This is a genomic window from Pigmentiphaga soli, assembly GCF_039541095.1.
Lineage (GTDB): Bacteria > Pseudomonadota > Gammaproteobacteria > Burkholderiales > Burkholderiaceae_B > Pigmentiphaga > Pigmentiphaga soli.
In genome coordinates this window covers 1-55,356 of sequence record NZ_BAABFO010000017.1, presented here as the reverse complement: position 1 = coordinate 55,356, position 55,356 = coordinate 1, and the positions used below count along the sequence as shown (strand labels likewise).

The 55,356-nt window shown below is 71.4% G+C and carries 55 protein-coding genes (1 of these 55 only partly in view); 37 read left to right on the top strand and 18 right to left on the bottom strand.

Annotation, left to right across the window (positions count from 1 at the left end; translation table 11 throughout):
- The 3 genes in view from ABD927_RS16845 to ABD927_RS16835 are tightly spaced (at most 5 nt apart) and all read left to right on the top strand, a layout consistent with a single transcriptional unit that may run on beyond the window.
- Positions 1-538 carry the 3' portion of an alpha/beta fold hydrolase gene (locus tag ABD927_RS16845; protein WP_345251001.1) on the top strand. It extends 377 nt beyond the left edge of the window, so 538 of the gene's 915 nt are visible here — the last part of the coding sequence; the start codon falls outside the window, past its left edge; the stop codon is at positions 536-538.
- On the top strand, positions 535-1,596 hold the full coding sequence (locus ABD927_RS16840) for a tartrate dehydrogenase (protein ID WP_345251000.1): 1,062 nt from the start codon (positions 535-537) through the stop codon (positions 1,594-1,596). Before ABD927_RS16845 ends, ABD927_RS16840 begins: the two co-directional genes overlap by 4 nt.
- A gap of 5 nt (positions 1,597-1,601) precedes the next feature.
- The gene (locus tag ABD927_RS16835; protein ID WP_345250999.1) at positions 1,602-2,873 is read left to right on the top strand and encodes a glycerate kinase type-2 family protein; all 1,272 of its coding nucleotides are present in this window, start codon (positions 1,602-1,604) and stop codon (positions 2,871-2,873) included.
- Between the two features lie 97 nt (positions 2,874-2,970).
- On the opposite strand, the gene ABD927_RS16830 is transcribed toward ABD927_RS16835, so the two are convergent.
- From ABD927_RS16830 to ABD927_RS16820, 3 genes are all read right to left on the bottom strand, one after another.
- Entirely contained in the window at positions 2,971-3,780 is an 810-nt protein-coding gene (locus ABD927_RS16830; RefSeq protein ID WP_345250998.1) for an alpha/beta fold hydrolase, read from the bottom strand.
- Between the two features lie 75 nt (positions 3,781-3,855).
- Entirely contained in the window at positions 3,856-4,872 is a 1,017-nt protein-coding gene (locus ABD927_RS16825; protein WP_345250997.1) for a Bug family tripartite tricarboxylate transporter substrate binding protein, read from the bottom strand.
- A 94-nt stretch (positions 4,873-4,966) separates the two neighbouring features.
- Complete coding sequence (locus ABD927_RS16820; RefSeq protein ID WP_345250996.1) at positions 4,967-5,530, bottom strand: cupin domain-containing protein; 564 nt, start codon at positions 5,528-5,530, stop codon at positions 4,967-4,969.
- 110 nt (positions 5,531-5,640) lie between these two features.
- Between ABD927_RS16820 and ABD927_RS16815 the strand changes: the two genes are divergently transcribed.
- Complete coding sequence (locus ABD927_RS16815) at positions 5,641-6,438, top strand: IclR family transcriptional regulator (RefSeq protein WP_345250995.1); 798 nt, start codon at positions 5,641-5,643, stop codon at positions 6,436-6,438.
- 95 nt (positions 6,439-6,533) lie between these two features.
- On the opposite strand, the gene ABD927_RS16810 is transcribed toward ABD927_RS16815, so the two are convergent.
- The gene (locus tag ABD927_RS16810) at positions 6,534-7,730 is read right to left on the bottom strand and encodes a M20 aminoacylase family protein (RefSeq protein ID WP_345250994.1); all 1,197 of its coding nucleotides are present in this window, start codon (positions 7,728-7,730) and stop codon (positions 6,534-6,536) included.
- 152 nt (positions 7,731-7,882) lie between these two features.
- Here ABD927_RS16810 and ABD927_RS16805 point away from each other — a divergent pair, with 152 nt between their 5' ends.
- The 3 genes from ABD927_RS16805 (at position 7,883) to ABD927_RS16795 (ending at position 12,214) form a co-directional block, all read left to right on the top strand.
- Entirely contained in the window at positions 7,883-8,983 is a 1,101-nt protein-coding gene (locus ABD927_RS16805) for an aminopeptidase (protein WP_345250993.1), read from the top strand.
- 46 nt (positions 8,984-9,029) lie between these two features.
- A complete protein-coding gene (locus tag ABD927_RS16800; RefSeq protein WP_345250992.1) occupies positions 9,030-10,739 on the top strand; it encodes a long-chain-fatty-acid--CoA ligase in 1,710 nt (569 codons plus the stop codon).
- 137 nt (positions 10,740-10,876) lie between these two features.
- Positions 10,877-12,214 (top strand): phospholipase A, encoded by a 1,338-nt coding sequence (locus ABD927_RS16795; protein ID WP_345250991.1) that lies wholly within the window; start codon positions 10,877-10,879, stop codon positions 12,212-12,214.
- A 66-nt stretch (positions 12,215-12,280) separates the two neighbouring features.
- Here ABD927_RS16795 and ABD927_RS16790 read toward each other — a convergent pair whose 3' ends face one another.
- Positions 12,281-13,153, bottom strand: a complete 873-nt coding sequence (locus ABD927_RS16790; protein ID WP_345250990.1) for an inositol monophosphatase family protein — start codon at positions 13,151-13,153, stop codon at positions 12,281-12,283.
- A 143-nt stretch (positions 13,154-13,296) separates the two neighbouring features.
- On the opposite strand from ABD927_RS16790, the gene mnmC1 reads away from it, so the two are divergent.
- The 14 genes from mnmC1 (at position 13,297) to ABD927_RS16720 (ending at position 27,324) form a co-directional block, all read left to right on the top strand.
- Complete coding sequence (gene mnmC1, locus ABD927_RS16785) at positions 13,297-15,303, top strand: FAD-dependent 5-carboxymethylaminomethyl-2-thiouridine(34) oxidoreductase MnmC1 (protein ID WP_345250989.1); 2,007 nt, start codon at positions 13,297-13,299, stop codon at positions 15,301-15,303.
- A 194-nt stretch (positions 15,304-15,497) separates the two neighbouring features.
- Positions 15,498-17,708, top strand: a complete 2,211-nt coding sequence (locus tag ABD927_RS16780) for a glycoside hydrolase family 31 protein (protein ID WP_425570283.1) — start codon at positions 15,498-15,500, stop codon at positions 17,706-17,708.
- A 70-nt stretch (positions 17,709-17,778) separates the two neighbouring features.
- The gene (gene glpK, locus ABD927_RS16775; protein WP_345250988.1) at positions 17,779-19,341 is read left to right on the top strand and encodes a glycerol kinase GlpK; all 1,563 of its coding nucleotides are present in this window, start codon (positions 17,779-17,781) and stop codon (positions 19,339-19,341) included.
- Positions 19,342-19,366: 25 nt separating this feature from the next.
- Complete coding sequence (locus tag ABD927_RS16770; protein ID WP_345250987.1) at positions 19,367-19,786, top strand: NUDIX hydrolase; 420 nt, start codon at positions 19,367-19,369, stop codon at positions 19,784-19,786.
- 123 nt (positions 19,787-19,909) lie between these two features.
- Complete coding sequence (locus ABD927_RS16765) at positions 19,910-20,260, top strand: GFA family protein (protein ID WP_345250986.1); 351 nt, start codon at positions 19,910-19,912, stop codon at positions 20,258-20,260.
- Between the two features lie 164 nt (positions 20,261-20,424).
- The gene (gene atpD / locus ABD927_RS16760) at positions 20,425-21,846 is read left to right on the top strand and encodes a F0F1 ATP synthase subunit beta (RefSeq protein ID WP_345250985.1); all 1,422 of its coding nucleotides are present in this window, start codon (positions 20,425-20,427) and stop codon (positions 21,844-21,846) included.
- Complete coding sequence (locus ABD927_RS16755) at positions 21,843-22,265, top strand: F0F1 ATP synthase subunit epsilon (protein WP_345250984.1); 423 nt, start codon at positions 21,843-21,845, stop codon at positions 22,263-22,265. Before atpD ends, ABD927_RS16755 begins: the two co-directional genes overlap by 4 nt.
- A complete protein-coding gene (locus ABD927_RS16750; RefSeq protein ID WP_345250983.1) occupies positions 22,262-22,618 on the top strand; it encodes an AtpZ/AtpI family protein in 357 nt (118 codons plus the stop codon). Before ABD927_RS16755 ends, ABD927_RS16750 begins: the two co-directional genes overlap by 4 nt.
- A gap of 175 nt (positions 22,619-22,793) precedes the next feature.
- Positions 22,794-23,069 carry an N-ATPase subunit AtpR gene (locus ABD927_RS16745; protein WP_345250982.1) on the top strand — a complete coding sequence of 92 codons (276 nt, stop codon included), beginning with the start codon at positions 22,794-22,796 and terminating at the stop codon, positions 23,067-23,069.
- Positions 23,066-23,761, top strand: coding sequence for a F0F1 ATP synthase subunit A (locus ABD927_RS16740; RefSeq protein ID WP_345250981.1), 696 nt, complete (start codon positions 23,066-23,068; stop codon positions 23,759-23,761). The genes ABD927_RS16745 and ABD927_RS16740 overlap by 4 nt, the downstream gene beginning before the upstream one ends.
- A complete protein-coding gene (locus ABD927_RS16735) occupies positions 23,758-24,012 on the top strand; it encodes a F0F1 ATP synthase subunit C (RefSeq protein WP_345250980.1) in 255 nt (84 codons plus the stop codon). The genes ABD927_RS16740 and ABD927_RS16735 overlap by 4 nt, the downstream gene beginning before the upstream one ends.
- An 8-nt stretch (positions 24,013-24,020) precedes the next feature.
- Positions 24,021-24,809, top strand: a complete 789-nt coding sequence (locus ABD927_RS16730) for a F0F1 ATP synthase subunit B family protein (protein ID WP_345250979.1) — start codon at positions 24,021-24,023, stop codon at positions 24,807-24,809.
- An 83-nt stretch (positions 24,810-24,892) separates the two neighbouring features.
- On the top strand, positions 24,893-26,425 hold the full coding sequence (locus ABD927_RS16725; RefSeq protein ID WP_345250978.1) for a F0F1 ATP synthase subunit alpha: 1,533 nt from the start codon (positions 24,893-24,895) through the stop codon (positions 26,423-26,425).
- Positions 26,425-27,324 carry a F0F1 ATP synthase subunit gamma gene (locus ABD927_RS16720; protein ID WP_345250977.1) on the top strand — a complete coding sequence of 300 codons (900 nt, stop codon included), beginning with the start codon at positions 26,425-26,427 and terminating at the stop codon, positions 27,322-27,324. Before ABD927_RS16725 ends, ABD927_RS16720 begins: the two co-directional genes overlap by 1 nt.
- A gap of 68 nt (positions 27,325-27,392) precedes the next feature.
- On the opposite strand, the gene ABD927_RS16715 is transcribed toward ABD927_RS16720, so the two are convergent.
- Together ABD927_RS16715 and ABD927_RS16710 are read right to left on the bottom strand one after the other, a co-directional pair.
- Positions 27,393-28,640, bottom strand: a complete 1,248-nt coding sequence (locus tag ABD927_RS16715) for an MFS transporter (RefSeq protein WP_345250976.1) — start codon at positions 28,638-28,640, stop codon at positions 27,393-27,395.
- 7 nt (positions 28,641-28,647) lie between these two features.
- Positions 28,648-29,289: a GntR family transcriptional regulator gene (locus tag ABD927_RS16710; protein ID WP_345250975.1), complete on the bottom strand. Its 642-nt coding sequence runs from the start codon at positions 29,287-29,289 to the stop codon at positions 28,648-28,650.
- Between the two features lie 301 nt (positions 29,290-29,590).
- Between ABD927_RS16710 and ABD927_RS16705 the strand changes: the two genes are divergently transcribed.
- The 6 genes from ABD927_RS16705 to ABD927_RS16680 all read left to right on the top strand — a co-directional run bounded on the left by ABD927_RS16705 (position 29,591) and on the right by ABD927_RS16680 (position 34,612).
- Positions 29,591-29,986, top strand: coding sequence for a VOC family protein (locus tag ABD927_RS16705; protein WP_345250974.1), 396 nt, complete (start codon positions 29,591-29,593; stop codon positions 29,984-29,986).
- Positions 29,987-30,024: 38 nt separating this feature from the next.
- Complete coding sequence (gene dapA, locus ABD927_RS16700) at positions 30,025-30,927, top strand: 4-hydroxy-tetrahydrodipicolinate synthase (protein WP_345250973.1); 903 nt, start codon at positions 30,025-30,027, stop codon at positions 30,925-30,927.
- Between the two features lie 156 nt (positions 30,928-31,083).
- Positions 31,084-32,121 (top strand): ABC transporter substrate-binding protein, encoded by a 1,038-nt coding sequence (locus ABD927_RS16695; protein WP_345250972.1) that lies wholly within the window; start codon positions 31,084-31,086, stop codon positions 32,119-32,121.
- Between the two features lie 29 nt (positions 32,122-32,150).
- Positions 32,151-32,951: an ABC transporter ATP-binding protein gene (locus ABD927_RS16690; RefSeq protein WP_345250971.1), complete on the top strand. Its 801-nt coding sequence runs from the start codon at positions 32,151-32,153 to the stop codon at positions 32,949-32,951.
- Positions 32,941-33,783, top strand: a complete 843-nt coding sequence (locus ABD927_RS16685; RefSeq protein WP_345250970.1) for an ABC transporter permease — start codon at positions 32,941-32,943, stop codon at positions 33,781-33,783. Before ABD927_RS16690 ends, ABD927_RS16685 begins: the two co-directional genes overlap by 11 nt.
- 22 nt (positions 33,784-33,805) lie before the next feature.
- The gene (locus ABD927_RS16680; RefSeq protein ID WP_345250969.1) at positions 33,806-34,612 is read left to right on the top strand and encodes an alpha/beta hydrolase; all 807 of its coding nucleotides are present in this window, start codon (positions 33,806-33,808) and stop codon (positions 34,610-34,612) included.
- 86 nt (positions 34,613-34,698) lie between these two features.
- Here ABD927_RS16680 and ABD927_RS16675 read toward each other — a convergent pair whose 3' ends face one another.
- From ABD927_RS16675 to ABD927_RS16665, 3 genes are all read right to left on the bottom strand, one after another.
- Positions 34,699-35,730, bottom strand: a complete 1,032-nt coding sequence (locus tag ABD927_RS16675) for an aromatic ring-hydroxylating dioxygenase subunit alpha (protein ID WP_345250968.1) — start codon at positions 35,728-35,730, stop codon at positions 34,699-34,701.
- A gap of 142 nt (positions 35,731-35,872) precedes the next feature.
- Positions 35,873-36,532 carry a TetR/AcrR family transcriptional regulator gene (locus tag ABD927_RS16670; RefSeq protein ID WP_345250967.1) on the bottom strand — a complete coding sequence of 220 codons (660 nt, stop codon included), beginning with the start codon at positions 36,530-36,532 and terminating at the stop codon, positions 35,873-35,875.
- A 56-nt stretch (positions 36,533-36,588) separates the two neighbouring features.
- Positions 36,589-37,269 carry a TetR/AcrR family transcriptional regulator gene (locus ABD927_RS16665; protein WP_425570282.1) on the bottom strand — a complete coding sequence of 227 codons (681 nt, stop codon included), beginning with the start codon at positions 37,267-37,269 and terminating at the stop codon, positions 36,589-36,591.
- 48 nt (positions 37,270-37,317) lie between these two features.
- Between ABD927_RS16665 and ABD927_RS16660 the strand changes: the two genes are divergently transcribed.
- On the top strand, positions 37,318-37,650 hold the full coding sequence (locus ABD927_RS16660) for a thioredoxin family protein (RefSeq protein ID WP_345250965.1): 333 nt from the start codon (positions 37,318-37,320) through the stop codon (positions 37,648-37,650).
- Between the two features lie 82 nt (positions 37,651-37,732).
- Here ABD927_RS16660 and ABD927_RS16655 read toward each other — a convergent pair whose 3' ends face one another.
- Positions 37,733-38,728 carry a D-2-hydroxyacid dehydrogenase family protein gene (locus ABD927_RS16655; protein WP_345250964.1) on the bottom strand — a complete coding sequence of 332 codons (996 nt, stop codon included), beginning with the start codon at positions 38,726-38,728 and terminating at the stop codon, positions 37,733-37,735.
- A 184-nt stretch (positions 38,729-38,912) separates the two neighbouring features.
- Between ABD927_RS16655 and ABD927_RS16650 the strand changes: the two genes are divergently transcribed.
- Positions 38,913-39,329 (top strand): VOC family protein, encoded by a 417-nt coding sequence (locus tag ABD927_RS16650; protein ID WP_345250963.1) that lies wholly within the window; start codon positions 38,913-38,915, stop codon positions 39,327-39,329.
- Positions 39,330-39,412: 83 nt separating this feature from the next.
- A complete protein-coding gene (locus ABD927_RS16645; RefSeq protein ID WP_345250962.1) occupies positions 39,413-40,861 on the top strand; it encodes a DHA2 family efflux MFS transporter permease subunit in 1,449 nt (482 codons plus the stop codon).
- A 221-nt stretch (positions 40,862-41,082) separates the two neighbouring features.
- Here the strand turns inward: ABD927_RS16645 and ABD927_RS16640 are convergent, their stop codons facing one another.
- Entirely contained in the window at positions 41,083-41,904 is an 822-nt protein-coding gene (locus tag ABD927_RS16640; protein ID WP_345250961.1) for a copper resistance protein NlpE N-terminal domain-containing protein, read from the bottom strand.
- A 47-nt stretch (positions 41,905-41,951) separates the two neighbouring features.
- Positions 41,952-43,055, bottom strand: coding sequence for an NAD(P)/FAD-dependent oxidoreductase (locus ABD927_RS16635; RefSeq protein WP_345250960.1), 1,104 nt, complete (start codon positions 43,053-43,055; stop codon positions 41,952-41,954).
- A 162-nt stretch (positions 43,056-43,217) separates the two neighbouring features.
- On the opposite strand from ABD927_RS16635, the gene ABD927_RS16630 reads away from it, so the two are divergent.
- The 4 genes from ABD927_RS16630 to ABD927_RS16615 all read left to right on the top strand — a co-directional run bounded on the left by ABD927_RS16630 (position 43,218) and on the right by ABD927_RS16615 (position 45,764).
- A complete protein-coding gene (locus ABD927_RS16630) occupies positions 43,218-44,081 on the top strand; it encodes a prepilin peptidase (RefSeq protein ID WP_425570281.1) in 864 nt (287 codons plus the stop codon).
- On the top strand, positions 44,078-44,701 hold the full coding sequence (gene coaE, locus ABD927_RS16625; RefSeq protein ID WP_345250959.1) for a dephospho-CoA kinase: 624 nt from the start codon (positions 44,078-44,080) through the stop codon (positions 44,699-44,701). The genes ABD927_RS16630 and coaE overlap by 4 nt, the downstream gene beginning before the upstream one ends.
- Positions 44,702-44,784: 83 nt before the next feature.
- Positions 44,785-45,543: a cell division protein ZapD gene (zapD, locus tag ABD927_RS16620; protein WP_345250958.1), complete on the top strand. Its 759-nt coding sequence runs from the start codon at positions 44,785-44,787 to the stop codon at positions 45,541-45,543.
- Between the two features lie 5 nt (positions 45,544-45,548).
- Positions 45,549-45,764 carry a DNA gyrase inhibitor YacG gene (locus tag ABD927_RS16615; protein ID WP_345250957.1) on the top strand — a complete coding sequence of 72 codons (216 nt, stop codon included), beginning with the start codon at positions 45,549-45,551 and terminating at the stop codon, positions 45,762-45,764.
- Positions 45,765-45,808: 44 nt separating this feature from the next.
- Here ABD927_RS16615 and ABD927_RS16610 read toward each other — a convergent pair whose 3' ends face one another.
- From ABD927_RS16610 to ABD927_RS16595, 4 genes are all read right to left on the bottom strand, one after another.
- A complete protein-coding gene (locus tag ABD927_RS16610) occupies positions 45,809-46,921 on the bottom strand; it encodes a thiamine phosphate synthase (RefSeq protein ID WP_345250956.1) in 1,113 nt (370 codons plus the stop codon).
- Positions 46,918-47,781 carry an ATP-binding protein gene (locus tag ABD927_RS16605; protein WP_425570287.1) on the bottom strand — a complete coding sequence of 288 codons (864 nt, stop codon included), beginning with the start codon at positions 47,779-47,781 and terminating at the stop codon, positions 46,918-46,920. The genes ABD927_RS16610 and ABD927_RS16605 overlap by 4 nt, the downstream gene beginning before the upstream one ends.
- 77 nt (positions 47,782-47,858) lie before the next feature.
- On the bottom strand, positions 47,859-49,085 hold the full coding sequence (gene argJ / locus ABD927_RS16600) for a bifunctional glutamate N-acetyltransferase/amino-acid acetyltransferase ArgJ (RefSeq protein ID WP_345250954.1): 1,227 nt from the start codon (positions 49,083-49,085) through the stop codon (positions 47,859-47,861).
- A 51-nt stretch (positions 49,086-49,136) separates the two neighbouring features.
- Positions 49,137-50,078, bottom strand: a complete 942-nt coding sequence (locus ABD927_RS16595; RefSeq protein WP_345250953.1) for a helix-turn-helix domain-containing protein — start codon at positions 50,076-50,078, stop codon at positions 49,137-49,139.
- Positions 50,079-50,232: 154 nt separating this feature from the next.
- Here ABD927_RS16595 and ABD927_RS16590 point away from each other — a divergent pair, with 154 nt between their 5' ends.
- From ABD927_RS16590 to ABD927_RS16580, 3 genes are read left to right on the top strand one after another with little or no spacing between them, the layout of a single operon-like run.
- Positions 50,233-51,690, top strand: coding sequence for an FAD-dependent oxidoreductase (locus ABD927_RS16590; RefSeq protein WP_345250952.1), 1,458 nt, complete (start codon positions 50,233-50,235; stop codon positions 51,688-51,690).
- A gap of 45 nt (positions 51,691-51,735) precedes the next feature.
- The gene (locus ABD927_RS16585) at positions 51,736-52,962 is read left to right on the top strand and encodes an MFS transporter (protein WP_345250951.1); all 1,227 of its coding nucleotides are present in this window, start codon (positions 51,736-51,738) and stop codon (positions 52,960-52,962) included.
- Between the two features lie 11 nt (positions 52,963-52,973).
- Positions 52,974-53,777, top strand: coding sequence for an NAD(P)-dependent oxidoreductase (locus ABD927_RS16580; protein WP_345250950.1), 804 nt, complete (start codon positions 52,974-52,976; stop codon positions 53,775-53,777).
- On the opposite strand, the gene hemL is transcribed toward ABD927_RS16580, so the two are convergent.
- A complete protein-coding gene (gene hemL / locus ABD927_RS16575; RefSeq protein WP_345250949.1) occupies positions 53,774-55,054 on the bottom strand; it encodes a glutamate-1-semialdehyde 2,1-aminomutase in 1,281 nt (426 codons plus the stop codon). The two genes, ABD927_RS16580 and hemL, sit on opposite strands and share 4 nt — an antisense overlap.
- Positions 55,055-55,356: the final 302 nt, after the last annotated feature.

The following is a 55,356-nucleotide window of genomic DNA, read 5'->3' as shown; positions in this document are numbered from 1 at the left end:
ACGCATGATGCTGCTCGACATCGCGCCTACGCTCGATATGTACGAGGGCACCACGCGCAGTTTCGCGCAGGCCTATTTCCACTGGTTCTGGCTGATCCAGCCGGCGCCCTTCCCCGAACGGCTGATCGAAGGCGATCCGGCCTTCTACGTGCGCTCGATAATGGGCGGCCGCCATGCCGGGCTGGCGCCGTTCACGGCGCAGGCGCTGGCCGAATACGAACGCTGCGCGCGCCGGCCCGGCTGGGCCCACGCCATCTGCGAAGACTATCGCGCTTCGGCCGGCATCGACCTGGAACACGACCGCGCCGACCGCCAGCGCGGCGCGCGCGTCGATTGCCCGCTGCGGGTGCTGTGGGGCGCGCACGGCGCGGTCGGCCGCAACTTCGACGTGAAGGCGCTATGGCAGGCCGCGGCGTCGGACATGACCGGCCGCGCGCTGGACTGCGGACACTACATCGCCGAAGAAGCGCCCGAGCAACTGTGGCGCGAGATCGACGCATTTTTCATACGACCCGACACGGAGACCATCGCATCATGACGTATCGCATCGCGGCCATCGCCGGCGACGGCATCGGCAAGGAAGTGCTGCCCGAGGGCATTCGCGTGGTGGAGGCGGCCGCGCGCCGCTTCGGCATCGACGTCCGCTTCGACCATTTCGATTTCGCCTCCTGCGACTACTACGCCAAACATGGCGCGATGATGCCCGACGACTGGAAGGCCCGGATCGGCGGCCACGACGCGATCTTCTTCGGCGCGGTCGGCTGGCCCGCCGCCGTGCCCGACCACGTGTCGCTGTGGGGCTCGCTGATCAAGTTCCGCCGCGAGTTCGACCAGTACGTGAACCTGCGGCCGGTGCGGCTGATGCCTGGCGTGGCCTCGCCGCTGGCCGGCCGCCAGCCGGGCGACATCGATTTCTACGTCGTGCGCGAGAACACCGAAGGCGAATACTCCAGCGTCGGCGGCCGCATCTTCGAAGGCACCGAGCGCGAGACGGTGATCCAGGAAACCGTGATGACGCGCCACGGCGTGGACCGCGTGCTGAAGTTCGCCTTCGAGCTGGCCGCGTCGCGGCCGGCGCGCCACCTGACCTCGGCCACCAAGTCGAACGGCATCGCGATCACCATGCCCTATTGGGACGAGCGGGTGGAAGCGATGGCGCGCAGCTATGCCGACGTTAAGGTCGACAAGTACCACATCGACATCCTCACCGCGCATTTCGTGCAGCACCCCGACTGGTTCGACGTGGTGGTCGCCTCCAATCTGTTCGGCGACATCCTGTCCGACCTGGGCCCGGCCTGCACCGGCACCATCGGCATCGCGCCGTCGGCCAACCTCAACCCCGATCGCCGCTTTCCGTCGCTGTTCGAGCCGGTGCACGGCTCGGCGCCCGACATCGCCGGCAAGGGCGTGGCCAACCCGATCGCGCAGATCTGGTCGGGCGCGCTGATGCTGGACTTTCTCGGCCACCGCGACGCGCACGATGCCATCCTGGGCGCCATCGAGGAATCGCTGCGCCGCGGCGTGTGCACGCGCGACCTGAACGGCAAGGCCTCGACGGCCGAGGTGGGCAAGGCCATTGCTGATCTGGTGGGGTGACCGCCATGCATTCGCTTTTGCTTGCTTCCTATCGCGCCGCCGTCGCGGCCGCCGATCCGCTTCATATCGTGGCCGGCCACCTGCCGGCGCCGCCGCGCGGCCGCACGGTGGTGGTGGGCGCGGGCAAGGCGGCGGCCAGCATGGCGCGCGCGGTGGAGCAGGCCTGGCCGGCCGATGCGCCGCTGTCGGGGCTGGTGGTGACGCGCTATGCGCACGGGCTGCCGCTGGCGCGCATCCGCTGCGTGGAGGCCGGGCACCCGGTGCCGGACGAAGCGGGCGAGGCGGCCGCGCGCGAGATCCTCGAACTGGCGCGCGGGCTCGGGCCCGACGACCTGCTGATCGCGCTGGTGTCGGGCGGCGGCTCCAGCCTGCTGTCGCTGCCGGTGCCCGAGGTGTCGATGGCCTCGCTCAAGGGCGTTACGCAGGCGCTGCTGCGCAGCGGCGCGCCGATCGAAGACATGAACGTGGTGCGCAAGCACCTGTCGCAGGTGCAGGGCGGCCGGCTGGCCGCGGCCACGCGCGCCGCGGTGCTGGGGCTGATCGTGTCCGACGTCGCCGGCGACGACCCGTCGGCCATCGCCTCCGGCCCCACCGTGCCCGACCCGAGCAGCTACGGGCAGGCGCTGGCCATCCTGCGGCGCTTCGAGGTCGACGCGCCGGCCGACGTGCGGCAATGGCTGGAAGCCGGCGCCGAGGGCCGCCATCCCGAAACGCCCAAGCCCGGCGATCCGCTGTTCGCGCGCGTCGACAACCGCACCATCGCCACCGCGCAGCAAAGCCTGCAGGCCGGCGCCCGCTCGCTGCGCGAGGCCGGCATCCCGGCCGTGGTGCTCGGCGACACCGTCACCGGCGAGGCGCGCGAGGTGGCCAAGGTCTATGCCGCGCTGGTGCGCCAGATCCGCCGCCGCGGCGAGCCCTTCGCCGCGCCGGTGGCGCTGGTGTCCGGCGGCGAATGTACCGTGACGGTGCGCGGCAAGGGCCGCGGCGGCCGCTGCACGGAATTCCTGCTGTCGCTGGCCCATGAGCTGGGCGGCGAGGACGGCCTGTGCGCGCTGGCCTGCGATACCGACGGCATCGACGGCAGCGAGGACAACGCCGGCGCATGGTGGGACAGCGCCTTGCTGCGCCAGGCCGCCGCGCGCGGGCTGGCGCCGGCGCGCTGGCTGGAGTCCAACGATGCCTGGGGCTATTTCAGCGAGCTGGACAGCCTGGTGGTGACCGGGCCGACGCTGACCAACGTCAACGACTACCGGGTGATCCTGGTCGGCCAAGCTTGAATGAGGCACGCCCGGCTTGTCAGGGGCCGGGCCGCGCAGCGCATGCCGTAGCCGCATGTCGCATGGGCATGGAGCATGGCGCCGCGGCGGCATCCGTTCACCGGGGCAGCAGCTCCCGTATCGCCGCCTGGTAGCGGCCGGGCTGCAGATTGGCCGGATAGTGCCCGCCGCCCGGTATGCGGACGTGGCGGCTGCCCGCATACCGTTGCCGCATCTGTTCGCGCGTGGGGCCTGCGATGACGGGATCCTCGTCGTCGTCGATCAGCGCCACGGCTTCGGCCGCCAGCGGCACCGCGGGCAGCGGCTGCGCCGTCAGCACCGCCAGGCGCATCGCCTTGACCATGTCGGCGTCCTGCTCCGTGCCGACCAGTTCCAGCATCACGGCTTTCAATTCGGCATGTTCCGGCGTGGGCGCCGGGCCGTTCTGCAATTGCGCGCGCGCCGCGGCCAGCACGTCGGCGGGCGGGGTGCGGGCGTAGTCGGCGGCCGGCGGCCAGCGCGATTGCTGCAGGCCGGGGTCGTAGAAGGTATTGGCCAGGACCAGCGTGCGCAGCCGGGCCGGCGCTTCGAGCGCGACCAGCTGCGCCACGTAGCCGCCCAGCGAGGTGCCCAGCAGGTCCACCACCGGGCAGCCCAGCGCGTCGACCAGCGCGGTCACGCCCCGGGCCAGCCGCCGCGCGTCGCCGATGGCCGGGAAGGTCACGCTGACCAGCCGGCGCTCGCCGCCCAGCGCGTCCAGCACGCGGTAGAACACGTCGCCGGTGCCCAGCGCGCCGGGCAGCAGCAACAGCGGCACGCCGGTGCCGCCGGTGTCGCGCACCGTCCAGGGCGTGCCGTCGAGGTCCAGCGTGCGCGCCGGGTAGCGGCGGCGCGTTTCGGCGAACAGGGAAGGTAGTGTCGTCGTCATCGGTGCGTGTTTTCGTTGCTGCGAGGAGACCGGCCCGCGGCAGGATGCCCTCCCGCGGCCGGGGCGGGGCGCCTGCTACTTGCCCGCCAGGTTGATGCGCTGGAACCGTTCGGCGAACTGGCGCTGGTCCTTGACCAGGATGGCGCCGAACTCGGCCGGCGTCATGCGCGGCACGTCGGTGCCGGTCCTGGCGGCCTGGGCCACGAAGTCGCGGTCGCGGGCCAGCTTGTCGAGTTCGGCCGCCAGGCGGTCGACCACTTCCTTCGGCGTGCCGGCCGGCGCCAGCATGCCCACCCAGCTGGCGATGTCGAAGTCGGCCAGCCCTTCCTCGGCCAGCGTGGGCACGTTGGGCAGGAGCGGCGAGCGCTTCTTGGCGGTGACCGCGATCGGCTTGAGCGCGCCCTTCTGGATGTGCGGCAGCGACGACTGGATGGTGTCGAACATCATCTGCACCTGCCCGGCCAGCAGGTCGGCCAGGGCCGGCGCCGCGCCGCGGTAGGGCACGTGCGAGGCCTGCGCGCCGGTGAGCTGGTCGAATTCGGCGCCGGCGAAGTGGAACAGGCTGCCGGTGCCGATCGACGAATAGAACATCGGCCGCCGCTTGGTTTCGGCCACCAGTTCGGCCACCGTATTGGCTTTCACCGAGGGGTTCACGTTCAGCACCATCGGATGGTAGGCCAGCATGCCGATCGGCGTGAAATCCTTGACCGGGTCGGCCGCCTTGGCGTCGGTTTCCAGCGTGAGCGGCGCCAGCACGTGGCTGCTGAGCGAGCCCACCAGCAGCGTGTAGCCGTCGGGCGCCGCGTTGGCCACGGCGTTGGTGCCGATGGTGCCGGTGGCGCCGCCGCGATTGTCGATCACGAAGGGCTGGCCCATGGACTGGCTGAGCCGGGTGGCGAACATGCGGGCGACGACGTCGGTGCCCCCGCCCGGCGGAAAGGGCACGATGACGCGCACGGGCTTGTTCGGGTAGGCGCCGTTGTCGGCATGGACGGCGGGTGCGGCGGCCAGCGCGAGGCCGGCGACGGCGGCACAGGCCAGGGCCTGTTGCCAGCGCGCGGCCGCGCGGATGGCGGGAGCGAAGGGCTTCATCGAGGGGTCTCCATGGTTTTTATGAACGCGGCCCCGTCATGCGCAGGGCCGGCGAAGCAGCTGCAAATGCGGAAGGCCGGCGCGCCGGACGCGGTCAGGCCTGGGCTTCGGCCACCGTGATCGTGCCGTCGGCGTTCAGCTTGATGCCGGTGGCCTGGGCCGCCGCCAGGTGATCGGGCAGGTATTCCACCTTGCCGGCGTCGGGCCCGCCGATGATCGTGAGCAGGCGGCCCTTGCCGCTGCCGATGTAGCGGAACCAGCGGTAGCAGCCGATGGGCCACATGATCATGTCGAACGGTTCGAGCGTGAGCGAACGTTCGACCCCGTCGTCCAGCCAGAACACCTGCCACGTGCCCACCAGCGGCATGAACACTTCCTCGGTCTGGTGGGCGTGGGGGGCCGTGCCGTTGCCGTGTTCGCATTCGAGCATGCCGACGTTGAAGCCGTTGGCCTTCGATTCTATGTTCGGCAGCAGGTCGGGGTTGGTTTCGTTTTCGGTCACGCCCAGGCCGATCAGGTTGAACTTCTTGCGCAGACAGCCGGGCACGCGGCTGTCCACGTAGGCATCGGCGCTGCCGCGCAGCGTGGCATAGCGGGCCACGTTGCGTTCGATCAATTCCGGCGGGAAGGGCTTCATCGGGAAACGCGGTTCGGACATGGGTTCGCCTCCATGGTGGTCCGTTAATCGGAACTTTGTATCGTTGAACGGACTATAAGGGCGGGCGGAAGACCATGTCAAGGCAAGGTCCCTGTGGCACACTAGCCGCCGTGAAAACCGAACCCCTTGCCGCCGCCCCGGCCGCGCGGGGGCCCGCGTCCGACGGCGGCACCGTGCACCGGGTCTTGCGCATCCTCGGCTGTTTCGCCGAAAAAGAACGCTGGGGCCTGAACGAACTGGCGCGCGCGCTGAACCTGCCGCGCGCCACCACGCACCGGTTGCTGAACCTGTGCCGGCCGCTCAATTTCGTGGCGCAGGACGAAGACGGTTCCTATTGCCCCGGGCTGGAGCTGTACCGGCTCGCCGGCCGGCTGTCGATGGAGATGCCGCTGAACCGGATCGCCGGGCCGATCCTGGCGCGGGTGCGCGACCAGACCGACGAAACCACCATCCTGACGCTGCTGGTGCGCAGCGAGCTGAAGATGTTCTTCGCGCTGACCGCGTCGCCGTCGCACCCGATGCGCTACACGATCCAGACCAACCGGCTGGAGCCCCTGACCTGGGGCGCCACCGGCCGCGCGCTGCTGGCCTTCCTGTCGCCCGAAGAGATCGGCGAGGCGGTGCGCCGCGCCGAGCCGTCGCCGCTGGACCAGCGGCCGCTGGACGAAGCCGAGCTCAGGCGCTCGCTGGCCGGGATCCGCGCCGCCGGGCATTCGGTCACGCACGGCCAGCGCACGCCCAACGGCGTCGGCCTGGCCGTGCCGTTCTTCGACGGCCGCGGCGAGGTCCGCGGCAACGTGGCGCTGACGATTCCGGAGTTCCGCTTCGACCCGGATAAGCAGGCGTGGCTGCTGGGTCTGCTGCGCGAGGCGGCGGCAGAACTGGCCCGCAAAATGGGCTGGACGTGATGCGACCTAGGCCGGCGCCGGGGCGCCCCAGGCCGGCCGCGCCCCCTCGGGGGACAGCCATGCGAACGCCGTCCAGGCGCCCGGGCTGCCAGGGGCTATTTCATAAACCAGCGGTCGACCAGGCGCGCCCAGAAACTCGCTCCCAACGGCAGCAGGTCGTCGTTGAAGTCGTAGCTGGCGTTGTGCAGCGCGCACGGCCCCAGGCCATGGCCATGGTCGCGGTGCAGGCCGTCGCCGTTGCCGATGAACACGTAGCAGCCGGGCTTTTCCTGCAGCATGAAGGCGAAGTCTTCGGCGCCCATGGTGGGTTCCACCGCGGCGTCGACCGCGTGCTCGCCCACCAGGGAGCGCAGCACGTCGGCCACGAAGGCGGTTTCCGCGGGATGGTTGACCAGCGGCGGATAGTTGCGTTTGAAATCGACCTCCGCCGTGGCGTCGAAGGCGGCCGCCGTGTGTTCGGCGATGGCGCGCATGCGCGCCTCGATCAGGTCGAGCACCTCGAGCGAGAAGGTACGCACCGTGCCGCGCAGCACCGCCTCGTCGGGCACGATGTTGGTGGCGCGGCCGGCGTGGATCTGGGTGATGCTGAGCACCGCGGCGTCGATCGGCTTCTTGTTGCGGGTCACGATGGTCTGCAGCGACTGCGCGATCTGCACCGCGGTCATGACCGGGTCGGCCCCCAGGTGCGGCAGCGCCGCATGGCTGCCCTTGCCGCGCACGGTGATCTCGAATTCGTTGCTGGAGGCCATCATGGGGCCGGGCGTGACGCCGAAATGGCCGACCGCCATGCCGGGCCAGTTGTGCATGCCGAACACGGCCTCCATCGGGAAGCGCCTGAACAGGCCGTCGTCGATCATCGCCTTGGCGCCGGCGCCGCCTTCCTCGGCCGGCTGGAAGATCAGGTAGACGGTGCCGGCGAAATCGCGGTGCATCGACAGGTAGCGCGCCGCGCCCAGCAGCATCGCGCTGTGGCCGTCGTGGCCGCAGGCGTGCATGCGGCCGGGGTGGACGCTGGCGTGCGCGAAGGTATTGGCTTCCTGCAGCGGCAGGGCGTCCATGTCGGCGCGCAGGCCGATGGCGCGTCCGCCGGCCGCGCCCTTGCCTTCGACGATGCCGACCAGGCCGGTGACGCCGAGGCCGCGTTCCACCGGGATTCCCCATTCCTGCAGCTGGGCCGCGATGCGGTCGGCCGTGCGGCGTTCTTCGAAGCGCAGCTCGGGATGGGCATGCAGGTCGCGGCGGATCGCCTTGAGCTGCTGCTGGAATTCGACGATGGGTTCGAGCAGGTGCATGGCGGGACTCCGAAAGCTCGCGCCCCGGCGGGAAGCGCCGCGGCCGGCGCCATGAACTTCCGCGCCGGGCCGGGGTTCAATAGCCATTATCGTCAATGACTGCTGCAATGGCGAGAGGGTCGATGCGGTATCGTATTCTTGCGTTGTGCGCAATGGCGGCCCTGCTGGGCGGTTGCGCCGATCTCGGCTACACCTGGCAGGCCATCGCCGGGGAATCCCGCCTGCTTCAGGCAGCCCGGCCCATCGACCAGGTGCTGGCCGACCCGGCCACGCCGCCCGACCTGCGCGCGCGCTTGCGGCAGGCGCAGGCCGCCCGCCGCTTCGCCAGCGAGGTGCTGGGCCTGCCCGACAACGACAGCTACACCCAGTACGCCGACGTCGGCCGGCCCTATGTGGTGTGGAATGTGTTCGCCACGCCGGAGCTGTCGCTGCGGCTCAAGCAGTCGTGTTTTCCGGTGGTGGGGTGCATCGATTACCGCGGCTACTATGCGCTGGCCGACGCGCGGCGCGAGGCCGACCGGCTGCGGCAGGCCGGCTGGGACGTGCAGGTGGGCGGGGTGCCGGCCTATTCCACGCTCGGCTGGTACCGCGACCCGCTGGTCAACACCTTCATCCGGATGCCGCCCGGCGAGGTCGCGCGGCTGGTGTTCCACGAACTCACCCACCAGGCCGTCTACGCCAAGAACGACACCGCGTTCAACGAATCGCTGGCCACCACGGTCGAGCAGATCGGGCTCGAACGCTGGCTGAGCCTGCCCGAGAACGCGGCGCTGCGCGCCCCGTACGACGCCTATGCCGAACGACGGCACGACTTCATCGAACTGCTGCTCGACACCCGCCACCGGCTGGCGCAGGCCTATGGCGAAAGCGGCCGCGCGCGCGGCCCGGCGCCCACCGCGCCGCTGCCGGCCGACATGCCGCCGGAGGAGCTGGCCGCGCGTCGCGCGCAGAAAGCCCGCATCCTGGCCGACCTGCGGCAGCGCTACGAACAGCTCAAGCGCGACAAATGGAACGGCTATGCCGGCTACGACGCCTGGTTCGCCCAGCCCCTGAACAACGCCCACTTCGCCGCCATCGCCACTTATCATCAATGGGTGCCCGCCCTGCGCGCCCTGGCCGCCCGCTGCGGATCCTGCGCCAACGGCAGCCTCGCGCCCTTCCTGGAGCAGGCCCGCGAACTGGCGCGCCTGTCCCCCGTCGAACGCCGGCGCCGCCTGGAAGCCCTGCAGCCATTGGTGGGCTATCATCATTGACCGTAGCCCGGGGGGGCGGCGAGAAAATCCATAACGGAGACGAGGCATGGAGAAACCCTGGCTGGCGCATTATCCCGCCGGCATTCCGGCGGAGGTCGATCCGGGGAGGTACGAGTCGCTGGTGCAGATGCTGGAAGAGGCCTTCGTCCGCCACGCCGGGCGCGAGGCCTTCGCCTGCATGGGCGGCGCTCTCGCCTACGCCGAACTCGACGCGCAGTCCGCCCGCCTGGCGGCCTGGCTGCAGTCGCGCGGCCTGACGCGCGGCGCGCGGGTGGCGGTGATGATGCCCAACGTGCTGCAGTACCCGGTGGCCATTGCCGGTGTGCTGCGCGCAGGCTGCGCGGTGGTCAGCGTCAACCCGCTCTACACTCCCTATGAACTCGAGTACCAGCTCAGGGACAGCGGCGCCCAGGCCATCGTCATCCTCGAAAACTTCGCCCACGTGCTGCAGCGGATCATCGACGCCACCTCGGTGCGGCACGTGGTGGTGGCCTCGATGGGCGAACTGCTGGGGCCGGTGCGGGGCCGGGCCGTCGATTTCGTCGTGCGCCGGGTCAAGAATCTGGTGCCGCCCTACGAGCTGCCGCAGGCCTGCCGCTTTTCGCGGGCGCTGGCCGAAGGCGCGCGGCTGCCGCGGGCGCCGGCCGGCGTGGGCCCCGACGACGTCGCCTTCCTGCAATACACCGGCGGCACCACCGGCGTGGCCAAGGGCGCCGTGCTGCTGCACCGGAACCTGGTGGCCAACGTCCTGCAGTGCGAAGCCTGGCTGATGAACGGTGTGGGGCAGGCCGCGGGCCCCAAGGCGGCCGAGCAGCAGGTATTCGTCGCCGCGCTGCCGCTTTATCACATCTTCGGGCTGACGGTCTGCGCGCTGCTCGCCATGCGCGTGGGCGGGCTCAGCGTGCTGGTCCCGAATCCGCGCGACCTCGACGCGCTGGTGGCCACGCTGGCGAAATACCGCTTCAACCTGTTCCCCGGCGTCAACACCCTGTTCAACGCGCTGTTGAATCATCCGCGTTTCGGCAGCCTGGATTTCTCCGGCCTGCGGGTGGCCGTGGGCGGCGGCATGGCGGTGCAGAAGGCTGTGGCCGACCGCTGGCTGGCGGCCACCGGCACGCCGCTGTGCGAAGGCTACGGCCTGTCGGAAACCTCGCCGGTGGCCTGTTGCGTGCCGGTCGACGTCGAAACCTATACCGGCTCGATCGGCATGCCGCTGCCGTCGACCGAGGCGGTGCTGCTGGACGACGCCGGCAACGTGCTGCCGCCGGGACGGCAGGGCGAGATCGCGCTGCGCGGGCCGCAGGTGATGGCCGGCTACTGGAACCGCCCCGACGAAACCGAGCTGGCCATGACCGACGACGGTTTCTTCAAGACCGGCGACATCGGCACGATGGACGAACGCGGCTATTTCCGCATCGTCGACCGCAAGAAGGACATGATCCTGGTGTCCGGCTTCAACGTTTATCCGAACGAGGTCGAATCGGTGGCGGCGCATCATCCCGGCGTGCTGGAGTGCGCCGCGGTGGGCGTGCCCGATGCGCATTCGGGCGAGGTGGTCAGGCTGTTCGTGGTGCGGCGCGACCCCGCGCTGACCGAAGCCGAATTGTTGAAATTCTGTCGCGAGCGGCTGGCCGGTTACAAGCGGCCGCGCGAAATCGTGTTCCGCCGCGAGTTGCCGAAGACGAACGTCGGTAAGATATTGCGTCGGGAGCTGCGCGAAGAAGCGGCCAGGGGGGCGGGGCGGTCCGCCGCCTGAGCCCGGCGCCGGGCCGGCCCATGCGGGCCGCCGCGCCGGCGGCCGAGGCCCGCGATACGAAGCTCCCTTCCATTACCGGTGCCCCCCGTGGGCGCTTCGATTGGCGACACGGGGGCGGCATGTTCCACGCATCAGCTTTGTTCCGATCCACCGGCGTCGGCCGCCGCGCCGCGCGTCTGCGCGTGCTGGCGGCTGCGCTGTCCGGCCTTGCGCTCGGCCTGGGCGCGGCGGCGCCGGCCCGCGCCGCGGCCACCTTCCGCCTCGACCGCCTGCAGGCGGCGCCTGGCGAAACCGTGCGGATCGAGGCCATGTTCTTCAACGACGGCAACGCCTCCACCGTATGGACGCCGCCGCGCGAACTGATCCTGCAATGGCGCGACGCCAAGGGCGCGGCGCTGCGTTCGCGCGCCGTGCTCGACGGCGATGGCGCGGCGCTGGACGTGCCGGTGGGCCGCTTCTCGCGGGTGACTTGGCGCGCGGTGGTGCCGATGCAGGTGCATGGGCTGCAGGCCATCGGCATCGAAGGCGAGCCGGTGCTGCTGGCGCTGGATGCGACGGCGGCCGAGGCCGGCGCCGTGGCCGGGACCCGCGCCTATGGCCCGATCCTCGACGACGCCGCGCCGGGCACCGCGCCGGCCGTGCCCGACACCGGCGTGCTGAGCTCGGTATCGGGTGCCGGCGCGGCCTCGGCGCCGGCCAGCAGCGCCCTGGTCGGGCCGGCGCCGAACGAGGCCGCCTCCGCCTCGTACGAGAACGACACGCTGCAGCGCTTCCGCAGCGCGGTGTCGTCGTTCGAGCCGGTGTATTTCAGCGTCGGCACGCGCGACGGCAACGCCCGCTTCCAGATCAGCCTGAAGTATCGCTTTTTCCAGCCCGAGGCCGGCCGGCCCCGGCTCCGCGACAACATATACCTCGGCTATACCCAGACCTCGCTGTGGGACATCGGCGAAGAGTCGGCGCCGTTCCGCGACAGCAGCTACCGGCCCAGCCTGTTCTGGATGTCGGAGAACGTGTGGGAATCGGCCAGCCGCCGCTGGTCGATGGGTTTCGACGGCGGCCTCGAACACGAATCGAACGGCAAGGACGGCGACGCCTCGCGCGCGGTCAATTCGGTCTACGGCCGGCCGGCGCTGCGCTACCGCTTCGGCGACGGCAGCACGCTGAGCTTCGCGCCGAAGATCAAAGGCTACCTGAGCACCAACGGCAATCCCGACCTGTCGGACTACCGCGGCCACGTCGACTACCTGCTGCGCTGGGCCAGCGACGACGGCCCGATGGTATCGGCCCTGATACGGCGCGGCCACGCCAAGGGTTCGCTGCAGCTCGACCTGGCCTACCCGCTGCGCAGCGAATGGCTGGCGAACCTGAACGGCTTCCTGCATCTGCAGTATTTCACCGGCTACGGCGACACGCTGCTCGACTACAACGTGCGCGCGCGGCCGCAGCTGCGGATCGGCCTGATGATCATTCGCTGAGGGCAGGCGGCCGGCCATGCCCGCGCCGCGGGCAAGCCAGGGCGGCCGGCGCCGCGTGGCCGCCGTTCAGCCCTTCGGCCAGAAGGGCTCGATCATGGCCTGCAATTCGGCCGCCACCCCGGGCGTGCCGGCCACCAGGTCGCCGTCGACCGGCCACGGCTGGCGGCCGAGCGGGTCGAAGGCCTTGCCGCCGGCCTCGCGCACCAGCAGCGTGCCGGCCGCCAGGTCCCAGGGCTTGAGCCGCAATTCCCAATAGCCGTCGAAGCGCCCGCAGGCGACCCAGGCCAGGTCGAGCGCGGCGGCGCCGTTGCGGCGCACGCCGCGGGTGGCGTGCATGGCGGCGCGCAGCATGGGCAGATAGGTGTCGGCGAACGACATGTCGCTGTACGGGAAACCCGTGGCCAGCACGGAATCGGCCAGCGTGGCGGTGTGCGAGCAGCGGATGCGGTGGCCGTTGAGCCAGGCGCCGTCGCCGTGCACCGCGGTGAACATTTCCTCGCGGCAGGGATCGTAGACCACGCCGACCACCGGCCCGGCGGCCGGCAGCGCCGGCTGCAGCGGCAGCACGCTGCCCTGGGGCGCCACCAGCGCGATCGACACGGCGTAGTGCGGAATGGTGTGGACGAAATTGGTGGTGCCGTCGAGCGGGTCGATATACCAGCTGGCCGGCCCCGACGGCGTGCCACCCGTTTCCTCGGCCACGATGCCGAACGCCGGCGTCTTGGCGCGCAGCACCTCGATGATGGCCTCCTCGGCCTCGCGGTCGGCCTGCGACACCAGGTCGTTGCGCGCCTTCAGGTCGATCACGAGTTCGGCGCGCCGGTGCGCATAGGCCTGCAGGACGGCCGCGCCGGCATGGGCGGCCGTGACGGCGGCATCGAGCGCGCGCGACAGATCGAGCGGGGCGGAACGGACGGGAGCGGGGGGAACAGTATTCATGTCGGTTATCCATGGCCCCACGCGCCGAGACGCATGAACCTACGCCATTCTATCCAGGATGCGGCGGATCCGGCTACGCCGGTCCGCCCGCATCGCCCCTCGAGGCGCGTCGGCGCGCCGTCGCGGGTCGGTATCATGGCGGCGTGTTCAAGCCGCTGATCCCCTCCACTCCCGAGTTCGCGTCCGACGGCGTGCCCTACAGCGGGCGCTACGGCGACGTCTACCATGCCGCCCAGGGCGCCCTGGGCCAGGCGCGCCACGTATTCCTGGGCGGCAACGGCCTGCCCGAACGCTGGCGCGGCCGCGCGGCCTTCACCGTGTGCGAGACGGGGTTCGGGCTGGGGCAGAATTTCCTCGCCCTGTGGGAAGCGTGGCGCGCCGACCCGGCGCGCAGCGCGCGGCTGCACGTGGTGTCGATCGAGGCCCATCCGTTCGCGCGCGACGACTTGGCCCGGCTATTGATGCCGCGGCTGCCCGATGCGATGCGCGGCCTGGCCGCCGAGCTGCTGGCGCAATATCCGCCGCTCGTGCCGGGCCTGCACCGGCTCGATTTGCAGGGCGGCGCGGTCACGCTCACGCTGGCCTTCGGCCTGGCGCTGGACGTGGCGCCGCGATTGTCGGCGCGGGTGGATGCCTTCTTCCTGGACGGCTTCAGCCCGGCCCGCAATCCGGAGATGTGGTCGGCGCCGCTGATGAAGGCGCTGGCGCGGCTGGCCGCGCCCGGGGCCACCGCCGCTTCGTGGACCTGCGCCGGCGCCGTGCGGCGGGCCTTGCAGGAGGCCGGCTTCGAGGTCGACAAGCGGCCCGGCTTCGGCGGCAAGCGCTCGATGATCGCCGCCCGCCATGCGCCGCGCTTCACGCTGCGCAGGCCGGCCGCGGCGCCCGGTCCGGCCGGTGGGCCTGTTCTCGCCGGCGCATCGGGTCCGGCCGGCGTTCGTGTTTTCGCCGGCGCGCGCGAGGCGGCGGTGATCGGCGCCGGCATCGCCGGGGCCGGCGTGGCACACGCGCTGGCGCTGCGCGGCTGGCGGGTGACGGTGCTCGACGAAGGCTTGCCGCCGAGCTTGCCGGCGGCCGCGGCGGGCGCATGGCCCGGCGGCCTTGGGATGCCGGGGGCGACGTATCCGGCGTTGCCGGGTGTCGCGCCGGGTCCCGGCCACCTGGCCGCCGCCCTGACGCCGCTGGTGGCCCGCGACGACAATGCCCGCGCCCGCCTGACGCGGGCCGGCGCGCTGCGGGCGCAGGCCCGCTGGGCGCCCTGGACCGACGGCGATATCGTGGCGCGCTGCGGAACCGTGCAGCAGGCGCGTTCCGACGCGAAGCAGGCGGACCTGCACCGGGCCCTGGGCGAACTGGCATTCCCAGCGGACTGGGTGCGCGCGGTCGGCCGCGACGAGGCGTCGGCGCTGGCCGGGCTGCCGCTGGCGCGCGGCGGCGCCTGGTTCCCGGGCGGCCTGCGGGTGCGGCCCGGCCGGCTGCGCGCGGCGCTGTTCGATCATCCCTCCGTCACGCTGCGCCAGGGCCATGTGGCGCGGATCGCGGCGCTGCCCGGCTCCGCGTCCGGCTGGCGGGCGCTGGACGCGGCCGGCGGCGTGCTGGCCGAAGCCGCGGTGCTGGTGGTGGCCAATGCCGCCGGCGCGCCGGCCCTGCTGGCGGACAGCGGCTGGCGCGATGGCGCGGCCGCGCCGAAATTCTTCGCCCTGCGCGCGATCGCCGGCCAGATCACGCTGCTGCCGGCGTCCCTGCTGGGCGGCGGACCGCGCTGCATCGTCGCCGGCGAAGGCTATCTGCTGCCCGCCATCGATGAAAAATGCGTAACAGGAAGTACCTATGTCCACGACGCCGCGCAGGCCGCGACGACGGCCGACGGCCTGCGGGTCAATCTGCAGCGCGTGGGCGGCCTGGTGCCCGGTTTCGACCCGGCCGCGGCGCCGGCGGACCTGCCCGGGTGGGCGGGATGGCGGGCCGTGCTGCCCGGGCGGCTGCCGGCGATCTGCGAGGTGCCGGGGGCGCCCGGCCTATGGCTGGCGGCGGGCTATGCCTCGCGCGGGCTGACCTGGTCGGCGCTGGCCGGGGACGTCATCGCGGCCAGCCTGGAGGGCGAACCGGCGCCGCTCGAACGCGATCTGCTGGCGGCGGTGGGCTGGCGCTGAGGGGCGGGAGCCGGCCCGGAAAGGCGCCGGAATCCGGCCCGATGGTTTATTTGATACCCCGAATCCGTCAAAATAGCGGTTTTGGCGAAAGTACGGCGGATTTGGCGTCCCGGCGCGGTGGCATGCGCGGGCCGAGGCGGCGCTATTGCGCCGGCCATTGTACCCAGGCCAATCTGACGAGATAGAGGGAACCTGTGCCACTTCGAACCGAATCCTCCCGCTACCAGCGTCTGGAATCCCTGTCCCTCCATGCTTCGGACCCGGTCAGCTTCCGGTTTAACACGGACGGCGGCCGGGCGCTACTTGTCGAGGCGCATGCGCCCGGCGTGTTCCGTTTATGCATCGGCGGGCCGCTGGCCGAAGGCCGGGCGCCGTCGCCCGGCGCCGCCCGCGCGGCCGCGCTGCAAGACCTGCTGGCCCGCGCCGAGCCCGTCGGCGAAGCCTCGCTCGAACAATTCGAGGCCGACGGCCAGGCGGCATTCCGCCTGGTGCAGGGCGACCACGCCCTGGAGCTGCGCAGCGCGCCGCTGCGCCTGACCCTGCATCGCAAGGGCCAGCCCGTGCTGGCCTCGGCCGGCGGCGACGGGCAGGCCTTCGGCGTGGCCGACGGCGGCTGGCGCGTGGCGTTCGACCTGGCCGACGGCGAGTCCCTGCACGGCCTGGGCGAGACCACGCAGTCGCTGGACCGGCGCGGCGCCGTCATCGCCACCGACGATCCCGACGCGCGCGCGCTGCCGCTGTGCTGGAGCCCGGGCGGCTGGGGCGTCTACGCCAACACGCTGGCCCCCACCGTGCACGCGCTGGGCGCGGCCGCCGCGCCGTCCGGCTACGTGCTGGCCATCGGCGATGCCGACCTGGACCTGTTCCTGTTCGTGGGCGACCCGGCCGAAATCCTGAACCAGTATTCGCAGATCACCGGCCGCGCCGGCCAGCCGCCGCTGTGGAGCATGGGCACCTGGCTGCAGCAGCCCGACGGCGGCAGCGCCGACGAACTGGCCGGCACCGCCGCGAAGATGCGCGAACTCGCGATTCCGTTCGACGCCGTCTCGCTGGCGTCCCCGGTCGCGTGGGACATCCGCACCAAGCTCGCCCTCGAATGGGATGCCGCGCGCTTCCCCGACCCGCGCCACATGCTGGCGCGCTTCAAGGAACTCGACGCCAAGGTCTGCGCGCCCGGCTTCCCGGCCGTGCTGACCGCCAGCCCGATGTTCGCCGACCTGGAAGACAAGGGCTGGCTGCTGACCGACGACAGCGGCGGCGCGCAGGCATTTCCCGGCATCCCGGCCACCGGCGGCGCGGCCTTCGGCCTGCTCGACCTGACCCACCGCGACGTCTGGGCCTTCTGGCGCGACAAGATCCGCCAGCTGCTCGACGAAGGCGTCGACGCGGTCGCCTGCGACGCGCAGATCCACATCCCCGACGGCGTGTCCTCCCGCAGCGGCGACGACGGCGCGCGGCTGCGCACGCTGTATCCCATCCTCGTCAAGCGCTGCCTGTTCGAGGCCGCGGCGTGGAACAAGACCCCGGCCGAAGGCCTGGTCTGGAGCCACGACGTGTTCGCCACCGGCCAGCGCCTGCCGCTGCAGGCCTCGACCGCCGTGCCCAACGGCTGGGAAGGCCTGGCCGCCTCGATCCGCGCCGCGCTGTCGGTGGGCAATAGCGGGCTGCCCTCGCATGCGCACGACATCGGGTCGCCCGATCAGCCGCGCGACGGGCTCACGCCCGAGCTGTACCTGCGCTGGCTGGCGGCCGCGGTGTTCAGCTCGCATTTCCGCTTTCACGCGGTGCCCGGCCTGTTGCCCTGGGACTTCGGCGACGAGGTGCTGGGCCACGTGCGCACCTGGATGCAGTTCCGCTACCGGCTGATCCCCTACGTGCTGGGCGCGATCGAAGACGCCGCCCGCACCGGCCTGCCGGTGCAGCGCTCGATGGCGCTGGCCTTCCCCGACGACCCCGAAGCGCACCGCCACGAGCTGCAGTACCTGCTGGGGCCGGCGCTGTTGGTGGCGCCGGCGCTGGAGCCGGGCGACAAGATCCGCGTCTACCTGCCCAAGGGCGAGGCCTGGTGGGATCTGAACACCGGCTGGCGCTACGAGGGCGGCACGGCCTGGACTTTCGAATGCGGCCTCGACCGGCTGCCCGTATTCGGCCGCGAAGGCCACATGCTGTGCCTGGGCCCGGCCGCGCAGCACACCGGCGAATTCAACTCGGCCCGCATCCTCGACGAGGTCTGGCTGTTCGGCATGCCGGTGCACAACCCCACCGTCATGCGCAACAAGATCCGCGTGATGCAGATGCAGGGGTCGAGCTACGCCAAGGGCCTGGAAGGACTGCGCATCCTGCCGTCCGAAGGGCTGGAGGTGAAGCGGCGCGGGGCCGAGGTAAGGATTTCGCGGGCGCGCTGAGCGCGCGGCCGGCGGGCGGCGGGACGCCGCCGCCGGCGTCAAGACATACGTGGGCGAGGAGACGGGGACGATGACTTACGTACTGGCCCTCGACCAGGGCACCACCAGCTCGCGCGCCATCGTGTTCGACCGCGACGGCGTCATCCGCGGCGTCGGCCAGCGCGAATTCCGCCAGTACTATCCTCAGCCCGGCTGGGTCGAGCACGACGCCGACGAGATCTGGCGCAGCCAGCTCGAAACGGCGCGCCAGGCCATGCGCAACGCCGGCGTGGGCGCGGCCGACATCGCCGCCATCGGCATCGCCAACCAGCGCGAAACCACCGTGCTGTGGGAACGCGTCACCGGCCGCCCGCTGGCGCGCGCCATCGTCTGGCAGGACCGGCGCACCGCCGGCCTGTGCGAAGCGCTGCGCCAGGCCGGCCACGGCCAACGGCTCCAGCAGCGCACCGGGCTGGTGGTGGACGCCTATTTCGCCGGCACCAAGCTCGCCTGGCTGCTCGACAAGATGCCCGGCGCGCGGGCCCGCGCCGAGCGCGGCGAACTGGCCTTCGGCACCATCGACAGCTGGCTGGTGTGGAAGCTGACCGGCGGCGCCGTGCACAGCACCGATTACGGCAACGCCTCGCGCACGCTGCTGTTCGACCTGCACACGCGCGACTGGAGCGACGAGCTGCTGGGCATCCTGGGCGTGCCGCGTCAATTGCTGCCGCGGATCGCGCCCAGCAGCGCCGTGGTGGGGCATGCGCTGCCCGAGTGGCTGGGCGGCGCGATCCCGATCGCCGGCGTGGCGGGCGACCAGCAGGCGGCCACCTTCGGCCAGGCCTGCTTTTCGCCCGGCATGGCGAAGAACACCTACGGCACCGGCTGCTTCATGCTGATGAACGTGGGGCGCAGGCCGGTGGCCTCGCGCAACCAGTTGCTGGCCACGGTGGGCTGGGCGCTGCCGCGGCGGCAGGCGGCGGGCGGGCCGGTAGCGCGCGGACCGGCAGCGGGCGGACCGGGCGCCGCGGGCCTCGACATCGATTTCATGCTCGAAGGCAGCATCTTCGTCGCCGGCGCGACGGTGCAATGGCTGCGCGATGGGCTCGGCGTCATCAATCGCTCCGACGATGTCGAAGCGCTGGCCGCCAGCGTGCCCGACACCGGCGACGTATTCCTGGTGCCCGCCTTCGCAGGCCTGGGCGCCCCGTACTGGGATCCCTACGCGCGCGGCGCGCTGGTCGGCATCACGCGCGGCACCACCAAGGCCCACATCGCGCGCGCGGCGCTGGAGGCGATCGCCTTCCAGAGCGCCGAACTGCTGGCGGCCATGCGGCGCGACAGCGGCATCGCGCTGCAGGAGCTGCGGGTGGACGGCGGCGCCGCGCACAACGACCTGCTGATGCAGTTCCAGGCCGATCTGCTGGGCGTGCCGGTGGTGCGGCCGCGCGTGACCGAAACCACGGCGCTGGGCGCTGCCAGCCTGGCCGGCTGCGCGGTCGGCTTCTGGAGCGGCCAGGACGAGGTCAGCGCGCAATGGCGGGTCGGACGCCGTTTCGAGCCGGGCATGGCGGGCGACGAGCGCGAACGCCGCATGGCCCGCTGGGCGCAGGCGGTGCAGCACGCGCGCGGCTGGGCGCGGCCGGCGCCATGAGCGCGCGCCCGAAGGAGGCCGTCCAATGCCGCGCGCGCTGACCTGCGCCCTGCTGGTCGTCAGCGACGCCGGCTGGCTGATCGTGCGCGCCACGCGCAGCAACCGCTGGGACTTCCCGAAGGGACTGGCCGAACCGGGCGAAACGCCGCTGCAGGCCGCGCTGCGCGAATGCCGCGAGGAAACCGGCCTGGACTGGAGCGCCCGCGCCGCCGACGCGCAAGACCTGGGCCGCCACCCCTATCTGCCCGGCAAGGACCTGCACCTGTTCCGCCTGCGCGTGCCCGGCGTGCCGCCGCTGGACGCCTGCCGCTGCACCTCGATGGTGGAAGCGCCGGGCCGCCGCCCGTTTCCCGAAGTCGACGCCTTCGCCTGGGCGCCGCCGGACCAGGCCCGGCCGCGGCTGGGCAAGAGCCTGCGCGCGCTGCTCGCCTCGATCGGCGTGTGACGCTGCCCCGGCAGCCCCGGGGCTCATGCGCCGATGGCCGGTTTTTCCTGTCATCCGCGCTGCCGTATAGTCGCGTAAAACCGGCGCCGGCCCGGCGTTCGCCCATTCCCCGGAGATCCCGTCATGCCATTCGAAGGCAGTTGCCACTGCGGTGCCGTCACCTTCCGCGTCGATGCCGATGCGCCGGCCCAGGCCATAACCTGCAATTGCTCCCACTGCCGGCGCAAGGGCACCGTGCTGGCGTTTTTCCCCGCCGACCGGTTCGAGCTGACCGCCGGCGAAGACGCGCTGCGCACGTACACCTTCAATACCCACCGCATCGAGCACCGTTTCTGCTCCGTCTGCGGCACCCAGCCTTTCGCGTTCGGCAGCATGCCCGACGGCTCGCCGGTGCGGGCCGTCAATCTGCGCTGCGTGCCCGCCATCGACCTCGACGCGCTCGAGATCAAGCGCTTCGACGGCGCATCCGCCTAGCGGAGCACGTCAACGTCCCCCGCCGCCGTTGACGTGAATCAATGCTGCACTGCGGCCAACTTGGCTAGAATGAATTCCGACATCGTTCCGGGACCGGCCATGCCAGTGCATTCTCCCGCCATACCGCTTGTCCGCCGCCGCGCCGCCGCGCGCAGGGCCGCACGATGACGGCCGCCGGCCGCGTGACCGCGGTGCGCGGCGGCGTGGTCGACGTCGCCTTCGACGAAGGCCCGCTGCCGCCGATCGACGAAGCGCTCGAGGTCCAGTGGGGCCGGCCCGGCGCGTTGCAGCTGGAGGTGCAGAGCCACCTGGACGCGCGCACGGTGCGCGGCGTGGCGCTGCAGAACACCCACGGCCTGCAGCGCGGTATCCCGGTGCGGGCCACCGGCGCGCCGCTGACGGTGCCGGTGGGCGCGGCGGTGCTGGGCCGCCTGCTCGACGCCACCGGCGAACTGCGCGACCGCGGCGAGCCGCTGCCGCCGGATACCCCCCGCCGTCCCATCCACCGCGCCGCCCCGCCGCTGGCCGCGCGCACCGGCGGCGCCGAGCTGTTCGAAACCGGCCTCAAGGCGCTGGACCTGCTGGCGCCGCTGGCGCGCGGCAGCAAGGCCGCCATGTTCGGCGGCGCCGGCGTCGGCAAGACGGTGCTGGTGATGGAACTGATCCACGCGATGGCCAAGGCCTATCACGGCATCTCGGTATTCGCCGGCGTGGGCGAGCGCTCGCGCGAAGGGCACGAACTGCTGAACGACATGCGCGGCGCCGGCACGCTGGCCGATACCGCGCTGGTGTTCGGCCAGATGAACGAGCCGTCGGGCGCGCGCTGGCGCGTGGCGCTGTCGGCGCTCACGGTGGCCGAATATTTCCGCGACGAGAAGCGGCAGGACGTGCTGCTCCTGATGGACAACGTGTTCCGCTTCGTGCAGGCCGGCAGCGAAGTCTCGGGCCTGCTCGGGCGGCTGCCGTCGCGCGTGGGCTACCAGCCCACGCTGGCCACCGAGGTGGCGGCGCTGCAGGAGCGCATCGCCTCGGTCGACGGCGTGTCGATCACCGCGATCGAGGCGGTGTACGTGCCGGCCGACGACTTCACCGATCCGGCCGTGACGGCGATCTCGGCCCACCTGGAAAGCCAGATCGTGCTGTCGCGCGCGATGGCGGCCGAAGGCATGTATCCGGCGGTCGACCCGCTGGCCTCCGGTTCGGTGCTGCTGGACCCGGCGGTGGTGGGCGAGGCCCATTACCGCACCGCCGGCCGCGTGCGCGAAACCCTGGCCCGCTACCGCGAACTGCAGGACATCATTTCGCTGCTGGGCATCAACGAACTGGGCGCCGACGACCGCCGCACGGTCGCGCGCGCGCGGCGCCTGCAGCGCTTCCTGACCCAGCCTTTCACGGTGACCGAGGCCTTCACCGGCACGCCCGGCGCCTCGGTGGCGCGCGCCGACACGCTGGCCGGCTGCGAGGCCATCCTCGACGGCGAGTGCGACGGCTGGCAGGAATCGTCGCTCTACATGGTCGGCACGCTGGACGACGCGCGCGCCAAGGAAGCGGCCTCCGCCCGGGCCGCCGGCGGGGCGCGGCCGTGAAGCTGCTGGTGACCGGCCTCGGCGCCATCGCCGTCGATTTCGACGACGTCGTTTCGGTGCGCGCCGAAGACGCCAGCGGCAGCTTCGGCATCCAGCCCGGCCACGCCGATTTCCTGACCGCGCTCGAAGCCGGCGTGCTGAGCTGGCGCCGCGCCGGCGGCGCCAGCGGCCATTGCGCCGTGCGGCATGGCGTGCTGACGGTATCCGGCGGCGACCGCATCGCGGTGGCCACGCGCGAGGCCGTGGTCGACGACGATCTCGGCCGGCTGGAGGCCACCGTGCTGCGCGCCTTCCGCGAACGCGACGCGGTCGAGACCTCGGCGCGCGTGGAAACCACGCGGATGGAGCTGCAGGCGCTGCGTGAATTGCTGCGCTACCTGCGGCCCGACCGGGCGGGGCGGACGGGAGGGGGGATATGAGCCCGTCGCCGGCAGGGAAGGGATCTTCTTCTCGCGGGGAGGACGCCGCGCAGCGACAGGCGGGCGGCCCGCCGGACGCCCCCGGCGGCGACGACGAACTGGCCGCCGGCGTGCGCCGCCGCCAGGCGCGCCACCTGCGCTGGCTGCGCGAAGGCGAGCCGACCCTGGCCCGCCAGCTGGCGCGGGTGGGCGTGCTGGGCTGGCTGATCGCGGCGCCGATGCTGATCGGCATCTTCGTCGGCCGGCTGCTGGACCGCGCCGCCGGCGGCGGCATCTTCTGGACCGCGCCGCTGCTGCTGGCCGGGCTCGGGCTGGGCTGCTGGTCGGCCTGGAAATGGATCAATACCCCGTAGGGGCGGATGGGAAGGAGCCGTACGTGACCAAGCACCGGATTGCCATGAGCGCGTCCGCCGCCGGGGAAGTCGGCGCCCGGCGGCTGGCGGGCATGCCGATGGCCACGGCCCGTCCGGCCGCGGCCGGACGGGCGAAGGCGCCCCTTCTCCCGCGCGGCGGCAGGAGGGGCCATCCGTGAACGCGGCCTTGCACGAACTCGGCGCCATATTGGCCTTCGCCGCGATCGGCGTGGCCATCGGCCTGTTCCACTTCGCCACGCTGTCGTGGAACCTGCGGCTGTATCTGGCCGGCGCTCCCTGGCGCGGCATCGCCTTGCAGGGCGCGCGGCTGGCGCTGGTGATCGCGGCGCTGGCCGCCGTCGCCCATGCCGGCGCGGTGCCGCTGCTGGTGGCCCTGGCCGGCGTGGTGGCCGGCCGCCAGTGGGCCTTGCGCAACAGGCGGCCGGCATGACGGGCTCGCCGCTATCCTCGCCGCCGCTGTTCCACATCGGGCCGGTGCCGATCGCCGCCCAGGTGCTGTCCACCTGGGCCATCATGGCGGTGCTGGCGGTGGGCTGCGCGCTGCTGGCGCGCCGCCTGCGCGTGGAAAACCCGAGCCGCACGCAAACGGCGGCCGAATGGTTCGTCGAATTGATCTCGCAGCACATCGTCGACGTGATGCGGGTCGAGCCGGCGCCCTACCTGCCGCTGGTCGGCACCATCTTCGCCTACGTGCTGTGCGCCAACCTGTCGTCGCTGGTGCCGGGCAACGAGCCGCCCACCGCGCACCTGGAAACCGACGCCGCGCTGGCGCTGATCGTGTTCTGCTCGGTGATCGCCTACGGCATCCGGGCGCGCGGGCTGGGCGGCTACCTGAAGAGTTTCGCCGACCCCGGCTGGGCCATGCTGCCGCTCAACGTGCTGGAGAACCTGACGCGCGTGTTCTCGCTGATGATCCGGCTGTTCGGCAACGTCATGAGCGGCGTGTTCGTGCTCGGCATCGTGCTGTCGCTGGCCGGGCTGTTCGTGCCGATCCCCTTCATGGCGCTCGACGTGCTGGTCGGCGTCATCCAGGCCTACATCTTCGCCGTGCTGGCGATGGTGTTCATCGGCGCGGCCGTCGGCGACGACCACGGCAGCGCTTCACCCCAGGAGTCCCCATGACCGCAGAAGACTACATCCGCATCGTCAGCATCATCTGCGCCGCGCTGGCCATTTCGTTCGGCGCGATCGGCCCCGCCTTCGGCGAAGGGCGCGCGATCGCCGCCGCGATGGACGCCATCGCGCGCCAGCCCGAGGCCGCCGGCACGATCTCGCGCACGCTGCTGATCGGCCTGGCGATGATCGAGACGATGGCGATCTACTGCCTGGTGATCGCGCTGCTGCTGCTGTTCGCCAATCCCTTCGTGAGCTGAGCGGCGCGATGGAATTCGATCCGTGGACGCTGGGGCTGCAGACGGTCAACGTCCTGGTCCTGTTGTGGCTGCTGCAGCGCTTCCTGTTCAAGCCGGTGAGCCGGATCCTGGCGCAGCGCCAGGCGCTGGCCGCCGAGCGGCTGACCCAGGCCGACGCCGCGCGCGCCGCGGCCGAGGAGAAGGCCAGGTCGCTGGAGGCCGAGCGCGCCGGCATGGCGGCCGAACGCGAAAAGCTGCTGGCCGATGCCCGCACGGCGGCGCAGGCCGAACGCGACGCGCTGCTGGCGCGCGGCGCCGAGGAGGCCGCCCGCCGCGCGCAGGAAGCGCAGGCCGCGGCTGCCCGCGAGCTGGCCGAAGCCGAGGCCGCGCTGACGGCGCGCGGCGCGCACCTGGCGGTCGACATCGCGCGCCGGCTGCTGCGGCGGCTGCCCGGCGGCGCGCTGGCCGATGCCTTCCTCGACGATGTCTGCCAGGCCGTGGCGGCATTGCCGGAAGCGCGGCGCCGTGAACTGCGCGAGGATGCCGCGGAGGGCGGCGTGCGGGTGGCGCTGGCCGCCATGCCAGAGCCCGACTGGATGCAACGCTGCGGCGAGCGGCTGGCCGCGGCGCTGGGCGGGCCGGTGCAGGTCGAACCGGTCGAAGACCCGGCACTGGTGGCGGGCATCGAATTGCGCTTCCGCCACGTCGTCGTGCGCAACACCTGGGCCGCCGATCTCGATCGCATCCTGGGCGCGCTCGACGATGGCGCTTCGCCGTCCACGGCCGCCGCTTCGGTTGCCGCGGCCGGCGGCGCGTGAGGGGCAGCCCGTGGCCGCGCCGACCCGCTTTCATGCCGCATGCGCTGCGCGCCGCGCAGCCTTGCCCGATACGTAGGACATCGATGGACACCTTGAACGCCGCCCTGCAATCCTGGCTGCCGCGCGCCGCGCAGCAGGTGGAACGCGCCCCGCTGCAGACCGCGGTGGAAGAGATCGGCCGCGTCGAGGCGGTCGGCGACGGCATCGCCACCGTGTCGGGCCTGCCGGGCCTGCGCCTGAACGAATTGCTGCGTTTCGAGAACGGCAGCCTGGGCTACGCGCTCACGCTGGACGCCGGCAGCGTGGGCTGCGTGCTGCTGGACGAGGGTGCCGGCATCGAGTCCGGCATGCGGGTGACGGGCGTGGGCGACGTGGTGCGCGTGCCGGTGGGCCAGGCGCTGGCCGGCCGGGTGGTGGACCCGCTCGGCCGCCCGCTGGACAGCGGCGAGCCGCTGGCCGCCGAGCGGCTGGACCCGGCCGAGCGCGACGCGCCCGCCATCATCGACCGCGACCTGGTGACCGAGCCGGTGCAGACCGGCCTGCTGGCGGTCGACGCGCTGTTCGCGCTGGGCCGCGGCCAGCGCGAGCTGATCATCGGCGACCGCGCCACCGGCAAGACCGCGATCGCCACCGACGCCATCATCAACCAGAAGCACAGCGACCTGGTCTGCGTGTACGTGGCGATCGGCCAGAAATCCAGTTCGACCGCGCGCGTGATCGACGCCGTGCGCCGCCACGGCGCGCCGCAGCGCACGGTCTTCGTGGTGGCCGGCGCGTCGTCGGCGCCCGGCCTGCAATGGATCGCGCCGTTCGCCGGCTTCACCATCGCCGAATACTTCCGCGACCGCGGCCAGCACGCGCTGGTGGTGGTGAACGACCTCTCCAAGCACGCCGCCACCCATCGCGAACTGGCGCTGCTGACCCGCCAGCCGCCGGGCCGCGAAGCCTATCCCGGCGACGTCTTCTACGTGCACGCGCGGCTGCTGGAACGCGCCGCCAAGCTGTCGCCGCAACTGGGCGGCGGTTCGCTGACGGCGCTGCCGATCGCCGAGACCGAGGCCGGCAACCTCAGCGCCTACATCCCCACCAACCTGATCTCGATCACCGACGGCCAGATCGTGCTCGATGCCAAGCTGTTCTACGCCGGGCAGAAGCCGGCCGTCGACACCGGCCTGTCGGTCAGCCGCATCGGCGGCAAGACCCAGGCCAAGATCCTGCGGCAGGCGGTGGAATCGCTGCGCCTGGACTACGCCCAGTTCCTGGAGCTGGAGGTCTTCACCCGCTTCGGCGCGGCGCTGGAGCCGCGCGTGCAGGCGCAGATCGCGCGCGGCCAGCGGATCCGCGCGGCGCTGGCCCAGCCGCAATACGCGCCGCTGCCGCTCGACCGCCAGGTGGCGCTGCTGCTGGCGCTGCAAGGCGGCGCGCTGGACCGCCTGCCGGTCGAGCGCCTGCCGGCGTTCCGCGCCGCGCTCGACGGCTGGCTGGCCGGCGAGGGCAGCGGGCTGGCGGCGGCCGTGGCCGCGGGCGCCGCGCTGCCGCCGGAACGGCGCGAGCTGTTCGTGCGCGAACTGCAGGCCCTGGCCGCCACGCTGGCCGCGCCGCCGGGGCCGGCCTGATGGGACAGCGGCTGTCCGAGCTGCACGACCGCGTGGCCACCGTGCGCCAACTGGGCGGCGTGGTGTCGGCGCTGCGCGGCATCGCCGCCTCGCGCGCGCAGCAGAGCCGCGGCCTGCTCGAAGGCGTGCGGGCCTATGCCGACATCGTCGCCCAGGCCATCGCCCAGGCGCTGACCCTGCTGCCCGTAGGCGCCGGCGACGGGCCGCCGGCGCCGGGGCGGCGGCCGGCGCTGCTGCTGTTCTGCGCCGAGCAAGGTTTTGCCGGCCCGTTCAGCGATGCCGTCTTCGACGCCGCCGGCGGCCCGCCGGCCGAGGCCGAGCTGATGGTGGTCGGCAGCCGCGGCGTGCGGCTGGCCCAGGCCCGCGGCCTGCGCGTGGCCTGGCAGGCGCCGATGGTGTCGCAGGCCGCCTCGGCCGGCGCGCTGGCCAACCGCATCGCCGCCATGCTGGAAGACCGCATGCGCGAGGGCGATATCGCGCGGGTCGACATGGTGTTCGCGCGGCCGGCCGCGGGCGGCGAGATCGCCGTCGAGCGCCGCTCGCTGCTGCCGCTCGACCTGCGCCACATCGCGCCGGCGCGCATGCGCCAGCCGCCGCTGGTCAACCTGCCGCCGCCGCTGCTGCTCGAACGGCTGGCGGCCGAATACCTGTTCGCGGCGCTCAACGAGGCCGTGCTGTACGGCTTCGCGGCCGAGAACACCGCGCGCATGACCGCGATGGCCGCGGCGCGCGCGCACATCGACCGCCGGCTGGAAGAACTGGCGCGCGAAGAACGGCTGGCGCGCCAGGACGAGATCACCGAGGAAGTGGTGGAACTGGCCAGCGGGACGGAGGCGCAGCGCACGATCGGCGGCCGGCGTCCGCCGGCCATGGCCCGCCATGAGGGGGCCGGCCCGTAGCGCGGGCGAGCGGGAGGCGGACGGTCTCGCGCCTTTCGGGAAACGCCGCCGCCGCGCCGGCCGCGTCCTCAGCGTGCCGGCGCCGACGCGCGCCGCGCCAGGAACAGGGCATTGGCCAGCCCCGCCGCCAACAGCACCCCCAGCAGCGCCGCCAGCCCCGGCCACTGCCCCAGCGACAGCGCGATCCCGCCTGCATAGCCGACCGCGCTCGACCCCGCGTAATAGCAGAACAGGTACAGCGCCGAGGCCTGCGCCCGGCCACTGCCCGCCCGCCGCGCCACCCACGCGCTGCAGATCGAATGCGCGCCGAAGAAGCCGAAGGTGAGCACCGCCAGCCCGCCCACCACCATGGCCAGCGAGTCGGACAAGGTCATCGCCAGCCCCGCCAGTTCGAGCGCGACGCCAGCCCACATGACGCGATGGTGTCCCAGCCGGGCCCCCAGGTTGCCCATCCACGCCGAGCTGAAGATGCCGCCCAGGTAGACGGCCGACACCAGCCCCACCACCGCCTGGCTCATGCCGAACGGCGGCGCCAGCAGCCGGTAGCCGATGTAGTTGTAGACGGCCACGAAGGCGCCCATCAGCAGGAAGGCCTGCGCGAACAGCCGTCGCAGCACCGGATCCGACAGATTGCCGCCGAAGCCGCGCAGCGCCAGCCGCAGCTGCAGCGGCCGCGGGCGGAAGTTGCGCGGCGGCGGCAGCAGCCGCCAGAACAGGGCCGCGCCGACGAAGCCGAGCGCGCCGATCGCCAGCGTGGCCGCATGCCAGTCGGCGACGTCGGCGATCAGCCCGGCCAGCAGCCGCCCGCCCATGCCGCCCAGCGCCGACCCGCCGATGTACAGCCCCATCGCCAGCCCGCTCGAGCGCGGCTCGATCTCTTCGCCCACATAGGCCATCGCCACCGCCGGCAGGCCGCTGAGCGTGATGCCCATCAGCGCGCGCGCCGCCACCAGCACCGACCATTGCGGGAACAGCACGCTGGCCAGCGTCAGCGCCGCCGACGACAGCAGCGAGGCCACCATCAGCGCGCGCCGGCCGAAGGTATCCGACAGCGTGCTGGCCACCAGCATCGCCAGCGCCAGCAGCGCCGTGGTGGCCGACAGCGACAGGCTGCTGGCCGCCGGCGACACGCCGAAGGCCTTGGCGAACACCGGCATCAGGGGCTGCACGTAGTACAGCAGCGCGAAGGTGGAGAAGCCGGACGCGAACAGCGCCGCCACCGCGCGCCGGAAGGCGGGGCTGCGGCGGCCGATGTACTGCGAGGAAGCGGCAGGCCCGCCGGCCGCTGCGGTGTGAGGGGCAGGCGATCCAGGCACCGCCGCGCTACCCCGAGATGAGATTCAGGACGTTGACCGCGGTATGGACCGCATGGCTGCGCATGGCCGCCGCGGCCGCCTGGCTGTCCTGCGCCAGCAGGGCGTCGACCAGGCGGCGGTGTTCTTCCATGGAGCTTTCGATGCGCGAACGCTTGAAGAACTGCCGCGAACGGAACGGCGCCAGCCGCTGCCGCATTTCGGTGGCCACGCTTTCCAGCGTGTCGTTGTGGGCGCCGGCATAGATGGCGCGGTGGAACTCGTCGTTGGCGGCGGCGTAGGCCTCGGGATCGTCGCTCTCGGCCGCGGCCAGGCATTGCCGGTACAGAGACTGGATGAGAGTGCGCTCCATCGGGTCGGCACGCAGCGCGCACAGCCCGGCGCAGATGGCCTCGATCTCGGTCAGGCCTTCGTACATGTCGCGCAACTGGTCGTGATCGACGCGGGCCACCGAGAACCCGCGGCGCGGGAAGTATTCGACCAGCCGGGTGGCGGCCAGGTGGCGCAGCGCGTCGCGCACGGGGCTGCGCGACACCTTGAAGCGATCGGCCAGCGACTGTTCGTCGAGGCGACTGCCGGGCTGCAGCTGGCCCGCGATGATGTCGGACGCGAGCGACTGCACGATCGACTGCGAAAGCGTCTTGCCTGCCATGGCGCGAGCGGGTTACCCATTTCTGAACGCCGGAGTATACAACCCGCCCTTTGCGGCTCGCGGCCCGCGGCGCACCGGGCCGGCGGCAAGCATGCCAAGGGCGGTTCTGGCACGAACCCTGCATATTCCCGTATTTTGGGGCCAATTTGCCCCACGATGGTGCGTCGACGCAAATCGTGCCGTACCACCTTTTTCTGTTGACGAATGTCGACTGGCTCAATATATTGCATACAAATTATAAAAAAAGAGTGCAATTTTGTTTTCCGGCAACAACCGGATCCGTCGATTTCAAGGAGCCGCAATGGCCAAGATCCGCCACATCGCGATGTCGGTGCCCGACCCGCAGGCAAGCGCGAAGTTCTACTGCGAGACGTTCGGCATGGAAATCGTGGGCGAGACCGATTCCCCGCTGGCCAAGGGCCTGTACCTGTCGGACGGCACGATCTCGCTGGCCCTGCTCAAGTACAAGGCCGACGAGTGGGCCGGCATGGACAAGGACGCCACCTGCATCAACCACATCGGCTTCTGGGTCGACGACCTGGAGGCGCAGTCGCAGCGCATCGTCGAACACGGCGGCACCTTCTTCCGCGAACTGCCGCTGGAAAAGGATTCCCTGTACTACGAAATGAAATTCCGCGATCCCGCCGGCGTGATCTTCGACATTTCCCACAACGGCTGGGTCGGCGCCAAGAAATAGCCCGCGCGCCCTTCTTCCACCCTCGATCGGAGCCATCGATGGACCTGAGCAGATTCCATGGCGTCGTGCCCGCGATGGCCACGCCCTTCACCGCCGACGAACGCTTCGACGAGGCGCGCACGCGCGAATTGATCGAGGACTACATCGCCTGCGGCGTGCATGGCATTTCGGTGGCCGGCAGCCAGGGCGAGTTCTTCGCGCTCGACGAGGCCGAACACCTGCGGTTGCTCGAAATCGCGGTCGAGACCGTGGCCGGCCGGGTGCCGGTGTACGCCGGCACCGGCGGCGTCACCACCCGCGCCGCGGTGCGCGTCACCAAGGCCGCCAAGGCGATCGGCGTCGACCTGGCGCTGGTCATCACGCCGTATTTCGTGCAGCCCACCCAGCCGGAACTGGTCGAGCACTACACCGCGATCGCGGCGGCCACCGACCTGCCGGTCATGCTGTACAACAATCCGCCGCGCACCAGCGTCAACGTGCTGCCGGCCACGCTGGCGCGCAGCATGCGCGAGGCGCCCACCATCGTCGGCATCAAGGATTCGAGCGGCGACGTCACCCAATCGGTGGAATACAAGCTGTTGACGGACCGCCGCGCGCTGCTGTTCTCGGGCCGCGACACCATCGCCCTGTCGCTGCTGGTGCACGGCGGCGAGGGCACGATCTCGCCCGCCGCCAACGTCTTCCCGCGCCTGATGCTCAAGCTGTACGACGCCTTCCGCCGCGGCGACCTGGCCGAGGCGGTGCGCATTTCCGACATCTTCGCGCCGCTGCGCGAGGCCTGGGCGCTGGGTTCGTTCCCGGTCGTCATCAAGGAAGCGATGGCGATGGCCGGCCGCGACGCCGGCCCCACGCGCGCCCCCGTGCGCCCGCTGGCCGCCGACAGGCGCGAACGCCTGCGCGAGGTGGTCGAGCGCATCGCGCCGCACGAAAAAGCAGCCTGACCCGGCGCCGCGATCGCCGTAGCGCCCGGCAGGGCGCATCGCACCGTGCAGTTCCATAAGAAACGCCCGTTTCATGGCGAGCAGGAGGGGACGATCCGGCTCGCCGAGCCTTGACCGACCCGGGCATTGCGCCCGACCCGAGCGATGGAGTTCACGATGTTCAAAGCGGCCTTCCCTGTTTTCGACACAATCGGCGCGCGGCTGGCGCGGCCGGCACTGCGCGCCTGCGGCGCCCTGGCGGCCGCGGCCGCGTTCGCGTTGCCGATGGGCGCGCACGCGCAGGACAAGGTCCGCGTGCGCATGGACTGGACCACGCTCGGCTACCACGCGCCGTTCTACTACGGCGTGGCCAAGGGCATCTACGCCAGGCACGGGCTCGACGTGCAGGTCGACGAAGGCAAGGGCTCGGCCAGCGTGGCCCAGCTGGCCGCCGCCGGCAGCGACGACTTCGGCTTCGCCGACGCCACCACCGTGGCCCAGCTGGCCGGCCGCGGCCTGCCGGCCAAGGTGGTGATGGGCGTGCTGCGCGCCACCACGGTGGCGCTGTTCTATGCCGACGGCCGCGGCATCAAGACGCCGGCCGACATGCGCGGGCGTTCGGTCTCGCTGTGTCCGAGCGACGCGATCTCGGTCTACCAGCCGGCCTATTTCAAGTCGCTCGGCATCGCGCCCGGCGACGTCAAGAACCTGTCGGTGGACTGCAGCATCAAGTACGCCGTGGTCGCCCAGGGCAAGGCCGACGCCGTGATGACCTACGCCACGGCCGGCAAGCCGCTGCTGCAGAAGGTGGGCATCGCCAATCCGGGCCTGTTCCGCGCCGGCCCCGACTTCTACCTGCCCTCGCACGGCATCGTGGCCGCCGATTCTCTGATCAAGGCCAAGCCCGACCTGATCCGCCGCTTCGTGGCCGCCACCGCGCAGGCCTGGACCGAGGCGATGAAGGACCCCGACGGCGCGGTGGCCGCCACCGTGGCCGCCCGCCCGCTGCTCAAGGGCCAGGAGCAGACGCTGAAAGACACGTTCGTGGCCGCGCTCGATTACGTGGACACGCCGGCCACCAAGGGCAAGCCCTTCGGCTGGCAATCGCCGGACGACTGGCAGAAGGCGCTCGGCATCCTGCGCGAGTATGCCGGGCTCAACAAAGACCTGAAGCCCGAGGCCGTCTACACCAACGACTTCATCGCCGCCCCTTGACCATCCCGCCGAGCCAACGGAGGCCCCGCATGGACGAATCCCAGGCCAGGAACGATGCCCTGCGCGCCGCCGCGCCGGCGGCCATCGTCATCGACGGCGTCGCCCGCCAGTTCAACTCGCGCGGGCAGAGCGTGACCGCGCTCGACAACGTCAACCTGCAGATCGGCGACGGCGAGTTCGTCTCCTTCCTCGGCCCCAGCGGCTGCGGCAAGAGCACGCTGTTCATGATCGTCGCCGGCCTGCTGGCGCCGTCGCGCGGCGAAGTCCGCATCGCCGGCCGCCGCGTCGACCGGCCCGTTACCGACATCGGCATCGTGTTCCAGCAAGACCTGCTGGTGGACTGGCGCACCGTGCTGGAAAACGTGCTGCTGCAGGCCGAGGTGCGGCGCCTGCCGCTGGCGCCGGCGCGCGAGCGGGCCCGCCAGCTGTTGCAGCAGGTGGGCCTGGCCGGTTTCGAGAACCGGCGCCCGTGGGAGCTGTCGGGCGGCATGCGCCAGCGCGCGGCGATCTGCCGGGCCCTGCTGCACGATGCCCGCATCCTGATGATGGACGAGCCCTTCGGCGCGCTGGACGCGCTCACGCGCGACCAGATGAACCTGGACTTGCAGGCGCTGTGGTCGCAGACCCGCCGTACCGCGATCCTGGTCACGCACAGCATTTCCGAAGCCATCTTCCTGTCGGACCGGGTGGTGGTGATGTCGCCGCGCCCGGGCCGTGTCATCCTCGACCTGCGCATCGACCTGCCGCGCCCGCGGACCATCGAGATGCGCGATTCGGCCGAGTTCGTCGCCTACCAGAAACAGCTCAGGGGAATGATCGGTGCGCACTGAACGACTATTGGCCAGGCCCCTCGTGCCCTCCCTGTTCACCGGCCTGTTGCGGCGCGACCGCATCGAAGGCCCGCTCATGTTCCTGGCCACCGCGGCGCTGTTCATCGCCGCGTGGGAAACCAGTTCCCGCATGGGCTGGCTGCCGCCCTACCTGGTGCCGTCGCCGTCGAAGATCGCGGAAAAATTCGCCGCCACCTTCGGCACGATGGCCGGCCACGCCTGGCTGACCGCCGCCGAGATCGCCGCCGGCTTCCTGCTGGCCACGGCCGGCGCGGTGGTGCTGGCGGCGCTGATCGTGTTCTTCAAGCCGGTGGAGCGGGCGGTGTATCCGTGGCTGGTGATCCTGCAGGTGATTCCGAAGGTGGCGCTCGGGCCGCTGCTGATCATCTGGCTGGGCTTCAGCTTCTTTCCCAAGGTGCTGATGGCCTTTCTGCTGGCTTTCTTCCCGATCATGATCGACACTATCATCGGCCTGCGCTCCATCGAGACCAACTCGATCTACCTGCTGCGCTCGATGGGAGCGGGGCGCCTGGGCATTTTCCGCTACCTGCAGCTGCCCAATGCCCTGCCGCACCTGTTCGGTTCGCTGAAGGTGGCGATCACGCTGGCGGTGGTGGGCGCGCTGGTGGGCGAGTTCATCGGCGCCAACGAAGGCCTGGGCTATGTGCTGGTGTCGGCCAACGGCAGCCTCGATACCGAGCTGCTGTTCGTTTCGCTGGTGTGGATCTCGGCCCAGGCCATGGTCTTCTACGGGCTGGTCGTGGCGGCCGAGAAAGTGTGCGTCTCGTGGCACGTGTCGCACCGCGGCACGCTGGGGCGGCCGGGGCATTGAGGCAGGGCCACGGAGTTTCGTCATGTCAGACCTCGTCTACCGCGGCATGAGCCGCGAACAGCTCGACCGCGCCTATAACAACCGGGCCGCGGTGGCCGACAGCCACGCCATCATGGAGGGCTGGACGCAGCGCAGCCAGGCGGTGCAGGCGCCCGCCGGCGTCGACCTCGACCTGCCCTACGGCCCGCGTCCGCGCGAACGCATCGACCTGTACCTGGCCGGCGCCGGCGCGCCGGTGCTGTTGTTCCTGCATGGCGGCTACTGGCAGATGAACCGGCGCGAGGATTTCCGCTTCGTCGCCGAAGGGCCGCTGGCCCACGGCATCAGCGTGGCCATCGGCGGCTATACGCTGGCGCCCGAACTCGACCTGCCCGGCATGGTGGAGGAAGTGCGGCAGATGGTCGCGTGGCTGCGCGCGCGGCTGGGCGGCCGGATCCTGCTGGCCGGCTGGTCGGCCGGCGCGCACCTGGCGGCCAGCGCGATGGACCATCCCGACGTGGCCGGCGGGCTGGCGATCAGCGGCATCTACGATCTGGAGCCGATCCGGCATTCCTACCTCAATGCCAAGCTCGGCCTGGACCGGGCCGCGGCGGCGCAGGCCTCGCCGCTGTGGCACCTGCCGGCGCGCTCGGGGCCGCTCGACGTCGCATTCGGCGAACTGGAGCTGCCCGAGCTGGCGCGGCAGTCGGCCGACTATTGGCAGGCGTGGCGCGGCGCGGGGCTGCGCGGCGAGCTGGCCGCGCTCGGCGGCCACAACCATTTCACGATCCTGGACGAACTGGCCGCGCCGCAGGGCCGGCTGGCGCGCATGGTGGCGGGCCGGGCCTGAGCGGCGCCGGCGCGTGCCTGCGGCCGGGGAGCGGCGCGCCGCCGGCCGGGATGGTGCCCAGCCCGGGACGCGCGCGGCCGGCTGCCTCAACCTCGGCTTGCGGCAGGGCCCGCGGCGTCCTGCATCTGGCCCACCAGCCGGCGCATGCGCACCGGCGCCGCGTCGATGCCGATGCGCACCGGCCGCACGCCGGGATGGCGCCGTTCTTCCTGCTGGATGGCCTCCAGCATGTCCTTGTCTTCCTGGTAGGCGACGCGGAAGCCGTCGTGCAGCGCGCGGCCCACTGCCGGGTCGTCCGTGCCGAAGTTGCGCAGGCTGAACCAGTGGTCGATGCAGCGTTCGTCGTCCACCGGCGTGATGCAGTGGCCGATCAGCACGCGCAGGCCGAGGTTGCGGTCGCCCTCCGGCCCGACCCGTCCGGCGGGCGCGGTGCCGAAGTCGACCACCGTGATGCTGGGCGCATGGTAGGTGTAGTACTGCCAGCGGTCGACCGGACCGGCGATGAAGGGCGCGAACGAGGCCACCGGCGGCACGTTGCGGATCCAGCGCGACACGACGATGCTGCGGCCCTGCGCGCGGGTGTCGATCGGCACGCCTTCGCCCAGCGGATCGCCCAGCGTGGTGGGGTGCAGGAAGCTGACGTGGCTCGGGTCGCACAGGTTGTCGCACAGGTTCAGGTAGTGGCAGCCGTAGCCCAGCGCGTCGCCCTGTTCGTAGGCCCAGCCGGGCCGGTCCGCTTCCGGGATGTCGAGCATGTCTTGCGGCCGGGCCTGTTCCGGGTCGCCCATCCAGATCCACGCCAGGCCGAGCTTTTCGCGGGTGGCGTAGCGCGCCACCTTCAGCGCCGGCGCGATCCGCTCTTCGCCCGGCACCCGCACGCAGCGCCCGTCGGCGGCGAAGCGCAGGCCGTGGTAGGCGCATTCGATGGCGCCGTCGCGCAGCCGGCCGCGCGACAGCGGCGCCAGCCGGTGCGGGCAGAGGTCATCGAGCGCGGCGACCGCGCCGTCGGCGCCGCGCCAGGCCACGATCGGGCGGCCCAGCACGGTGCGGCGCACGGGCGCCTGGCCGAGCTCGCTCGTCCAGGCCAGCGGATACCAGGCGTTGACGACTCCCTGCATGGTCTCGTCCTCCGAAAGGCGCCGCGGCGCGGCGGATGCGATGTGGAATCCCATGCTAGGTGGGAGGTTTAATTAAGTCAATTGTTAATTAATTATGGGCGCAAGCAGGGCGGCGGACGGCCGGCACGGCGATGGACCGGCTTCAGCGCCGCGTGAGGTAATCCAGGACGACGTTGCCGATGTGCGCCAGCCAGGCGCCGGCCACCGCGTCGTCTTCCATGTCGCGGCCGAGATAGTCGGCCAGCGTGTGGCGGTTGGCCAGCGGGTGGTAGCACAACGCCGAGATGGTCATGAACACGTCGAGCACGGTGGCGTCGCGCCGGAACTGCCCGGCCGCCGCGCCGCGCTCCAGGATGCCGGCCAGGATGGCGAGCTGGCGCGACGCGTGGCGGGCGCCGGTGGGCCGGCCGCGTACGTGCTGGCCGCCGAGCTGGTTCTCGGTGGCCAGCAGGCCCAGCAGTTCGGGGTGGGCGCGGAAGTGGTGCCAGACGAAGGCCACCAGCCGCCGCATCGCGTCGCGCGGGTCCAGCGATTCCAGGTCGAGCGCGGCCTCGGCTTCGGCCAGCTGCGCGTAGACGGCGTCCAGCGCGGCGATGAACAGCGATTCCTTGCTCTGGAAGTAGTAGTAGATCATCCGGCCGGCGATGCCGGCTTCCTCGCAGATGCGTTCGATGCGGGCGCCGCCGAAGCCGTGGGCGGCGAACTCGGCGATCGCCGCCCGCAGGATGCGCTCGCGCGTGGCGGCGGCGTTGCGGGTGCGCGGGGCGGGGGGCGGGTCCTGGCTGGGAGCGGAGGCGGGCATCGATGCGATGGCTGGAATCGGCGCGAAACGAGCCATGATAGCCCGGGCGCCGGTGCCTACAGCCCCCGTTCCACCATCTCCAGCAGCCGCTGGCACAAGGCCTCGAACCGGGGCGGCGGCAAGCCGCGCAGCGGGCCGTCGATGGCGAGCAGCGCCATGCCGTGCACCGCCGACCAGGCCAGGAATTCGGCCCCGGGCCGTTGCGCGTCGGACAGCGCGCCGGCCCGCTGCAGGCGGTCCAGCGCGGCGCTCAGCAATTCGAAGGGGTTCAGGCCGCCGGCGCCGGCAGCGGCGGGGTTGGGCGGCGACTCGAGTTCGAACGGCACCGCGAACGCCGTGCGGAACAGCCCGGTTTGCGTCAGCGCGAATTTGAGGTAGCCGGCGCCGACCGCGCGCAGGCTGGCCCGTGCGTACGGGATGCCCTTGCGCGGCGGGCCGAGCGCGGCCAGTTCGGCTTCCATCGAATTGGCCACTTCCGACAGCGCCACCGCGCGCACCGCCTTCAGCAGGTCGCGATGGCTGGCGAAGTGGCGGTAGGCGGCGTTGGGCACCACGCCCGCGCGGCGCGTGGCCTCGCGCAGCACGACCGCGCCCGGCCCGCCTTCGCGCGCGAGCTGGACGGCGGCTTCGAGCAGGGCGCGCCGCAGGTCGCCGTGGCGGTAGGTGGCGCGGGCCGCGGCGGGCTTGGCGGGCTTGGCCGCCGGGGTGGTGGGGGTTCGCGTGGGCACGGTCCACATTATGCGGTATGGTGGCCGGATCCCCCTTCAGAATGCAGCGAGGACGACATGGCTTCCGATGTCCCCTATCAGACCGACGCCCCCGGCCGCGACGAGGTCGACGCCCTGCAAGGGCCGGCGGTGATCGAATTCGGCACGTCGTGGTGCGGCTATTGCCGCGCGGCCCAGCCGCTGATCGCCCAGGCCTTCGCCGGCCACCCGGGCGTGCGCCATCTCAAGATCGAGGACGGCAAGGGCCGGCCGCTGGGCCGCTCGTTCGGCGTCAAGCTGTGGCCCACGCTGGTATTCCTGCGCGACGGCGCGGAAACGGCGCGCGTGGTGCGGCCCACCGATGCGCAGGAAATCGCCCGCGCGCTGGCGCAGATCGATCCGGCCGGCTGAAGCGGCACGCGGCATCGCCGCGCCGGGCGGCGGACTGGCCGGCGGCCACGAGGCGCCGTGCCGACGCGGGCTGGCGGCGCGGCTAGGCCAGTTTCTGACGCGGCGAGGCCAGCGTCTCCGGATTCGACACGCCGATCGGCTGCCCTTTCAGGTAGGCCAGCACGCCGGCCGCCATCGACGCGTAGAAGGCCGGCAGGGTTTCGCGCGTGGCATAGCCCAGGTGGGGCGTCAGCACCGCGTTGTCGAGTTCGCGCAGCGGATGGCGGTCGGGCAGCGGTTCGACGTCGTACACGTCGAGCCCGGCGCCGCCTATCTGGCGCCGGGCCAGCGCGTCGACCAGCGCGGCCTCGTCCACGATCGGCCCGCGCGAAGTATTCACCAGGATCGCCTCCGGCTTCATCAGCGCCAGTTCGGCCCGGCCGACCAGGTGATGGGTGCGCTCGCTCAGCACCAGGTGGATGCTGACCACGTCGGCCTGCCGGAACAGCTCCTCCTTCTCGACCCGCTGCACGCCGTGCGCCGCGGCGGCCTCGGCGGTCAGGTTGGCGCTCCAGGCGATGACGCGCATGCCGAACGCCTGCCCGATGCGGGCCATGCGCTGGCCGATGCGGCCCAGGCCCAGCAGCCCCAGCGTCCGGCCTTCGAGCATCATGCCGGCGGTATGCTGCCAGCCGCCGCGGTGCATGTGCCCGTCTTCCAGCGGTATGTGGCGCGCGGCGGACAGGATCAGGCCCCACGCGATCTCGGCGGTGGCGCCGTTGCCGGGGCCGGCCGGCGTCACGTGCGACAGCACGATGCCCTGCTCGGTGGCGGCCGCCGTGTCCAGCGTGCGGTGCGACTTGCCGGTGATGATCATGCACTGCAGGTTCGGCAGCCGCTCGATCAACGCGCGCGGCATCGGCATGCGCTCGCGCAGGTGGCACAGCACGTGATAGGGCGCCAGCGCCTCGGCCGCTTCGTCGACCGTCTGCAGGCTGTGGTCGATCGCGTCCAGCCGGCACAGGCCGTCGAGCGCCGACCAGTCGGCCATTTTGAGAGCCAGGCGCAGGTAATCGTCCAGGATCGCGACACGCTTCATTTCTTCTCCTCCGGTTTGGGGCATCCGCCCATGTGCGCAGCATGCCGCAGCCGCCGGCGATAGGGAAGCCGGCCGCGGCGGTTTACAAAAAAGTCATACGACGTTCATGGTGTTGCGTGTACAGTGTCCACATTTGCCGCCGCGCGCGGCTTTCGTCGCCCCCCGAACCGAAAGGAGACCCGTCATGCCAGAACTCGCCGCGTATCTCAATTTCGACGGCAATTGCGCCGAGGCCATGAACTTCTATGCGAAAGTGCTGGGCGGCAAGCCCGCCATCATGACCGTCGGCCAATCGCCCATGCGCGACCAGCTGCCGCCCGAAGCCGCCGGCAAGGTCATGCATTCCTGCGTGACGTTCGACGGCGGCAAGCTGATGGCCGCCGACGCCATGCCGGGCTGCCCTTCCAGCGCCGGCCGCGGCGCCAGCCTGGCGCTCACCTACCCGACGCCGCAACAGGCCCGGCCCGTATTCGACGCCCTGGCCGAGGGCGGGAAGGTAACCATGCCGATGCAGAAGACCTTCTTTTCGGAAGCGTTCGGCTCGGTGGTCGACCGCTTCGGCGTGACCTGGCTGGTGAACGGCGGGCTGATTCCCGGCTGATGCGCGCGCCGCGGCCGGCTTCCATGGCGGCTGCCCGCTCCGGCCCCGACACGGAACCTCAAACCCACCGCGGCGCCATACCGATGACCGAACATTCCGAAGAGCGCCGCCGCTGGCTGGCGCTGCTGGTGTTGTGCCTGGGCGTGCTGATGATCGTGCTCGACTCGACGATCGTCAACGTTGCGTTGCCGTCCATTCGCGCCGATCTCGGCTTTTCCGAAACCGCGCTGGTGTGGGTGGTGAACGCCTATATGCTCGCCTATGGCGGGCTGTTGCTGCTGGGCGGGCGGCTGGGCGATCTGTTCGGGCACCGCCGCCTGTTCCTGTTCGGCATCGCCGCCTTTACCGTGTCGTCGCTGGCCTGTGGCGTGGCGGGGTCGCAGCCGCTGCTGGTGGTGGCGCGCTCGGTCCAGGGGCTGGCGGGGGCGGTGGTGTCGGCAGCGTCGCTGTCGCTGATCATGGGCCTGTTCGCGTCGCCGGCCGAGCGCGCCCGCGCGATGGGCGTGTACGGTTTCGTCTGCGCCGGCGGCGGCAGCCTGGGCGTGCTGCTGGGCGGCTTGCTGACCAGCACGCTGAGCTGGCACTGGGTGTTCCTGGTCAACCTGCCGATCGGCGTCGCCGTCTATCTGCTGTGCCTGCGGCTGCTGCCGGCCGATGGCGCGGGCGCGGAGCAGGGCCGGCTCGACGTGGCCGGCGCGCTGGCCATCACCGCCTCGCTGATGCTGGCGGTGTATGCGGTGGTGGGCGGCAACGAGGCGGGCTGGACTTCGGCGCGCACGCTGGGGCTGCTGGCCACGGCCGCGATCCTGCTGGCGGCCTTCGCCGCGCTGGAGGCGCGGGTAAGCCATCCGCTGGTGCCGCTGGGCCTGCTGCGGCTGCGCAACCTGGCCGTCGCCAACATCGTGGGCGTGCTGTGGGCGGCCGCGATGTTCACGTGGTTCTTCATGGAAGCGCTGTACCTGCAGCAGGTGCTCGGCTACGGCCCGTTCGAGGTCGGCCTGGCCTTCCTGCCCGCCAACCTGGTCATGGCCGGCTGCTCGCTCGGGCTGTCGGCGCGGATCGTGATGCGCTTCGGCATCCGCGGCCCGATCGCGGCCGGCCTGTTGCTGGCGGGCGCCGGGCTGGCGCTGTTCGCCCGCGCGCCGGAGGCGGGCGTGTTCTGGATCGACGTGCTGCCGGGCATGTGTTTGCTCGGCCTGGGCGCCGGCATCGCGCTCAACCCCGTGCTCTTGGCGGCGATGAACGACGTCGGCCCGGGCGAGGCCGGCCTGGCCTCGGGCATCGTCAACACCTCGTTCATGATGGGCGGCGCGCTGGGCCTTGCCGTGCTCGCCAGCCTGGCGGCGGCCCGGGGCGACGCGCTGCGCGCCGCAGGCACCAACGCCGCCGCGGCGCTGAACGGCGGCTATCAGCTGGCGTTCGGCCTCGGCGCCGGCTGCGCCGTCGCCGCCGCCCTGCTGGCCGCGGCGCTGCTACGCATCGCCGCGCCCCGCGAAGGCGCTCCCGCCGCGCAGCACACCATCAGCCCCTAAGACCCCCATCCAGGGTGCGGTGGATCCGGCTCCGCCGGTCCACCCGCACCGCCCCCTTGAGGGGGAGCGGCCGTAGGCCGCGCGGGGGTGGAGCTTCCCTTCCGGTCCACCCGCACCGCCCCCTTGAGGGGGAACGGCCGCAGGCCGCGCGGGGGTGAGCTTCCCTTCCGGTCCACCCGCACCGCCCCCTGGGGGGCGCGCGTAAGCGCGTAGGGGGGACCTCAGTCGCACGGGCTATCTAGCGTGCCGCCGGTCAGCCCTTCCACCACTACCTGTTCCTGCGGCGGCTGGCCCTGCGTGGCCACGTGGCCGCGGATCCACATCAGCACCGGCGTGCCCGGCGCCACCCGCAGCTTGGCGTAGGCGGCGGCGAGCTGGTCGGCCTGGCCGCCGGCGGCCACTGGGTAAGACTTGCCGGTGGCGCAGATCGCGAACGTGGTGCGGCCGTCCGCCGGCAGCACCCGGCCGCGCATCGTGAAGCTGTCGGCGATGGGGTCCAGTTCGAATTGCTGCGTGAGCGAGTAGTTCAGCGCCGAATTGATGGGCTGGCCTTCCTGGTCGAGCAGGCGCAGCGTGCTGGGGTTCTGGAACTCGTACAGCGCGGCCTCGTTGCGGTCGCCGATGAGCCGGATGCGCTGCGGGTTCTCCAGCGTGCGTTCCCAGCGGCCGGTGGTGACGAAGCTGGCGTCGGCGCCGTCGCGGGTGCCGAAGTAGACGCGCCGCTGCCGCCATGTCCAGTCGGGGAACAGGGTGAGCGTGATGCGCTGCCCGGCGCAGTCGGCGCAGGGAATCACGCCGCGGAAGGTTTGCGCGGCCGCCAGCGGCGCGCCGTGGTCGGTGTTGGCCCCGATGCCGGCCGCGCTGGCTTCGGCGGCGGGCGACATGCCGGGCGGCGCCGGCACCGCGGCGCTGGCTTCGCGGCTTTGCGGCTGGCGCGCCTCGGGCAGCACGATCGAGCAGCCGGCGGCGGCCAGCAGCAGCGCCGCGCCGCAGGAAGCGGCCAGGCGCCGGAGGGCCGGGTGGGGAAGGGTGGGTTCTGGCATGGACGGCTCCGGGCTTTTTTTCTTGGTACAGGCAGAGTCTACCCCGGTCAGCCTGCGGCGATGGCGGCCACGTGATCGGCGATTGCGAGCGAAGCCGTCAGGCCCGGCGATTCGATGCCGAACAGGTGGACCACGCCCGGCACGCCGTGCTCGGCCGGCCCGGCGATCAGGAAATCGGCCGCCGCCTCGCCCGGCCCCTGGATCTTGGGCCGGATGCCGGCGTAGGCCGGCTGCAGCGCGCCGTCGGCCAGCGCCGGCCAGTAGCTGCGGATCGCCTCGTAGAAGACGTCGGCGCGGCGCGGGTCGACGTCGTAGTCCAGGCTGTCGGTCCATTCGACGTCGGGGCCGAACCGGGCCTGGCCGCCCAGGTCCAGCGTCAGGTGCACGCCGAGCCCGGCGGACTCGGGCATCGGATAGATCAGCCGCGAGAACGGCGAGCGGCCCGATACCGAGAAATAATTGCCCTTGGCGTAGTGGCAGGGCGGCACCTGCGCCGGCGGGAAGCCTTCGAGCGCGCGGGCCAGCGCCTGCGCGTGCAGGCTGGCGGCGTTGACCAGCAGCCGCGCGTGCAGCGACATCGGCTCGGCGCCGCCGACGTCGACCTGCACGCCGTCCGCCAGCACGCGGCCGCCGGCCATCGGGCTGCCCAGCGCCACCACGGCGCCGGCGCGTTCGGCGTCGCCCTGGTAGGCGAGCATCAGCGCATGGGTATCGATGATGCCGGAGTCGGGGCTATGGAGCGCCGCGTGGCAGCGCAGGGCCGGCTCCATCGCCATCGCCTCGGCGCCGGCCAGCATGCGCAGCCCGCCCACGCCGCAGGCCTCGGCATTGCGGCGCAGCCGTGCCAGGCCGGCGGCCTGCGCGGCGCTGGCGGCCACCACCAGCTTGCCGCAGCGGCGGTGTTCGATGCCGCGCTCGGCGCAATAGGCGTACAGCCGGCGGTTGCCTTCCACGCAGAACCGCGCCTTGAGCGAGCCGGGCGGGTAGTACAGCCCGGCATGGATGACTTCGCTGTTGCGGGCGCTCACGCCGGTGCCGATGGCCGCTTCGGCCTCCAGCACCAGCACGTCGCGGCCGGCCAGCGCCAGCGCGCGGGCGATCGCCAGCCCGACCACGCCGGCGCCCACGACTACCGCATCGACTCGTTCCACGTATTTTTCCTCCGGCATGGCCGCCGCCTTGGCAGGCAGCGCGCAGTATCGCATCGAACGCCGACGCACGCCGGACGGCAATGGTCGTTATCGTCCACCGTGCCGCGCGCGGCCGCCGCGCACCGGTTAAGCTTCCGGTGTGCCGGCGCCGCCGGCGTTTTCATGCCGACCATGACGCTTGCGCAATTCTTCGCCGTCCACCCCCTTGCCGCCGCGCTGGCGGCGGCCGTCCTGGGCCTGGTGGTCGGCAGCTTTCTCAATGTGGTGATCGTGCGCCTGCCGCGCATGATGGAACGCGGCTGGGAGGTCCAGTGCGCCGAGCTGCGCGGCGAGGAGCCGGCGGCCGCGCCGCGTTTCGATCTGTCCCGCCCGCGTTCGCATTGTCCGGCGTGCAGCCATCCGCTGGCCTGGTACGAGAACATTCCGGTGGCGAGCTGGCTGGCGCTGCGCGGCCGCTGCGCGCATTGCGGCACGGCCATCGCGTGGCGCTATCCGGCGGTGGAATTGCTCACGGCCGCGCTGTTCGCGGCCTGCGCGCTGCGTTTCGGCGCGGCGCCGGCGGCGCTGGCAGCGGCCGGCTTCTGCGCCGCCTGCGTGGCGCTGGCCTTCATCGATGCCGAGACCCTGCTGCTGCCCGACGGCATCACGCTGCCCTTGCTGTGGGCCGGGCTGCTGGCCAATCTGTGGGGGCTGTTCGCGCCGCTGGCCGACGCGGTGATCGGCGCGATGGCCGGCTATGTCTTGCTGTGGCTGGTCTATTGGGGCTTTCTGCTGGCCACCGGCCGCGAGGGCATGGGCCATGGCGACCTGAAGCTGCTGGCCGCGATCGGCGCGTGGACGGGCTGGCAAGCCTTGCCGGCGGTGGTGCTGCTGTCGTCGCTGGCGGGGGTGGCCATCGGCCTGGCGCTGGTGGCGATGCGCCGCGCCGCGCTGAGGCAGGCGCTGCCGTTCGGGCCGTACCTGGCCTGCGCCGGCGTCGCGGCATTGCTGGGAGGATGGGGCTGGGTCCGTTGGGAGGCAATGTGAAGGGGAGGCGTCCATTCCGGGTGGGGCTGACGGGCGGCATCGGCTCGGGCAAGAGCCGCGTGGCCGATATCCTGGCCGCCCAGGGCGCGGCCGTCATCGATACCGACGCCATCGCCCATGCGCTGACGGCCCCCGGCGGCGCGGCGATCGGGCCGCTGCGGGCCGCTTTCGGAAACGCGATGATCACCGCCGACGGCGCGCTGGATCGCGCCCGGATGCGGCAGCTGGTGTTTACTGATCCAAAGGCCAAGACACAACTCGAAACGCTATTGCACCCGATGATCGGTCAAAGTGTCGAGCTTGAGGCTGGCCGCGCCGGCGGGGCATACCAGGTGTTCGTGGTGCCGCTGCTGGTGGAATCCGGACGGTGGCGCGATCGCGTCGACCGCATCTGCGTCGTCGATTGCGACGAAGCCACCCAGATCGCGCGCGTGCAGCAGCGCAGCGGGCTCGACGTCGGCCTGATCCGCCGCATCATCGCCGCCCAGGCCACCCGCGAGGCGCGCCTGGCCGCCGCCGACGACGTCATCCTCAACGATGGGGGTACCACCCCCGAAGCGCTTGCCGAGCGCACGCTGCGCCTGCACGCCGAATGGCTGGACCGGCGGGACGCCGGATAGCCGGCTCCCGGACACGGCGGAAACTGTCGCGGTCCGCGAAGGCAGCAGGTATATTCCACGAAACTCGGATCGGGGCGGTCTACGTGGTTCTTTACGAATACCCTTTCAACGAACGCGTCCGAACGCTGCTGCGTCTGGAAAGCCTGTTCGACACCATGTTCTTCTTCGTGCGGCAGCCCGACCCGCGCGCCCACCACGTCGCCCTCAACGTCCTGTTCGAGATCCTCGACGTGACCGCGCGCGCCGACCTGAAATCCGACCTGCTGCAGGACCTGGAACGCTATCGCCAATCGCTCGGCTCGCTGCGCGAACACCCCGGCATCGACCTGGCCGCGCTCGACGCCATGCTGGCCGGCATCGAGCAGGCCTCGGCCGCCTTGGTGGCGCAGGGCAAGACCGGCCAGCCGCTGCGCCAGAACGAGTGGCTCACCAGCATCCGCAGCCGGCTGTCGATTCCCGGCGGCGCCTGCGAATTCGACCTGCCGTCGTTCCACGCGTGGAAGCACAAGGCGCCCGCCCAGCGCTCGCAAGACCTGGTCCAATGGGTCGAGCCCTTCCTGCCGATGCGCGACGGCCTGGCCATCGTGCTGAAGATGCTGCGCGAATCGGGCCGCCAGCTGTCGGCGGTGGCCGAGCAGGGCGTGTTCCGGCAGATGCTGGGCGGCAAGGCCTACCAGTTGATGCGGGTCTACGTCGAAGGCGACGACGCCGGCATCTTCCCCGAAATCAGCGCCAACAAGTACATGGTGTCGATCCGCTTCTCCACCCAGGGCGGCGACATGAAACCGCAGCCGGTCATGGAAGACATCCGGTTCCAGCTGGCGCTGTGCAACAGTCTGTAGCGATCATGGTCAAGAAGGTCAAATGCCCCACCTGCGGCCGCCTGTCGGCCTGGGATGCCGCCAACCCGTGGCGGCCGTTCTGTTCCGAGCGCTGCAAGCAGATCGACCTGGGCGCCTGGGCGGCCGAGAAATTCGCCATCCCGGGACAGCCGCTCGAGGCCGACGATGCCGGCGGCGAAGGCCCCGACCGCAAGCGGCCGGCGGGGTCGATGCTGAACTAGGCGGCGGCATGCCGGCGGCCAGCCGCGCCGTCGCCGTACGAGAGCTACCAGAACCCGCTGATGCCGGCGATGCCGTGCGCGCCCTGCAGATGGGCACGCTCGCGGGTGGCGGCCGATTGGCCGCCCAGCGCGAACACCGGCAGCCCGGCATGCAGCGCCAGGCCTGCGAAGGCTTCCCAGCCCAGCGTGGCGGCGCCCGGGTGGCTGGGGGTGGGCAGCACCGGGCCGAGCACGGCCAGGTCGGCGTCCAGTCCGTGGGCGCGGGCCAGTTCGGCGGCGTCGTGGGCCGAGGCGGCCAGCCAGGCGCCGGCCGGCAGCTCGGGCCGCGGGCGGGCCAGGTCGGTGGCGCGCAGGTGAACGCCGTCGGCCTCGCGCCACCAGGCGGCCGGGTGCGCGCTGTTGACCAGCAGGCGGGCGCCGGCGGCGCGGGTGGCGGCCAGCACGCGGCGGAACACGCGGTGCAGGCTGTCGGCGTGGGGGCCGTCGGGCCAGCCGGGCTCGCGGAACTGCACCAGTTTCAGGCCGGCCGCCAGCGCGGCCTCGCAGCGGCGCAGGAAGGCGTCGGCGCCTTCGGCGCTGCCGATGGCGGTGATCGCATAGCGGTCGGGCACGCTCAGCCAGCGCAGCGCCGGCAGGGTGGCCGGCAAGAGCGGCGCGGTGGGCGGGACGACGGTCAGGCCGATGGCGGCCTCGGGCGCCGGCACGGCGGCCTGGGCGGCTTCCAGTTCGGTGGGAATGTCGCGCGCCAGGCGGCGGCTTTCCAGCGCGGCCAGGCGGCCGGCCAGCGCATGGCGGGCGGCGTCGGCCTGCGCCGCCGTGGCCGGACGGATGTCCACCCATTGCAGCGCCTGCGATTCGCGGCCCCGGGGTTCGCCGTGCCAGCCGGTCACGCGGCAGAAGAACAGGCGCACCGTGGCGTGCTGGTAGGCGTGCACGTGGGTGACCCATGGCGTGGCGTGGGTGACGGTGATGCCGAGTTCTTCGTCGAGCTCGCGCGCCAGCGCCTGCAGCACGGTTTCGCCGGGTTCCAGCTTGCCGCCGGGCAGTTCCCACCAGCCCGAGTAGGGCTTGCCTTCGGGCCGCTGGCCCAGCAGCAGGCGGCCGTCGCGCAGCAGCGCGCCGACGGCCACGTCCACCAGCTTGGGCGGGGCGTTCATTGCGGCCCCGCCGCATGCTGCGCCGCCCAGTCCTTGGCGAACTGCCAGGCCACGCGGCCCGAGCGCGAGCCGCGTTCCAGCGTCCATTGCAGCGCCGCGGTGCGGGCCTGGGCCACCTGCTCGTCGCTGCAGCCCAGCTCGCGCAGCCAGTGGCCCACGATGTCGAGGTAATCCTCCTGCCGGAACGGGTAGAACGACAGCCACAGGCCGAAGCGTTCCGACAGCGAGATTTTTTCTTCCACCGTTTCGCCGGGGTGGATCTCGCCGTCGCTCTGGTGCTTGGCCTCGAGGTTTTCGTTCATGTATTCCGGCATCAGGTGGCGCCGGTTCGAGGTGGCGTAGATCAGCACGTTGTCGCCGGCGGCGGCGATCGAGCCGTCGAGCACCGATTTGAGCGCCTTGTAGCTGGCCTCGCCTTCCTCGAACGACAGGTCGTCGCAGAACACCAGGAAGCGTTCGGGCCGCGGCGCCACCAGCTCGACGATTTCCTGCAGGTCGGCCAGGTCGGACTTGTCGACCTCGATCAGGCGCAGCCCGCGCTCGGCATAGGCGGCCAGCATGGCCTTGACCAGCGAGCTCTTGCCGGTGCCGCGCGCGCCGGTCATCAGCACGTTGTTGGCGGGCCGCCTGGCCAGGAATTGCTGCGTGTTGCGGTCGATCACCTGCTTCTGGCGCTCGATGTGCTGCAGGTCTTCCAGCCCGATGTGGGCGACGATGCGCACCGGCTCCAGCCAGCCCCGCGTGCCGCGCCGGCGCCAGCGGTAGGCGTGCGCGCTCCAGTCGATGGGCGGCGGGGCAGGCGGCAGCCAGGCTTCGAGTTGGGCCAGTACGCGTTCGGCGCGGGCCAGCAGGCCGGCCAGGTCGACGGCGGACGCAAGGGCGTCGGGCTTGGTGGATGCCACGGAAAGAACCTCGTGAAACGGAAAAAATGGAAGCGCTACGACCGGTAGTCGGCGTTGATGCTGACGTACTCGTGGGAGAAGTCGCAGGTGTAGACGGTCTCGGCGGCGTTGCCGCGGCCCAGCGCGATGCGCACCGCGATCTCGGCCTCCTTCATCACGCGCTGGCCGTCTTCCTCCTGGTAGTCCGGGTTGCGGCCGCCGTCGCGCGCGACCCAGACATCGCCCAGCCACAGGTTGACGCGGTCGACGTCGAGATCGTCGACGCCGGCGTAGCCGATGGCCGCCAGGATGCGGCCCAGGTTGGGGTCGGAGGCGTAGAACGCGGTCTTGACCAGCGGCGAATGGGCTACGGAGTACGCCACTTTCAGCGCTTCCCCGGTATCGGCCGCGCCTTCGACGCGGATGGTGATGAATTTGGTGGCGCCTTCGGCGTCGCGCACGATCAGCTGCGCCAGTTCGGCCGCGGCGGCCTTCAGCGCCGCCGTCAGTTCGGCATAGCGCGGATCGGCGGCGGAGTCCACGCGGACCGGCCCGCGGCCGGTGGCGGCCATGATGAAGGAGTCGTTGGTGGAGGTGTCGCCGTCGACCGTGATGCGGTTGAACGACACGTCGGCCGCCTCGCGCGCCAGCGTGCGCAGCAGGTCTTGCGGGATGCCGGCGTCGGTGGCCATGAAGCCCAGCATGGTCGCCATGTTGGGACGGATCATGCCGGCGCCCTTGCTGATGCCGGTGACGACCACCGGCTGGCCGCCCACCGTTACCCGGCGCGACACGATCTTGGGCTGGGTGTCGGTGGTCATGATGCCGTGCGAGGCGTCGAACCAGTTGCCCGGCGCCAGGCCCGCCACCGCCGCCGGCAGCGCGGCCACGATGCGGTCCACCGGCAGCGGCTCCAGGATCACGCCGGTGGAGAACGGCAGCACTTGTTCGGGCCGCACGCCCAGCAGGCCGGCCAGTTCGCGGCAGGTGGCCTCGGCCGCCGCCAGCCCGGGCTGGCCGGTGCCGGCGTTGGCGTTGCCGGTGTTGATTACCAGCGCGCGGATCGGCAGCGCCTGCGCCAGGTGGCGTTCGCACACCTGCACCGGCGCCGCGCGGAAGCGGTTGCGCGTGAACACGCCGGCCACCGCCGTGCCTTCGGCCAGGCGGAACACGGTCAGGTCGCGGCGGCCGGCCTTGCGGATGCCGGCCTGGGTGACGCCGATCTCGACGCCGTCGACCGGCAGGATGGTCTCGGGGGCGGGGATGTGCAGATTGACGGCCATGAAACGCCTCGGGGATGGAATGGATTCAGCCGCAAGATGATACCGCGCGGCCTATGCCTGCCTTGCCTCGCTCGGGCGGATGCCGAACTTTCCCTTGAACGCATGGCTGAAATGCGACGAACTGCTGAAGCCGACCGAATAGGCGATTTCCGTGATGGAGCGGTGCATTTCCTGGCGCGCCGTGATCAGTTCATAGCACTTCTGCAGCCGCCTGTTCCATATCCAGTTCGATGGCGACTCGCCTTTCTGGCGAAACAGGTGGTGCAGCAGGCGCACGGAAATGCCATGGTGCCTGGCGATGGTCTCCAGGGACAGGTCGGGATCGGACAGGTGCTGTTCGATCCAGGCCTGGATGAGGCATAGCCGGGCCGGGCGGTGCGGCTCGCCGTCCGCCTGGGGCCCGGCGTCGCGGTCGATGGCGAGGGCGACGATGTTCAGCAGGTCTTCGCCCAGCCGCGCCTTGTCCGCCTCGGCGATGGCGCCGCTTTCGGCGGCAAGGCTCATGCAGAGCTGCGCGGCGATCTTGCCGACGCCGCTGCCCAGGCCCAGGTTGCCCGCGACCGGGACGTTCTCCCGCGCCAGGCGGTTGGCCAGCTTTTCGCGCGGAACCTCCAGGTACAGCGCGTGCATGGCATCCTGGCACCGCAGTTCGTAGGGCTCTCCGGAATAGAACAGGGTGGCGAGCACGGGGCTGCAGGCCAGCCCGCGATGATCCTGGATGAGATGCGCGTGGCCCTGCCGGATGAATTGCAGGTAGAAGCAATCCTTGTCGAGATGGGAAAGATGCTGCCGGCGCCGCCGGATGGTACGCCGCGACAGGGAGATGTCGATGATGGACACGGGGCCGAAATCGCCCTTGCGCAGCGTTCCCCGGTAGCCGTCTTCGCCGGACAGGACGGCGTCCATGTTCGTGAAGGTATTCCAGAGCGCTTCCTGCCAAGCGTCGCGGCGGCGCGCCAGCGGATGCTGCTCGGCATGAAAAACCTGCTGCATTTGCCTCTCCCCAGCGGATCCTGCGGTCTCGGACAAGTCGCTGCGCTTTGGCGCAAGACGCCGCGCCTGCCCGGGCGGAAACTCGGATTTTATGTCCGTATCGAGTCCGGGATCTGGACGCGTTTGGAATATTTTGATACCCAGGGAGACATCGATGGCAGAACGAAAAACCGGCTTCGACGTGGTGGTGCTCGGCCACGGGATCGCCGGCCTGTCGGCAGCCGTGTCGGCCATGCAGCAGGGCGCGAAAGTCGCCGTGCTCGAGCGCGCCCCGGCCGAGGAAAGCGGCGGCTGCACGCGCTATACGGAAGCGTTCCTGCGCATGAAGAGCGAGACCGAACTGGCCGACGATTTCGACGAGGAAATGGCCGAGGTGGCCGGCGCCAATCCGGACAAGGTCATGGTCGACGAAATGACGGCGGCGCCGCAGACCTGGCCCAGCGTCGTGCGCGCCATGAGCGTGGCGGACCCGGAGTACCTCGCGGCATTTTCGCGCGAAGCCGTGCCGACCATCCAATGGCTCAAGACGTTCGGCGTGCGCTTCTACCCGACCCGCCTGCCCCAGCTCACCATCCATACGCCGATGGTCGTTCCCAGCGGCGGCGGCGCCGCCCTGCTGGAGGCGCTTGCCCAGGCGGCGACCGAGGGCGGGGTGCAGTTCTTCTACGAAACCACCGGCCGCCGGCTCATCGAGGACGACGACGGCAGCGTCGCGGGCCTGCAGGCGGTGGGGCGCCACAATCGCCGCGTGGATTTCCTCGCGCGTTCGGTGGTGCTGGCCAGCGGCGGCTTCGAAGGCAGCCGCGAAATGCTGGCGCGCTACGCGGGGCCCGGGTCGATCAACATACGTCCCGTCGCCCGCGGCGCGCACTACAACCGCGGCGAAGGCATACGCATGGCGTTCGATATCGGCGCAGCCACCTGCGGCGATTTCGGCAAGTACCACTCCACGCCGGTGGACGAACGCTCGGGACGGACCGAGGCCAAGGTGCTGATCTTCCCCTTCGGCATCGTCGTCAACCAGCTGGGACGGCGCTTCGCCGACGAAGGATCGGGCGCCGACTACAACAATTACGACCGCATCTGCCATGCCATCCAGGGGCAGCCGAACGGCATCGGCTACGCCATCTTCGACGCGAAAATCGAAGACATCCCCAACTACGCGAGCGCCATCCTGACCGACCAGCCGCCTATCCGGGCCGACAGCCTGGCCGCGATGGCGCAGCGGATCGGCGTTCCGGCCATCGCGCTGGAGGAAACCGTGCGCGCCTTCAATGCGGCCTGCCGGCCGGGCGAGTTCGCGCCGTCGCGCGCCGACGGCCTGCGCACCATCGGGCTCGAGCCGCCCAAGTCGAACTGGGCCCGGGCGATCGAAAAGCCGCCGTTCATCGCCTATCCCCTGATTCCCTCGGGCATCATCACTTTCGGCGGCGTCAAGACCAACGCCATGGCCGAGGTGCTCAACGCCGACGGCGACGCCATCCCGGGCCTGTACGCGGCCGGCGCGATGGTGGGCGTCTATCACAGGCGCTATCCGGCCGCCACGTCCGTGCTGCGCGGGGCGACCTTCGGACGCATTGCCGGCATCAACGCGGCGGCGCAGCGCGGCTAGCGCCGCATCGCATCCATACGGGGACACAAGAAGGAATATAAGAAAATGACAGAGACCATGCCCGCGGAAAAATCGAACAGCGCATCGTGGCGCGCCTTCGTCGCCGCCTATCTGGGATGGGTGTTCGACTACTTCGAGGTGTATTTCCTGACCATCGTCATCGTTCCGATGGCCAAGGAATTCGGCTGGAGCACCGGCCAGGTATCGCTGATTCTTTCGATGCAGCTTGCCTCGCTGGCGGTCGGCGGGGTGTTGTGGGGCTATCTTTGCGACCGCTACGGCCGCCGCTGGGCGCTGCAGCTGTGCATCCTGCAGTATTGCGTGGGCACGCTGGCGCGCGCCTTCACGCCGAACTTCGGGTACATGCTGTTCTTCACCATCTTCGCCGGCATCGGCATCGGCGGCGAATACGGCGTCGGGCAGACCCTGGTGACCGAAACCGTTTCCAAGGAGCGGCGCGGCGCCTGGAGCTCCATGCTCTACAGCGGCATCTTCGTCGGCATCGTGCTCGCCGCGGTCGCCGGCGGGCTCGTCCTGCCGCACGTGGGCTGGTCGTGGTCGCTGATCATTTCGTCGATCCCGATCGTGCTGGTGGTGCTGATCCGGCTGGGCACGCCGGAATCGGCGCTGTGGGAACAGCGCAAGTCCAGGGGGCAGCATGTCGCGGCAAGGTCAGAGTTCGCGCGGGCATCGTTCCTGAAGCCGCTGCTGCTGTGCTATGCGACGGCGACGTTCCAGCTCTTCGCCTACTACGGCATCACGACCCTGATGCCGACCTATCTGGTCAACGTCGCCGGGTTCTCGCTGAGCAAGACCTCGTGGTGGGTGTTCTTCACCGGGCTGGCCGGCTTGTGCGGGGCCGTGGCCGCCGCCTTCTTCATCGACCGGATCGGCCGCCGCATGACGCTGTCGGTGTCCGCCGTCGTCGGCGCGGTCGGCGGCGTGCTGGTGTTTCTGCTGTGGCAGGAACTGCAGTCGCTCAGCGGGATCCTGGCGCCGTTCTTCCTGCTGTATGCCGGCTTCGGCGCCACCGCCTCGGTGTTCGGCTCGCTGTTCTCCGAAGTATTCCCGGTTTCGCTGCGCGCCACCGGCATGTCTTCGGCGCTGCAGCTGGCCCGCGGCACGACCTTCGCCGCGCCCCTGATCGCCAGCGCGCTGTATCCGGTGATCGGCTATCCGCCCCTGATCATCGGCGCCGTGGTCCTGCTGGCGCTGCTCGCCCTGATCGCATGGGCATTTCCGGAAACGTCGGGCGCCGACGTCGACTATTGAAGGAGACTGGCATGCTGTTATTCCTGGGACTGGGACGAATGGGATTGCCGATGGCCACGCACGCGCTGCGGTCGGGGCTGGACGTGCATGGCTACGATGTCGCGGCCGAACGCATGGCGCTGTTCCAGGCGCAAGGGGGCCAGGCCGTCGCCGACCTCGCCGCGGCGTTCCGCGCGGCCGACGCGGTGATGATCATGGCCGGCTCGCAGGCGCAGGTGCAGGCGCTGTTTTCCGGACCGCAGGGCATCCTGTCATGCGCCCGGCCGGGAACGCTGGTCATGGTGATCAGCACCGTGATGCCGGAATTCGTGCAGGAGCTGAGCCTGCGGGCGGCGCAGGGCGGCATCCGTGTCGTCGACGCCCCCGTCTGCCGCGCCGAGATGGGCGCCGTGTCCGGCACGCTGCTGGCCTTTCTGTCCGGCGCAAAGGCGGCCTGCGACGAGGCCGCGGCGCTGATGCGGCCGTTTTGCGCCGATATCGAATACGTCGGCGAAAAGCCGGGCGCCGCCCAGGTCGCCAAGACCATCAACAACCTGATCCTGTGGGCCTGCGTGGTGGCCAACTACGAAGGCCTGAGCCTGGCGAAAACGTGGCAGCTGGACGTGGATTCGCTGCGGCGCGCCCTGGTGACCAGCAGCGCCGACAACTGGAGCCTGCGCCACTGGGACAAGGTTTCGGAGATGCCCTGGTCGATCAAAGACATGGAGATCGCGCTGGAGACCAGCGACAAGGCGGGAATCGAACTGCCCCTGAGCGCGAAGATCGCCGAACTGGTGCGCGTGATTCCCGTGCTGACCCACGCCAAGGTCGGCTAGCGAACCTGCCTGAAGGCCTCCGCGGCGGCCGACAGCGTTTCCTGGAGCACCGCGTCGTCGTGCGTGATCGACACGAAGCCGGCCTCGAAGGCCGACGGCGCGAACATCACGCCGCGCGCCAGCGCCGCGTGGAAGAAGCGGTTGAAAGCGGGCACGTCGCTGGCGGAGACATCGGCCAGCGAGGCCGGCGGGGTGTCGCGGAAGTAGATGCCGAACATGCCGCCCACGTGGTCGGCGCTGAACGGCACGCCGGCCGCGGCGGCGGCCGCGCGCAGGCCCTCCACCAACTTGGCCGTCTGCGCTTCGAGCCGCTCGTAGAAGCCCGGCTGCGCCAGCAGCCTGAGCGTGGCCAGCCCGGCGGCCACCGCCACCGGGTTGCCCGACAGCGTGCCGGCCTGGTAGACCGGGCCGAGCGGGGCGATCTGGCCCATCACGTCGCGCCGGCCGCCGAAGGCGCCGATCGGCATGCCGCCGCCGATCACCTTGGCCAGCGTGGTCAGGTCGGGCCGGATGCCGTACAGGCCCTGGGCGCCCTGCGGGCCGACCCGGAAGCCGGTCATCACCTCGTCGAAGATCAGCAGCGCGCCGTGGCGGCTGCATTGGTCGCGCAGCGCCTGCAGGAAGCCGGGCGCGGGCTTGACCAGGTTCATGTTGCCGGCCACCGGCTCGACGATGACGCAGGCGATTTCGCTGCCGAAGCGCGCGAAGGCGGCCTCGACGCCGGCCTGGTCGTTGTAGTCGAGCACCAGCGTATGGGCGGCGAATTCCGGCGGCACGCCGGCCGAGGTGGGGTTGCCGAACGTCAGCAGGCCCGAGCCGGCCTTGACCAGCAGGCTGTCGGCGTGGCCGTGGTAGCAGCCTTCGAATTTCACGATCTTGTGGCGGCCGGTGTAGCCGCGCGCCAGGCGGATCGCGCTCATCGTGGCCTCGGTGCCGGAGCTGACCAGCCGCACCTGCTCGATCGACGGCACGCGCTGCACCAGCAGCTCGGCCAGTTCGACCTCGGCCTCGGTGGGCGCGCCGAACGACAGCCCGCCCAGCGCCGCCTCGCGCACCGCCTCGATCACCTCGGCCGGCGCGTGGCCGAGGATGGCCGGGCCCCAGGAGCCGATGTAGTCGATGTAGCGGGCGCCTTCGGCGTCCCATACGTGCGGGCCGGCCGCGCGCGCGATGAAGCGCGGCGTGCCGCCCACCGAGCGGAAGGCCCGCACGGGCGAATTGACGCCGCCGGGAATGGTGCGGCAGGCGCGGTCGAACAGGTCTTCGTTGCGGCTCATCGGGTGGTCTCCTCGGGCGGGTCGGCTTGCGCGGGGTCGAAGGCGCGGCAGAAGGCGCGCGCCGCGGCTTCGACGTCGTCGGCGCCGAACAAAGATGTGATGACGGCCAGCGCGTCGGCGCCGGCGGCCACCGCCAGCGGCGCGTTGGCGGGCGTGATGCCGCCGATCGCGACGATGGGCGGGCGCGGCGGCGCGATGCGGGCGTTGCCGGTGGCGGCGCCGACGCGAGCGCCTGCGGCCGCGCCGTGCCCGGCCGGAAGTCGGAGGCCAAGCGGTCTTAGGAAGACAAGTACCTCAATCAA

Bases quoted from the DNA above. Each gene is read 5' to 3' on its own strand.
- ABD927_RS16695 (WP_345250972.1), top strand. From the start codon at position 31,084: ATGTTCAAAGCGGCCTTCCCTGTTTTCGACACAATCGGCGCGCGGCTG.
- ABD927_RS16740 (WP_345250981.1), top strand. From the start codon at position 23,066: ATGACGGGCTCGCCGCTATCCTCGCCGCCGCTGTTCCACATCGGGCCG.
- ABD927_RS16735 (WP_345250980.1), top strand. From the start codon at position 23,758: ATGACCGCAGAAGACTACATCCGCATCGTCAGCATCATCTGCGCCGCG.
- ABD927_RS16655 (WP_345250964.1), bottom strand. From the start codon at position 38,728: ATGAAGCGTGTCGCGATCCTGGACGATTACCTGCGCCTGGCTCTCAAA.
- ABD927_RS16810 (WP_345250994.1), bottom strand. From the start codon at position 7,730: ATGCACCTGCTCGAACCCATCGTCGAATTCCAGCAGCAGCTCAAGGCG.
- ABD927_RS16615 (WP_345250957.1), top strand. From the start codon at position 45,549: ATGGTCAAGAAGGTCAAATGCCCCACCTGCGGCCGCCTGTCGGCCTGG.
- ABD927_RS16825 (WP_345250997.1), bottom strand. From the start codon at position 4,872: ATGAAGCCCTTCGCTCCCGCCATCCGCGCGGCCGCGCGCTGGCAACAG.
- ABD927_RS16650 (WP_345250963.1), top strand. From the start codon at position 38,913: ATGCCAGAACTCGCCGCGTATCTCAATTTCGACGGCAATTGCGCCGAG.
- ABD927_RS16680 (WP_345250969.1), top strand. From the start codon at position 33,806: ATGTCAGACCTCGTCTACCGCGGCATGAGCCGCGAACAGCTCGACCGC.
- ABD927_RS16630 (WP_425570281.1), top strand. From the start codon at position 43,218: ATGCCGACCATGACGCTTGCGCAATTCTTCGCCGTCCACCCCCTTGCC.
- hemL (WP_345250949.1), bottom strand. From the start codon at position 55,054: ATGAGCCGCAACGAAGACCTGTTCGACCGCGCCTGCCGCACCATTCCC.
- ABD927_RS16645 (WP_345250962.1), top strand. From the start codon at position 39,413: ATGACCGAACATTCCGAAGAGCGCCGCCGCTGGCTGGCGCTGCTGGTG.
- dapA (WP_345250973.1), top strand. From the start codon at position 30,025: ATGGACCTGAGCAGATTCCATGGCGTCGTGCCCGCGATGGCCACGCCC.
- ABD927_RS16670 (WP_345250967.1), bottom strand. From the start codon at position 36,532: ATGCCCGCCTCCGCTCCCAGCCAGGACCCGCCCCCCGCCCCGCGCACC.
- ABD927_RS16610 (WP_345250956.1), bottom strand. From the start codon at position 46,921: ATGAACGCCCCGCCCAAGCTGGTGGACGTGGCCGTCGGCGCGCTGCTG.
- ABD927_RS16705 (WP_345250974.1), top strand. From the start codon at position 29,591: ATGGCCAAGATCCGCCACATCGCGATGTCGGTGCCCGACCCGCAGGCA.
- ABD927_RS16580 (WP_345250950.1), top strand. From the start codon at position 52,974: ATGCTGTTATTCCTGGGACTGGGACGAATGGGATTGCCGATGGCCACG.
- ABD927_RS16790 (WP_345250990.1), bottom strand. From the start codon at position 13,153: ATGAATACTGTTCCCCCCGCTCCCGTCCGTTCCGCCCCGCTCGATCTG.
- ABD927_RS16595 (WP_345250953.1), bottom strand. From the start codon at position 50,078: ATGCAGCAGGTTTTTCATGCCGAGCAGCATCCGCTGGCGCGCCGCCGC.
- ABD927_RS16675 (WP_345250968.1), bottom strand. From the start codon at position 35,730: ATGCAGGGAGTCGTCAACGCCTGGTATCCGCTGGCCTGGACGAGCGAG.
- ABD927_RS16720 (WP_345250977.1), top strand. From the start codon at position 26,425: ATGGGACAGCGGCTGTCCGAGCTGCACGACCGCGTGGCCACCGTGCGC.
- atpD (WP_345250985.1), top strand. From the start codon at position 20,425: ATGACGGCCGCCGGCCGCGTGACCGCGGTGCGCGGCGGCGTGGTCGAC.
- ABD927_RS16690 (WP_345250971.1), top strand. From the start codon at position 32,151: ATGGACGAATCCCAGGCCAGGAACGATGCCCTGCGCGCCGCCGCGCCG.
- ABD927_RS16805 (WP_345250993.1), top strand. From the start codon at position 7,883: ATGGCGGCCCTGCTGGGCGGTTGCGCCGATCTCGGCTACACCTGGCAG.
- argJ (WP_345250954.1), bottom strand. From the start codon at position 49,085: ATGGCCGTCAATCTGCACATCCCCGCCCCCGAGACCATCCTGCCGGTC.
- ABD927_RS16725 (WP_345250978.1), top strand. From the start codon at position 24,893: ATGGACACCTTGAACGCCGCCCTGCAATCCTGGCTGCCGCGCGCCGCG.
- ABD927_RS16830 (WP_345250998.1), bottom strand. From the start codon at position 3,780: ATGACGACGACACTACCTTCCCTGTTCGCCGAAACGCGCCGCCGCTAC.
- ABD927_RS16770 (WP_345250987.1), top strand. From the start codon at position 19,367: ATGCCGCGCGCGCTGACCTGCGCCCTGCTGGTCGTCAGCGACGCCGGC.
- ABD927_RS16730 (WP_345250979.1), top strand. From the start codon at position 24,021: ATGGAATTCGATCCGTGGACGCTGGGGCTGCAGACGGTCAACGTCCTG.
- ABD927_RS16750 (WP_345250983.1), top strand. From the start codon at position 22,262: ATGAGCCCGTCGCCGGCAGGGAAGGGATCTTCTTCTCGCGGGGAGGAC.
- ABD927_RS16765 (WP_345250986.1), top strand. From the start codon at position 19,910: ATGCCATTCGAAGGCAGTTGCCACTGCGGTGCCGTCACCTTCCGCGTC.
- glpK (WP_345250988.1), top strand. From the start codon at position 17,779: ATGACTTACGTACTGGCCCTCGACCAGGGCACCACCAGCTCGCGCGCC.
- ABD927_RS16710 (WP_345250975.1), bottom strand. From the start codon at position 29,289: ATGGCAGGCAAGACGCTTTCGCAGTCGATCGTGCAGTCGCTCGCGTCC.
- ABD927_RS16660 (WP_345250965.1), top strand. From the start codon at position 37,318: ATGGCTTCCGATGTCCCCTATCAGACCGACGCCCCCGGCCGCGACGAG.
- ABD927_RS16665 (WP_425570282.1), bottom strand. From the start codon at position 37,269: ATGTGGACCGTGCCCACGCGAACCCCCACCACCCCGGCGGCCAAGCCC.
- ABD927_RS16835 (WP_345250999.1), top strand. From the start codon at position 1,602: ATGCATTCGCTTTTGCTTGCTTCCTATCGCGCCGCCGTCGCGGCCGCC.
- ABD927_RS16585 (WP_345250951.1), top strand. From the start codon at position 51,736: ATGACAGAGACCATGCCCGCGGAAAAATCGAACAGCGCATCGTGGCGC.
- ABD927_RS16640 (WP_345250961.1), bottom strand. From the start codon at position 41,904: ATGCCAGAACCCACCCTTCCCCACCCGGCCCTCCGGCGCCTGGCCGCT.
- ABD927_RS16840 (WP_345251000.1), top strand. From the start codon at position 535: ATGACGTATCGCATCGCGGCCATCGCCGGCGACGGCATCGGCAAGGAA.
- ABD927_RS16820 (WP_345250996.1), bottom strand. From the start codon at position 5,530: ATGTCCGAACCGCGTTTCCCGATGAAGCCCTTCCCGCCGGAATTGATC.
- ABD927_RS16590 (WP_345250952.1), top strand. From the start codon at position 50,233: ATGGCAGAACGAAAAACCGGCTTCGACGTGGTGGTGCTCGGCCACGGG.
- ABD927_RS16800 (WP_345250992.1), top strand. From the start codon at position 9,030: ATGGAGAAACCCTGGCTGGCGCATTATCCCGCCGGCATTCCGGCGGAG.